General features: G+C 71.0%; 45 protein-coding genes, 2 tRNA genes and 2 pseudogenes (1 of these 49 running past the window's edge). 19 read left to right on the top strand and 30 right to left on the bottom strand.

The window, feature by feature from the left end; all coding sequences use genetic code 11:
* Positions 1-448 carry the 3' portion of a PKD domain-containing protein gene (locus tag ABQ292_RS07615; RefSeq protein WP_369204879.1) on the top strand. 3,602 nt of this gene lie to the left of the window's left edge, so the window shows 448 of its 4,050 coding nt (coding positions 3,603-4,050); the start codon falls outside the window, past its left edge; its stop codon occupies positions 446-448.
* A 247-nt stretch (positions 449-695) separates the two neighbouring features.
* Positions 696-1,202: a SixA phosphatase family protein gene (locus ABQ292_RS07610; protein ID WP_369204877.1), complete on the top strand. Its 507-nt coding sequence runs from the start codon at positions 696-698 to the stop codon at positions 1,200-1,202.
* Positions 1,203-1,273: 71 nt separating this feature from the next.
* Here the strand turns inward: ABQ292_RS07610 and ABQ292_RS07605 are convergent, their stop codons facing one another.
* The 6 genes from ABQ292_RS07605 to ABQ292_RS07580 form a co-directional block, all read right to left on the bottom strand.
* Positions 1,274-2,716, bottom strand: coding sequence for a sugar transferase (locus ABQ292_RS07605; RefSeq protein WP_369204875.1), 1,443 nt, complete (start codon positions 2,714-2,716; stop codon positions 1,274-1,276).
* A 225-nt stretch (positions 2,717-2,941) separates the two neighbouring features.
* Positions 2,942-3,505 (bottom strand): aminoacyl-tRNA hydrolase, encoded by a 564-nt coding sequence (gene pth, locus ABQ292_RS07600; RefSeq protein WP_369204873.1) that lies wholly within the window; start codon positions 3,503-3,505, stop codon positions 2,942-2,944.
* A 92-nt stretch (positions 3,506-3,597) separates the two neighbouring features.
* Positions 3,598-4,302 (bottom strand): 50S ribosomal protein L25/general stress protein Ctc, encoded by a 705-nt coding sequence (locus ABQ292_RS07595; RefSeq protein WP_369204871.1) that lies wholly within the window; start codon positions 4,300-4,302, stop codon positions 3,598-3,600.
* A gap of 204 nt (positions 4,303-4,506) precedes the next feature.
* Positions 4,507-5,487: a ribose-phosphate diphosphokinase gene (locus ABQ292_RS07590; RefSeq protein ID WP_204692949.1), complete on the bottom strand. Its 981-nt coding sequence runs from the start codon at positions 5,485-5,487 to the stop codon at positions 4,507-4,509.
* Positions 5,488-5,501: 14 nt separating this feature from the next.
* Complete coding sequence (gene glmU / locus ABQ292_RS07585) at positions 5,502-7,010, bottom strand: bifunctional UDP-N-acetylglucosamine diphosphorylase/glucosamine-1-phosphate N-acetyltransferase GlmU (protein WP_369204869.1); 1,509 nt, start codon at positions 7,008-7,010, stop codon at positions 5,502-5,504.
* A 79-nt stretch (positions 7,011-7,089) separates the two neighbouring features.
* A tRNA-Gln gene (locus ABQ292_RS07580) sits at positions 7,090-7,162 on the bottom strand.
* Between the two features lie 193 nt (positions 7,163-7,355).
* On the opposite strand from ABQ292_RS07580, the gene ABQ292_RS07575 reads away from it, so the two are divergent.
* On the top strand, positions 7,356-8,339 hold the full coding sequence (locus ABQ292_RS07575) for an acyl-CoA desaturase (RefSeq protein WP_369204867.1): 984 nt from the start codon (positions 7,356-7,358) through the stop codon (positions 8,337-8,339).
* A 104-nt stretch (positions 8,340-8,443) separates the two neighbouring features.
* Here the strand turns inward: ABQ292_RS07575 and ABQ292_RS07570 are convergent, their stop codons facing one another.
* From ABQ292_RS07570 to ABQ292_RS07535, 8 genes are all read right to left on the bottom strand, one after another.
* Positions 8,444-9,403, bottom strand: a complete 960-nt coding sequence (locus tag ABQ292_RS07570) for a 4-(cytidine 5'-diphospho)-2-C-methyl-D-erythritol kinase (protein WP_369204865.1) — start codon at positions 9,401-9,403, stop codon at positions 8,444-8,446.
* Positions 9,400-10,296 (bottom strand): 16S rRNA (adenine(1518)-N(6)/adenine(1519)-N(6))-dimethyltransferase RsmA, encoded by an 897-nt coding sequence (gene rsmA, locus ABQ292_RS07565; protein WP_369204863.1) that lies wholly within the window; start codon positions 10,294-10,296, stop codon positions 9,400-9,402. Before rsmA ends, ABQ292_RS07570 begins: the two co-directional genes overlap by 4 nt.
* The gene (locus ABQ292_RS07560) at positions 10,274-11,383 is read right to left on the bottom strand and encodes a resuscitation-promoting factor (protein ID WP_369204861.1); all 1,110 of its coding nucleotides are present in this window, start codon (positions 11,381-11,383) and stop codon (positions 10,274-10,276) included. Before ABQ292_RS07560 ends, rsmA begins: the two co-directional genes overlap by 23 nt.
* Before the next feature lie 359 nt (positions 11,384-11,742).
* The gene (locus ABQ292_RS07555) at positions 11,743-12,582 is read right to left on the bottom strand and encodes a hypothetical protein (protein ID WP_369204859.1); all 840 of its coding nucleotides are present in this window, start codon (positions 12,580-12,582) and stop codon (positions 11,743-11,745) included.
* A gap of 97 nt (positions 12,583-12,679) precedes the next feature.
* Positions 12,680-13,564, bottom strand: coding sequence for a TatD family hydrolase (locus ABQ292_RS07550; RefSeq protein WP_369204857.1), 885 nt, complete (start codon positions 13,562-13,564; stop codon positions 12,680-12,682).
* A gap of 58 nt (positions 13,565-13,622) precedes the next feature.
* Positions 13,623-15,416: a methionine--tRNA ligase gene (gene metG, locus ABQ292_RS07545; RefSeq protein ID WP_369204855.1), complete on the bottom strand. Its 1,794-nt coding sequence runs from the start codon at positions 15,414-15,416 to the stop codon at positions 13,623-13,625.
* 46 nt (positions 15,417-15,462) lie between these two features.
* Complete coding sequence (locus ABQ292_RS07540) at positions 15,463-16,089, bottom strand: hypothetical protein (protein ID WP_369204853.1); 627 nt, start codon at positions 16,087-16,089, stop codon at positions 15,463-15,465.
* Positions 16,090-16,188: 99 nt separating this feature from the next.
* Positions 16,189-17,691 (bottom strand): amino acid permease, encoded by a 1,503-nt coding sequence (locus ABQ292_RS07535; protein WP_369204851.1) that lies wholly within the window; start codon positions 17,689-17,691, stop codon positions 16,189-16,191.
* A 133-nt stretch (positions 17,692-17,824) separates the two neighbouring features.
* Here ABQ292_RS07535 and corA point away from each other — a divergent pair, with 133 nt between their 5' ends.
* Positions 17,825-18,919, top strand: coding sequence for a magnesium/cobalt transporter CorA (gene corA, locus ABQ292_RS07530; RefSeq protein ID WP_204692938.1), 1,095 nt, complete (start codon positions 17,825-17,827; stop codon positions 18,917-18,919).
* 81 nt (positions 18,920-19,000) lie between these two features.
* On the opposite strand, the gene ABQ292_RS07525 is transcribed toward corA, so the two are convergent.
* Positions 19,001-19,870: an endonuclease domain-containing protein gene (locus ABQ292_RS07525; protein ID WP_369204848.1), complete on the bottom strand. Its 870-nt coding sequence runs from the start codon at positions 19,868-19,870 to the stop codon at positions 19,001-19,003.
* Between the two features lie 130 nt (positions 19,871-20,000).
* Positions 20,001-20,840: a 16S rRNA (cytidine(1402)-2'-O)-methyltransferase gene (rsmI, locus tag ABQ292_RS07520; RefSeq protein WP_369204846.1), complete on the bottom strand. Its 840-nt coding sequence runs from the start codon at positions 20,838-20,840 to the stop codon at positions 20,001-20,003.
* A gap of 106 nt (positions 20,841-20,946) precedes the next feature.
* On the opposite strand from rsmI, the gene ABQ292_RS07515 reads away from it, so the two are divergent.
* Together ABQ292_RS07515 and ABQ292_RS07510 are read left to right on the top strand one after the other, a co-directional pair.
* Positions 20,947-22,476 (top strand): dolichyl-phosphate-mannose--protein mannosyltransferase, encoded by a 1,530-nt coding sequence (locus tag ABQ292_RS07515; RefSeq protein WP_369204844.1) that lies wholly within the window; start codon positions 20,947-20,949, stop codon positions 22,474-22,476.
* Between the two features lie 56 nt (positions 22,477-22,532).
* Positions 22,533-23,327, top strand: coding sequence for an enoyl-CoA hydratase/isomerase family protein (locus tag ABQ292_RS07510; protein ID WP_369204842.1), 795 nt, complete (start codon positions 22,533-22,535; stop codon positions 23,325-23,327).
* A gap of 4 nt (positions 23,328-23,331) precedes the next feature.
* Here ABQ292_RS07510 and ABQ292_RS07505 read toward each other — a convergent pair whose 3' ends face one another.
* The 6 genes from ABQ292_RS07505 to ABQ292_RS07480 all read right to left on the bottom strand — a co-directional run bounded on the left by ABQ292_RS07505 (position 23,332) and on the right by ABQ292_RS07480 (position 29,628).
* Positions 23,332-24,294 carry a polyphosphate kinase 2 family protein gene (locus tag ABQ292_RS07505; protein WP_369204840.1) on the bottom strand — a complete coding sequence of 321 codons (963 nt, stop codon included), beginning with the start codon at positions 24,292-24,294 and terminating at the stop codon, positions 23,332-23,334.
* A gap of 117 nt (positions 24,295-24,411) precedes the next feature.
* Positions 24,412-25,452 carry a hypothetical protein gene (locus ABQ292_RS07500; RefSeq protein ID WP_369204838.1) on the bottom strand — a complete coding sequence of 347 codons (1,041 nt, stop codon included), beginning with the start codon at positions 25,450-25,452 and terminating at the stop codon, positions 24,412-24,414.
* 122 nt (positions 25,453-25,574) lie between these two features.
* Positions 25,575-27,236 carry a GGDEF domain-containing protein gene (locus tag ABQ292_RS07495; protein WP_369204836.1) on the bottom strand — a complete coding sequence of 554 codons (1,662 nt, stop codon included), beginning with the start codon at positions 27,234-27,236 and terminating at the stop codon, positions 25,575-25,577.
* A complete protein-coding gene (locus ABQ292_RS07490) occupies positions 27,233-28,291 on the bottom strand; it encodes a hypothetical protein (protein ID WP_369204834.1) in 1,059 nt (352 codons plus the stop codon). The genes ABQ292_RS07495 and ABQ292_RS07490 overlap by 4 nt, the downstream gene beginning before the upstream one ends.
* A gap of 81 nt (positions 28,292-28,372) precedes the next feature.
* Positions 28,373-28,975: a signal peptidase I gene (locus tag ABQ292_RS07485; protein WP_369204832.1), complete on the bottom strand. Its 603-nt coding sequence runs from the start codon at positions 28,973-28,975 to the stop codon at positions 28,373-28,375.
* Positions 28,972-29,628, bottom strand: coding sequence for a hypothetical protein (locus tag ABQ292_RS07480; protein WP_369204830.1), 657 nt, complete (start codon positions 29,626-29,628; stop codon positions 28,972-28,974). Before ABQ292_RS07480 ends, ABQ292_RS07485 begins: the two co-directional genes overlap by 4 nt.
* 301 nt (positions 29,629-29,929) lie before the next feature.
* On the opposite strand from ABQ292_RS07480, the gene ABQ292_RS07475 reads away from it, so the two are divergent.
* The 5 genes from ABQ292_RS07475 (at position 29,930) to ABQ292_RS07455 (ending at position 38,962) form a co-directional block, all read left to right on the top strand.
* Positions 29,930-30,256, top strand: coding sequence for a hypothetical protein (locus ABQ292_RS07475; RefSeq protein WP_369204828.1), 327 nt, complete (start codon positions 29,930-29,932; stop codon positions 30,254-30,256).
* Positions 30,257-31,010: 754 nt separating this feature from the next.
* Positions 31,011-34,004, top strand: coding sequence for a tetratricopeptide repeat protein (locus ABQ292_RS07470; RefSeq protein ID WP_369204826.1), 2,994 nt, complete (start codon positions 31,011-31,013; stop codon positions 34,002-34,004).
* A gap of 744 nt (positions 34,005-34,748) precedes the next feature.
* On the top strand, positions 34,749-35,087 hold the full coding sequence (locus ABQ292_RS07465) for a CU044_2847 family protein (protein WP_369204824.1): 339 nt from the start codon (positions 34,749-34,751) through the stop codon (positions 35,085-35,087).
* 29 nt (positions 35,088-35,116) lie between these two features.
* Entirely contained in the window at positions 35,117-38,218 is a 3,102-nt protein-coding gene (locus ABQ292_RS07460) for an ABC transporter substrate-binding protein (RefSeq protein WP_369204822.1), read from the top strand.
* A 468-nt stretch (positions 38,219-38,686) separates the two neighbouring features.
* Entirely contained in the window at positions 38,687-38,962 is a 276-nt protein-coding gene (locus ABQ292_RS07455) for a hypothetical protein (RefSeq protein ID WP_369204820.1), read from the top strand.
* Between the two features lie 269 nt (positions 38,963-39,231).
* Here ABQ292_RS07455 and ABQ292_RS07450 read toward each other — a convergent pair whose 3' ends face one another.
* From ABQ292_RS07450 to ABQ292_RS07425, 6 genes are all read right to left on the bottom strand, one after another.
* Positions 39,232-39,954 carry a TIGR02391 family protein gene (locus ABQ292_RS07450; protein ID WP_369204818.1) on the bottom strand — a complete coding sequence of 241 codons (723 nt, stop codon included), beginning with the start codon at positions 39,952-39,954 and terminating at the stop codon, positions 39,232-39,234.
* 36 nt (positions 39,955-39,990) lie between these two features.
* Positions 39,991-42,681, bottom strand: a complete 2,691-nt coding sequence (locus ABQ292_RS07445) for a TrlF family AAA-like ATPase (protein ID WP_369204883.1) — start codon at positions 42,679-42,681, stop codon at positions 39,991-39,993.
* A gap of 139 nt (positions 42,682-42,820) precedes the next feature.
* Complete coding sequence (locus ABQ292_RS07440) at positions 42,821-45,952, bottom strand: type I restriction endonuclease subunit R (protein WP_369204816.1); 3,132 nt, start codon at positions 45,950-45,952, stop codon at positions 42,821-42,823.
* The gene (locus ABQ292_RS07435; protein WP_369204814.1) at positions 45,949-46,725 is read right to left on the bottom strand and encodes a restriction endonuclease subunit S domain-containing protein; all 777 of its coding nucleotides are present in this window, start codon (positions 46,723-46,725) and stop codon (positions 45,949-45,951) included. The genes ABQ292_RS07440 and ABQ292_RS07435 overlap by 4 nt, the downstream gene beginning before the upstream one ends.
* Before the next feature lie 384 nt (positions 46,726-47,109).
* Positions 47,110-48,702: a type I restriction-modification system subunit M gene (locus ABQ292_RS07430; protein WP_369204813.1), complete on the bottom strand. Its 1,593-nt coding sequence runs from the start codon at positions 48,700-48,702 to the stop codon at positions 47,110-47,112.
* Between the two features lie 265 nt (positions 48,703-48,967).
* On the bottom strand, positions 48,968-49,861 hold the full coding sequence (locus tag ABQ292_RS07425) for a hypothetical protein (protein WP_369204811.1): 894 nt from the start codon (positions 49,859-49,861) through the stop codon (positions 48,968-48,970).
* Positions 49,862-50,065: 204 nt separating this feature from the next.
* On the opposite strand from ABQ292_RS07425, the gene ABQ292_RS07420 reads away from it, so the two are divergent.
* From ABQ292_RS07420 to ABQ292_RS07385, 8 genes and pseudogenes are all read left to right on the top strand, one after another.
* Positions 50,066-50,470 carry a hypothetical protein gene (locus ABQ292_RS07420; protein WP_369204809.1) on the top strand — a complete coding sequence of 135 codons (405 nt, stop codon included), beginning with the start codon at positions 50,066-50,068 and terminating at the stop codon, positions 50,468-50,470.
* Positions 50,471-50,831: 361 nt separating this feature from the next.
* A complete protein-coding gene (locus tag ABQ292_RS07415) occupies positions 50,832-51,038 on the top strand; it encodes a hypothetical protein (protein WP_369204807.1) in 207 nt (68 codons plus the stop codon).
* Positions 51,031-53,097 (top strand): type IV secretory system conjugative DNA transfer family protein, encoded by a 2,067-nt coding sequence (locus ABQ292_RS07410; protein WP_369204805.1) that lies wholly within the window; start codon positions 51,031-51,033, stop codon positions 53,095-53,097. The genes ABQ292_RS07415 and ABQ292_RS07410 overlap by 8 nt, the downstream gene beginning before the upstream one ends.
* 81 nt (positions 53,098-53,178) lie before the next feature.
* Positions 53,179-54,152: pseudogene (locus tag ABQ292_RS07405) on the top strand (replication-relaxation family protein).
* The gene (locus tag ABQ292_RS07400; RefSeq protein ID WP_369204803.1) at positions 54,149-54,475 is read left to right on the top strand and encodes a hypothetical protein; all 327 of its coding nucleotides are present in this window, start codon (positions 54,149-54,151) and stop codon (positions 54,473-54,475) included. Before ABQ292_RS07405 ends, ABQ292_RS07400 begins: the two are co-directional and overlap by 4 nt.
* A gap of 88 nt (positions 54,476-54,563) precedes the next feature.
* Positions 54,564-54,944, top strand: a complete 381-nt coding sequence (locus ABQ292_RS07395) for a helix-turn-helix domain-containing protein (protein WP_369204801.1) — start codon at positions 54,564-54,566, stop codon at positions 54,942-54,944.
* Between the two features lie 26 nt (positions 54,945-54,970).
* Positions 54,971-55,639 (top strand): ImmA/IrrE family metallo-endopeptidase, encoded by a 669-nt coding sequence (locus ABQ292_RS07390; RefSeq protein WP_369204799.1) that lies wholly within the window; start codon positions 54,971-54,973, stop codon positions 55,637-55,639.
* Positions 55,636-57,054, top strand: coding sequence for a recombinase family protein (locus tag ABQ292_RS07385; RefSeq protein WP_369204797.1), 1,419 nt, complete (start codon positions 55,636-55,638; stop codon positions 57,052-57,054). The genes ABQ292_RS07390 and ABQ292_RS07385 overlap by 4 nt, the downstream gene beginning before the upstream one ends.
* A 237-nt stretch (positions 57,055-57,291) precedes the next feature.
* On the opposite strand, the gene ABQ292_RS07380 is transcribed toward ABQ292_RS07385, so the two are convergent.
* Both ABQ292_RS07380 and ABQ292_RS07375 read right to left on the bottom strand, forming a co-directional pair.
* Positions 57,292-57,368: transfer RNA gene (locus tag ABQ292_RS07380), tRNA-Ala, on the bottom strand.
* Between the two features lie 109 nt (positions 57,369-57,477).
* Positions 57,478-57,671: pseudogene (locus ABQ292_RS07375) on the bottom strand (hypothetical protein); the annotation flags it as partial.

The raw sequence follows: 57,671 nt of genomic DNA, 5'->3' as shown, positions 1-57,671 counted from the left end.
CGGCGGCGGCGCCCGGGTTTTCGTCTACTCGCACGTGGTGACCAGCGCGGCCGCTGAGCCGGCCTCCTACACCTGGCAGCTGTCGGCCGCCCAGAAGTGGGGCGCCGTCGTGGGCAGCTTCCGCGGGGTCAACCGGGCCACGCCCCTCGACACCGCGCCGGTCACCGCGGTCGACCGCACCTTCGCCGCGAGCAGCCTGACCCTCCCCGGGGTCACCACCGTCACGCCGGGTGCCCTGCTGGTCGGGGGCATCGGCCTGGACAGCTCGGCGGCCGGCATCGAGCCGCCGTCCGGCTGGACCGAGATCGGTGAGAGCAGTGGGGCCCAGGCCGCCGAACTGGCCTCCCGCGCGACGACCACCGCGGGGCCCAGCGGCAGCGCCACCTGGCACCTGCCGAAGGCGACCGCCGTCGGTGGGTGGCTGGTGGCCCTGCGACCGGCCGCCTGACCGGCACAGCGCCGCCGGACGCTCCTCCGGCCGGACCCGGACCGACGTCGCCGGGTGGGCACGGTGCCCACCCGGCGACCTCGTGCTCCTGGACGGACTCCTGGGCCTCCCGGAGGACGACCGGCCGGCGCAGCCGACCCACCGGAGCCCCTCCACGACGACGTCCACGGCCCTCCGGCCACCCGGTCGCCGTGCCCCGCCGCCGGCCCGGGGGGTGAGCCGCACGCCGCGGTGCCAGACTCAGCCGGTGCCGCCGCGCCGACTCGTGCTCATCCGCCATGCCCAGGCCGCCGCCGGCCCGGTCGACGCGGAGCGGCCGTTGACCGAGCGGGGCGCACGGCAGGCCGCGGCGATCGGGTCCTGGCTGGCGCAGTCCGGGCTGGCACCCGACCGGGTGCTCCTCTCCCCCGCCCGTCGGGCGGTGCAGACCTGGGAGCAGGCGGGTGCGGCGCTGGGGCCGGGTCTGCACCCGATCGTCGACGAGCGGATCTGGGACAACACCGTCGAGGCCCTGCTCACGGCCGTCCGGGAGACCCCCGAGGACGTGCGGACCCTGGCCGTCGTCGGCCACAACCCGTCGGTCGGGGAGCTCGCGCGCGTCCTCGACGACGGTCGGGGCGACCGCGCGGCCCGGGGGGACCTCGATGCCGGGTTCCCGGCCGGCGGTGTGGCGGTGTTCCTCCTCGCCACACCCCTCGCCGGGGTCCAGCCGGGTGCAGCGACGCTGAGCGACGTCACGGTCCCCGCCGGCTGAGCACCGGGCCCACGTCCGACGGGACCCGACCGGCCCCCCTCCGCCCGGTGCGGCGCGGGGTCCTCGATCGCTCAGTAGGCCCCGGAGCGGCTGAGGACGGCGCGTGCGGTCTTCACGAGGATCAGCAGGTCCAGGGCGAGCGACCAGTTCTCCACGTAGCGGAGGTCCAGGCGCACGGCTTCCTCCCACGGCAGGTCGCTGCGCCCGGACACCTGCCAGAGGCCGGTCAGACCCGGCTTGACCAGCAGCCTGCGGTGCACCGAGGTGTCGTAGCGGGCGACCTCGGCGGGCAGCGGCGGCCGCGGCCCGACCAGCGACATGCTCCCGCCCAGGACGTTGAGCAGCTGGGGCAGTTCGTCCAGCGAGAGCCGGCGCAGCAGCCGGCCGACCGGGGTGACCCGCGGGTCGGCCCGCATCTTGAACAGCAGCCCGTCGGAGATGTTCTGCGTCCGCAGCGCGTCGACCTGGCGGTCGGCGTCGACGACCATGCTGCGGAACTTGTACATCGTGAACGACCGGCCGTTCACGCCGACCCGCTCCTGGCGGTAGAGCACCGGCCCCGGGCTGGTCAGCTTGACGGCGGCGGCGATGGCCAGGAGCACCGGGGCGACGAGGACGATCGCCAGCGCGGCGACGGCGCGGTCCAGGCCGCCCTTGACCACCCGCTGCCACCCCTCGAAGCGTGGCTGCTCGACCGAGAGCAGCGGCAGCCCCTCGAACGGCCGGATGTGCAGGCGCGGACCGGCCACCTCGATGAGCCCGGGAGCCACCAGCAGCTCGATGCCGGTCCCCTCGAGCTGCCACGACAGGCGGCGCAGGTACTGCGCGGCCGTCTCGCTGGCCGAGGTGACCGCGATGGTGTCGGCACCCGTGCGGTCGGCGAGGGCGACGACCTCGTCGAGCGCGCCGACGGGGACGCCGGAGGTCGCGGCCACCCGGTCGCGGTCGTCGGGGGTGACGCAGGCGGCGACGACGTCCAGACCCGCCGACCTCTGCCGGCGCAACCGGTCCACCAGCTCGAGGACGGCGGTGCCCCGCCCGACGACGACCACCCGCTTGGAGCAGCGCCCCTGGGCGCGCAGCCGGTGCAGGGCGCACCGGGCGGCGTAGCGGCCGACCAGGGTGACCACGGTGAGCGCCGGGACGGCGACGACGACCAGCGCCCGGCTGAGGTGGAGGTCGGCGGCGTAGGACAGCAGAGCCGCGGTGGCGAGGAACAGGAACCCCGACCGGCCGACCGCGCGGTACTCCTCGCTGCCGGTGCCGAACACCCGCTCGGAGTGGGCGCCGTGGGCGTGCAGCAGCAGCGGCCACACGACGACGAGGGCGGCCGCTGCCCAGGACAGCAGGGTGGTGGCTCCGGCCTCCGGCCGGGTGACCAGGACCGCCGCACCCGCCACCGCCGCGGCCGCGGCCTCGAACACGGTCAGCACGAGGGAGTAGCGGCCGGCCCACTCCTGCGCCGGCCGGGCCCGCGGTGGGGTGACCGCCTCCCTCGCCGGTGTGCCGGACACGGTCCCGAGCCGGACCGTGGAGTGATCGAGCAGCACCGTTCCCCCTGGACGCGCATGGCTGTCTGTGACCGAGGACGCGTGCGCCGGGGAGGCCACGGAGGTGGATCCCCGACGAGCGACGCTCGGTGTCCTGGCCACGATCACAAGGCGTTCCGGGCGGGTCAACACGGAGAGTGACCGATCACCCGATCGGGACGCCCGATCACCCGACCGTGACGAGAGGGGTCAGCCGCGCGGGTGGACGACGCTCTGCGCCGCCTCGAGACCGCGCGCGAGGAGCTCCTCGGTGGCGTCGGCGGCCTCGACGACGAGCAGGTCGAGCTCCTTGCGCTCGGCCGCGGAGAAGTCCTTGAGGACGAAGTCGGCCGGGTCCTGGCGGCCGGGCGGGCGGCCGATGCCGACCCGCACGCGCAGGTAGTCCCTCGTGCCGGTGGACCGGCTGATCGAGCGCAGGCCGTTGTGCCCGCCCTCACCGCCCCCGCGCTTGAGGCGGACGGCGGCGAAGGGGATGTCGAGCTCGTCGTGCACGACGACGAGGTCGGCGACCGGCAGCTTGTGGTAGTCGAGCAGTCCCCGCACGGGTCCGCCGGACTCGTTCATGTACGTCGTCGGCCGGGCGAGGACGACCCGGCGGCCGGCCAGCCGGCCCTCCGCGGAGAGCGCACGGGCGCGGGCGCCCTTGCCCGCGGTGAGCTTCCCGCCCATCCGGGCGGCGAGCTCGTCGAGGACCATCGCGCCGACGTTGTGCCGGTTGCCGGCGTAGCCGGGGCCCGGGTTGCCCAGCCCCACGACGAGGAAGGGCCCCTCGGAGGGAGGGAACGCCGCAGGGGCGCCGGCCGTGCCGGCGCCCCTGCGGGTCGTGCTCTCGGTCAGCGGGGACCTCAGCTGTTCTGGGTGGACTCGATCGACTCGCCGCTGCCCTGATCCTGCGGCTCGGGGACGACGTCGCCCTCGCCGGTGCCCTCCTCGGCGGGCGCGGACTCCTCGCGCTCGATGCCGGCCTCGGCCTCGGCCTCGGCGAGCTCGGCCTCGAGGGCCTCGGCGGTCGGGGCGCCCAGGAAGCCGATGACCAGCGCCTCCGGGTCGGTGATCAGCGTGGCTCCCCGCGGCAGGACGAGGTCGCCGGCGGTGATGTTCTGGCCGGCGGTGCGGCCGGTCACGTCCACCTCGATCGCCTCGGGCAGGGCGGTGGCGTCGGCCTCGATCGAGACGGTGTTGAGCTGGTGGTTGGTGATCGCGTCCACGCCCGGCTCGCCGACGACGACCAGCGGCACCTCGACGGTCGTCTTCTCGCCGCGGCGCACCGCCAGCAGGTCGACGTGCTCGTGGGTGCGGGTGAGCGGGTCGCGCTGCACCGCCTTGGTGAGGGCCAGGTGCTCGGTGCCGTCGAGGACGACGGTGACCAGGGCGTTGGTGCCGCCGTTGCGGAGGACCGCGGCGAACTCCAGGGCCGGCAGGGACAGGTGGACGACGTCCTGGCCGTGCCCGTACAGGACGGCGGGGATGCGGCCCGCGCGGCGGGTCCGGCGGGCGCTGCCCTTGCCGAACTCGGTGCGGGGCTCGGCGACGAGGCGGTAGTCAGCCACGGTGGTGTGCTCCTCGGGGGGGTGGATCTGGCGTCGGTGGCCGGCACACGGCGCGGCACGCCCTCGAGGGCACACGCACGTCGATCACGGAGTACGGACGGACCGTCTCCCTCGCCGGGCTCTGGTGAGGATACGCGCTCGGCTGCGGGGGACCCGCAGCGGTCCGTCCGGGCGGGGTCCGGAGGAGCCCGGGAGGGCGACCCGTTACGAGGCGCCGCCGAAGAGGCTCGTGACCGAGCCGTCCTCGAAGACCTCCTTGATCGCCCGGGCCAGCAGCGGGGCGATGGACAGGACGGTCAGCTTGTCGAACTGGCGGGCCGGCTCGATGGGCAGCGTGTTGGTCACGATGACGTCGCTGATGCGGCTGTTCTTCAGGCGGTCGACCGCCGCCCCGGACAGGACGCCGTGGGTCGCGCAGACGATGACGTCGGCGGCGCCGGCCTCGAACAGCGTCTCCGCGGCCTTCACGATGGTGCCGCCGGTGTCGATCATGTCGTCGACGAGGATGCAGACGCGGCCCTCGACCTCACCGACGACGCGGTTGGCGACCACCTCGTTGGGCCGCATGGGGTCGCGGGTCTTGTGGATGAAGGCCAGCGGGACGCCGCCGAGCTTGTCGCTCCACCGCTCGGAGACGCGCACCCGCCCGGAGTCCGGGGAGACGACGGTGATGTCGCGGTCGCCCCAGTGCGCCTTGACGTGGTCGACCAGCAGGTCGAGGGCGAAGAGGTGGTCGACCGGTCCGTCGAAGAAGCCCTGGATCTGCGCGGTGTGCAGGTCGACGGTCATGAGCCGGTCGGCGCCGGCGGTCTTGAACATGTCGGCGACCAGCCGGGCGGAGATGGGCTCGCGGCCGCGGTGCTTCTTGTCCTGGCGGGCGTAGGGGAAGAACGGCGCGACGACGGTGATCCGCTTGGCCGAGGCCCGCTTGGCGGCGTCGACCATGAGCAGCTGCTCCATGAGCCAGGTGTTGATCGGCGCGGTGTGGCTCTGGACGATGAAGGCGTCGCAGCCGCGCACCGACTCCTCGAAGCGCACGAACAGCTCGCCGTTGGCGAACTCGTAGGACGCGGTGGGGGTCGGCGTCACACCGAGGTGGCCGGCGATCTCGTCGGCCAGCTCCGGGAAGGCCCGGCCGGAGAAGAGCATCAGGCTCTTGCTGGTGGTCTGCCGGATCGCGCTCATCGGCTCTGCTGCCCCTACTGCTCGTGGTCCACGTCGGGCGCTGCCGGCCGGTCCGCTCCCTCGGTCACGGGCCCGGGGCCGGCCGCACCCTCGGCCGGTCGCGTCGCCGCTGCAGCGGCCTGTGCGGCGGCGGTGCCCGGCCGGCGGCGGCCCACCCAGCCTGCCACATTGCGCTGCGGGGCCCTCGCCACACCCATGGCCCCCGGCGGGACGTCCTGGGTGATCACCGAGCCGGCCGCGGTGTAGGCGCCGTCCCCCACGGTGACCGGCGCGACGAGCATCGTGTCCGAGCCGATCCGCACGTGGTCGCCGATCGTCGTGTGGTGCTTGGCCACCCCGTCGTAGTTGACGAACACCGTGGCCGCCCCGACGTTCGCGCCCCGACCGATGGTCGCGTCGCCGACGTAGGAGAGGTGGGGCACCTTCGAGCCCTCGCCGACGCGGACGTTCTTCGTCTCGACGAAGGCGCCCACCTTGGCGCCGCGGGCGAGGTCGCTGCCCGGCCGCAGGTAGCTGAACGGGCCGACCACGGCGCGCGGGCCGACGACCGCGCCGAGGACGTGGGAGCGCACCACGCTGGCGCCCTCCCCCACCGTGGTGTCCACCAGGGTCGTGTCGGGCCCGACGACGGCGCCGGTGGCGACGGTCGTCCTCCCGCGGAGCTGGACCCCGGGCTCGAGCAGCGCGTCGGGCTCGACGGTGACGGTGACGTCGACCCACGTTGTCGCCGGGTCGACGACGGTGACGCCGGAGCGCATGAGCTCGTCGAGCACGCGGTCGTTGAGCGTGCGGCGGCGCGCGGCGAGCTCGCGGCGGTCGTTGCAGCCCAGGACGTCGTCGGGGTCCACGGCGCGGACGGCGGCGACCGGCGCCCCGCCCTCGGCCAGCGGGGCGAGCGCGTCGGTGAGGTACTGCTCCCCCTGGGCGTTGTCCGTGGCGAGCCCGGCGAGGACGCGGCGCAGCGTCGCCGCGTTGGCCACGTACACACCGGCGTTGACCTCGCGGATCGCCCGCTGCTCGTCGGTGGCGTCCCGCTCCTCGACGATGGCCAGCAGGTCGCCGTCGGTACCGCGGACGATCCGCCCGAGCCCCGTCGGGTCGTCGACCTCGGCGGTGAGGACGGTGAAGACGCTGCCCGCGGCACGGTGGCCGTCGACGAGCGTGGCCAGGGTGCCGGTCGTCAGCAGCGGGGCGTCGCCGTTGACGACCAGGACCGGGCCCTCGAGGTCGGGGACGGCGGCCAGCGCGACGGCGGCGGCGTGGCCGGAGCCGCGCTGCTCCTCCTGCACGACCGGCCGGGCGGCGGGAGCCACCGCGGCGAGGTGCTCCGCGACCGCCTCGCGGCCGGCGCCGACCACCACGAGCGTCGTGCCGGCGCCCAGCGGCGCGGCCGCCGCGAGCACGTGCCCGAGCATGCTGCGCCCGCCCATCTCGTGCAGGACCTTGGGCGTGGTCGAGCGCATCCGGGTCCCCTGCCCGGCGGCGAGGACGACGACGGCGGCGACTGCCTGCTGCGGGCTCACGGAACTCCTCCGACGGTGGGCGGGACCGCCGGAGGGCGACCCGGCGCCTCGGCACGGGCAGCGCGTGACCTCGACGCTGCTGGGGGACTCGGACTCGAACCGAGACTTCCCGGCTCCAAAGGCCGGCGGGCTGCCGATTACCCCATCCCCCACCGCGGCGCCGTCCCGGGCGGCGCCACGCGGACGAGCCTAGGGCGCCCGTGGCGGCGGGGCACGGAGCGGGGCGGGCCGGCGCGACCCCGGGCCTCGGACGGCGAGGTCACGGCCGGTGACGTAGGTTACGGCGTCGTAGCCACCGGCCGTCGCGCCGGAGCGTCCTCGCAACGGACGACCCCTGGAGGCCATGTGTCCGCTCCTTCCCTCACCCGGCCCGCGGCCTTCCGCCCCGCTGATCCCGACCGGGGCCTGCCGCCCAACGCACTGGGGAAGGAGAAGGGGCACCTCGAGCAGCTGACGCTCTACGTCTTCGTCGTCGTGCCCTTCCTGGCGCTGGCCGCCGTCGTGCCGGCGGTGTGGGGCTGGGGACTGTCCTGGCTCGACGTCGGCCTGTTCGTCGCCTTCTACTTCGTGCCGCTGCTCGGGGTCACCGTGGGTTACCACCGGTACTTCACGCACGGGTCGTTCAAGGCGACGCGCCCACTGCGGATCGCCCTGGCGATCGTCGGCTGCATGGCGGTCCAGGGCCCGGTCGTCCAGTGGGTCGCCGACCACCGCCGTCACCACGCCTTCTCCGACCGCGACGGTGACCCGCACTCGCCGTGGCGCTACGGCGACGACACCCGCGCGCTCCTCAAGGGCATGTTCCACGCCCACCTCGGCTGGCTGTTCGACCGGCGGCAGACCAACGCCGCCCGGTACGCCCCCGACCTGCTCAAGGACCGCGGGCTGCGCATCACCAGCCGGCTGTTCATCGTGTGGGCCTTCCTCAGCCTGGCCCTGCCGGCGGCCGTCGGCGGCCTGGTCACGGGCAGCTGGGCCGGCGCCTGGACGGCGTTCTTCTGGGCCGGGCTGGTGCGCACGGCGCTGCTGCACCACGTGACCTGGTCCATCAACTCGATCTGCCACGTCGTGGGCAGCCGGCCCTTCGCCTCGCGGGACCGGGCCACGAACTTCTGGCCGCTGGCGATCCTCAGCGGCGGCGAGTCCTGGCACAACCTGCACCACGCCGACCCGACCTGCGCCCGCCACGGCGTGCTGCGCGGGCAGATCGACATCAGCGCCCGGGTGATCTGGGTGTTCGAGAAGCTCGGCTGGGCGCACTCGGTGAAGTGGCCCGACCCGATCCGCCTGGCCGCCAAGCGGCGCGAGCCCGCCACCGCGGCCGCCTGACGCCCCGTCCCGGGTCCTGCGCCGAGCCTGCGCAGGACCCGGCGAGCGGCCTCGTCCCGGGTCCCGGCTGAGCCTGCGAGCGGTGGGGGCAGGGGGTCCTTCGTTCAGCCGACCAGCCGCGCCCCGGGCACCGGGCCGTGCACGACGCGGACGGTCCGGAAGACGCCCTCCCCCGCCAGGACGGCGGCCAGCCGGACGGCGGCGTCCTCGTCCTCGGCCAGCGCGGCCACGGTCGGCCCCGAGCCGCTGACCAGCGCCCCCACCGCGCCCGCGTCGTTGGCACTGCGCAGCGCGCGGCGCAGTGCCGGCCGCAGCGAGATCGCCGGCGCCTGCAGGTCGTTGGTCAGCGCGGCCGCCAGGGCGTCGGCCGGGCCGCTGCGCAGTGCGGCGAGGACCGCCTCGGGTGAGGGCGACTCCGCACCCTCGGGCAGCCGCCCCGCGGCACGCAGCCGGTCCAGTTCCGCGTAGACCGCCGGCGTGGACAACCCGCCCTCGGCGATGCCGAGCACCCAGTGCCACTGCCGCCGGGCCAGGACCGGGGCGAGCTGCTCCCCCCGGCCACTGCCCAGCGCGACGCCGCCGGCCAGGCTGAAGGGCACGTCGCTGCCGAGCTCCGCGGCCAGCGCGGTGAGGTCGCCGCGGGTGGCGTGGGTGCCCCAGAGTGCGTCGAGGGCGACGAGGGTGGCCGCGGCGTCCGCGCTGCCCCCGGCCAGCCCCGCCGCGGCCGGGATGGCCTTGTCGACGGCGATGGCGGCCCCGGCGGGCACGCCGGCGTGCTCGGCGAGCAGCTCGGCGGCCCGCCACACGAGGTTGCGCCGGTCCGTGGGCACCGGGTCGGGTCCACCGGCGCCCTCCCCGGTCACGGTGACCGACAGGCCCTCGCCGCGGCGCACGGTGACCGTGTCGAGCAGCGAGACGGCCAGGTAGACCGTCTGCAGCACGTGGAACCCGTCGGACCGCAGCGGCCCGACGGCCAGCGAGACGTTGACCTTGGCGGGCGCGTGCGCGGTGACCGCGCCGTCCCCGCGGGTGTGCCCGGGCCCGCCCGGCGAGGACCAGCTCACGGCGCGACCGGGTCGGTCGCCGCCAGGCGGGCGAAGTCGGTCACCGACAGCTGCTCCCCGCGGGTGGCGGGGTCGATGCCGGCCGCCCGCAGCCGCGCCTCGGCCGCGGCGGCGCTCCCGGCCCACCGGGCGAGCGCGGCCCGCAGGCCCTTGCGGCGGGTGGCGAAGGCGGCGTCGACGACGGCGAAGGTGGCGGCCCGGTCGCCGGGCGGGGGCGGACGGCGGTCGAGGGCGACCAGCCCGGAGTCGACGTTGGGCTCGGGCCAGAAGACGCGCCGCCCGACGTTGCCCGCCCGGCGCACCTCGCCGTACCAGGCGGCCTTGACCGACGGCACGCCGTAGGCGGAGCCGCCCGGCGGGGCGGCCAGCCGCTCGGCGACCTCGGCCTGGACGAGGACCAGCGCGCGCCGCAGCGAGGGCAGCAACTCGAGCAGGTGCAACAGGACGGGCACCGCCACGTTGTACGGCAGGTTGGCCACGAGCGCCGTCGGAGGGTCCCCGGGCAGCTCCGTCACCCGCAGTGCGTCGGCCTCGACCACGGTGAGCCGGCCGGCCAGGTCGGGCCGCCGCTCGGCCACGGTCCGCGGCAGCCGGGCGGCCAGCCGCGGGTCGATCTCGACGGCGGTCACGGCGGCGGCCGCGGGCAGCAGGCCCAGGGTCAGCGAGCCGAGGCCCGGGCCCACCTCCAGGACGACGTCGTCGGGCCGCAGCCCGGCGGTGCGCACGATCCTCCGGATGGTGTTGGCGTCGTGCAGGAAGTTCTGCCCGAGCGTCTTGGTGGGACGCAGCTCGAGCTGCTGGGCCAGGTCGCGGATGGCGGCCGGGCCCAGCAGCCCGTCGGTCTGCTCGGGGGTGCTCAGCGGCGTGCGATCAGGTGAACAGCCGGGGGCCACAGTGGGGCCACTGGCCGGCGCCGGAGCGCTGGTAGAGGAGCTGGGCGCGGTGGGTCTGCTCGTCCGCCGACGCCGCGGCCGGGCTGCCGGAGCCGCCGACGGACCGCCAGGTGCCCTGCGAGAACTGGTAGAGGCCGAAGTAGAGCCCGTTGCCGCTGACCGCGGTGGCACGACCGCCGGACTCGCACTGGGCCAGCGCGGCCCAGTTGAGGCCGTCGGCGGACGGGCTGTTGCCGCCCGACGACGCCGCGACCGGGCGCTCCTCGGTGCCGACGCTGACCAGCTCGTCGACCGGCTCCCGGGTGACGATGGTGCCCACCTGCTCGCGAGCGGTCTGCACGCCGTCGACGACGGTGATCCGGAAGGTGGTGGCCTGCTCGCCCTCCACGCCCTCCCGGGTGACCGTCTCCTCGCCCTCGAAGGCCTCGGGGTCCTCGGTCTCGACGATCTCGTAGTCCAGCGGGCTGGTCTCGACGACCTCGCTGACCTGCACCCGGGAGACCTGCAGCCGCATGCCGGCCAGCAGCGGCTGGGCCGGGTAGAGGCTGGTGCGGTCGGTCGGGCCGAGGCTGACGCCCTGCTCGGCGAGGAGGTCGGCGGCGGTGGCGGCGGTCGTGGTGACCACGCGCGAGGTGCCGTCGACGACGAGCACGACGTCCTTGGGGGTGGAGATCGACAGCGCCATCCCGTCGAGCGGGAGCCGCTCGCTGCGGCTGGCCGAGAGCACCAGGCCCTCCGCCCGGTAGCCGAGCTGCTCGAGCGCCTCGTCGACCGAGAGCGCGGTCACGTAGACCTCCCTGGCGACGCCGTCGACGGTGAGCTGCAGCGGCCGGGCGCGGTTGAGGACGACCGTGTCGCCGTCGCCGACCTCGGCGTCGAGATCGGGGAGGACGACGTCGTGGGCCTGCGCCTCCAGCCCCTCCTCGTCCAGCACCTCACCGACCGTGTCAGCGTAGGTGCTCACCTCGCGGACCTGCCCGTCGATCGTCAGGGTCAGCGACTTCTGCGCGGCGAACCAGGCGAGGGAGCCGCCCACCAGTCCGGTCAGGACCAGGGCGGAGAGGACGAGCTTCAGCGTTCGGGACACGGCACTTCCACGAGGTCAGGGGTGCCGGGTGCGAGGCGATCACAGGGCGCGCGGCAGCCGACCACGAGGGGGGACCCCAGGGCCGTCGGACGCCGCCCGGATCGGTCCCCCATCCCGGCTGTCGGTCACGACACGATAACGAGCGCGGTGCGTCTAGCAACGGTGCACGCAGAGTGAACCAGTCAGGCGACACGTCGCTTCGGCACCACGCCGACACGCTGAGTGACCAACGCGCCGCGTGAGGCGGTTGTGACAGCTGGGCTCGGTGAGGTCAGGCCGTGATCGAGGTCAGGCCGTGATCGAGGTCATTGGGGGACGACCACCCGATCGGGGGACGGGAGCTGGTCCCCCATCCCCGGTCAGCCGGTGAGAGCGCGCTCGTCCGCCCGCACCGGGCGCAGCCAGGTCAGCAGGAAGCACGCGACGGCCAGACCGGCGGCCAGGCTCGCGAAGCCACCGGCGACCAGGGCGACCGGGAGCAGGTCGACGTTGTCGGTCACCCGGTCGCCGAGGTCGATCCCGGCGACGAGCAGGAGCGTGCCCAGCGGCAGCAGGGCCAGGACGCTGGCCGCGGCGGTGACCAGGTGGGCCGACCAGGTGCGCAGCGCCTCGTCGACGGGCACGTCGGCGCCCTCGGCCGGCAGCGGCCGGGTGAGCGCGCGCAGGAGGGCGGCCTCGGCCAGCAGCCAGACCGCCAGGGGGACGGCGAGGGCGACCACCCCGACGGTGTCGGGCAGGTCGCCGCGCTGCCACATCACCGCGGCGACGACGACCTCCGCGACGACGACGACGCGCATGGTCCACAGCAGCCAGGGCGAGATCTGCTCGCTGCGCCGGGGACGGCGGGCGGGGTCGGAGAGCCGCCAGCGTGGCCGCGGCCGGGTGGCCTCGGCCAGCGCCACGCCGGTGAGCAGCCCGATCACCAGGGCCGGCAGCCAGAGGAACACCGACGCCTCGCCGAACATCCACACGCTCGCCGCGATGCCGACGACGCCGAGCAGCAGGCCGCCCCGGCGCACCCGCCGGCCGTGCTGCGCCTGCCGCTGCAGCGTGGCGACACCTTCCCGGGTCGGGGTGGCGAACTCGACCCCGGCCGACGCGACGGCACGGCGGCCGGCCGCCAGCGCCCACGCCCGGGCGAGGAGCACACCGGGCACGAGGACGGCGATGAAGAGAACCACGGCGATGAGGCGTCCCACGGGGACCAGTGTGCCCCGCCTCCGGGCTCACCGGTTGACCCCGCTGCAGGGGCCCGCCCCGAGCTCGCGAGGGGTGGCGAGCAGAGGGGTCCGTCCCCTACCGCCACGGACCGAAGACCCGCTCGGCGGTGGCGGTGAGGGCGTCGCAGAGCCGGCCGAGCTCGACGCCGGTGACCTCGGCCAGCGCCCGCACGGTGTGCGGCACCAGCCGCGAGGCGTTGGGCCGGCCGCGGTACGGCACGGGAGTGAGGAACGGCGAGTCGGTCTCGACGAGCAGCTGGTCGACCGGGGTCAGGGCGGCGGCCTCGCGCAGGTCGCCGGCGTTGCCGAACGTCAGCGTGCCGGCGAAGGACAGCACGTGGCCGCGCTCGACGCAGGCCCTCGCGAAGGCGGCGTCGCCGGAGAAGCAGTGGAGGACGGTGTGCTCGGGCGCGCCCTCGTCGTCGAGCACGCGGAGGACCTCCCCGTGGGCGTCGCGGTCGTGGATGACCAGCGCGACGCCGTGCTGCTTGGCGATCCGGACGTGCGCGCGGAACGACGCCTCCTGCGCCGCCCAGCCCTCGGGGCCGGTGCGGAAGCGGTCGAGCCCGGTCTCCCCCACCGCCCGCACCCACGGCAGCGCGGCGAGCCGGTCGATCTCGGCCAGCGCGTCGTCGCCTGCCCCGCCGGCGCCGGCCTCGTTCGGGTGGATCGCCACCGCGGCCAGCACGTTCGGGTGCCGCGCGGCCAGGTCGGCCGACCACCGCGACGAGGCGACGTCGACCCCGACCTGCACCAGCCGGGTCACGCCGACGGCGGCCGCGGCCTCGATCTCGGCGTCCACCCGTTCCTCGCCGGCCCACTCGCCGTGCCCGCCGGCCGGCCGCTCGCCCAGGACGATGTCGAGGTGGGTGTGGCTGTCGACCGCCGGCGCCGGCAGCGGCTCCGGGGACGGCGGCGGCTCGCCCCGCCGGTTGGCGCGGGACGCGGCCGACCGACTCATGTGCGCACTTCCGCGGAACTGCGCGGTGCAGATCCGCGGAAGTGCACGGACGCGGTGCTCACTCGTCTCCCTCGAGCCGGCGCAGCTCGTCGGCGACGATCGACTCGTCGAGCTTCTTGAACACCGGGGTGGGCGGCGCCAGCGGCGTGCCCGACGGCAGCGGCCGGGAGGCCCACACCGCCTGCGCGTCCCCGTAGTCACCGGTGATGACCGGGTACGGCGAGCCGTCGTCGAGGTCGGTGACCTCCTCGATCCGCGGCACCGGCGACCACGTGCCGGTGCCCCCGAGCAGCTCGTGCACCTTCTGCGCCGAGTGCGGGAGGAAGGGGGTGAGCAGCGCGTTGCAGTCGCTCACCGCCTGCAGCGCGGTGTGCAGGACGGTGTCGCGGCGGGCCGGGTCCTCCTTGAGCTTCCACGGCGCCTGGTCGGACAGGTACTTGTTCGCCTCGCCGACCACCCGCATCGCCTCCGTCGCCGCGGCCTTCTGCCGGTTGCGGGCCAGCAGCTCGCCGATCGGCCCGAAGGCACCCTGCGTGGCCGACAGCAGCGCGCGGTCGGCGTCGGTCAGCTCCCCCGGCGTCGGGACGGCGCCGACGTTCTTCGCGGCCATCGACACCGTGCGGTTGACCAGGTTGCCCCAGCCGGCGACCAGCTCGTCGTTGTTGCGGCGCAGGAACTCGGCCCAGGTGAAGTCGGTGTCCTGGCTCTCCGGGCCGGCCGCGGCGATGAAGTAGCGCAGCGCGTCGGCGTCGTAGCGGGCGAGGAAGTCGCGCACGTAGATGACGACCTGGCGGGACGAGGAGAACTTGCGCCCCTCCATGGTGAGGAACTCGCTGGAGACGACCTCGGTGGGCAGGTTGAGCCGGCCCAGCGAGCCCGGCGTCCCGCCCTTGTCGCCCTCGCCGTCGTAGCCGAGCAGCTGGGCGGGCCAGATCTCGGCGTGGAAGACGATGTTGTCCTTGCCCATGAAGTAGTAGGCGTCGGAGTCCGGCGTCTGCCACCACTGGCGCCACGCGTCGTCGTCCCCGGAGCGGCGGGCCCACTCGATGGACGCCGAGAGGTAGCCGACGACGGCGTCGAACCACACGTAGATGCGCTTGTCGGGGCGGTCGCGCCACCCGTCGAGCGGCACGGCCACGCCCCAGTCGATGTCGCGGGTGTAGCTGCGCGGCTTGAGGTCGGTGAGCAGGTTCTTGGCGAAGTTGAGGACGTTGGGCCGCCAGCCGCGCCGCGAGTCCAGCCAGTCGCCCAGCGAGCGGGTGAAGGCCGGCAGGTCGAGGAAGTAGTGCTCCTCCTCGACGAACCTCGGCGTCTCGCCGTTGATCCGGCTCCGCGGGTTGATCAGGTCGACCGGGTCGAGCTGGTTGCCGCAGTTGTCGCACTGGTCGCCGCGGGCGCCGTCGTAGCCGCAGATCGGGCAGGTGCCCTCGATGTAGCGGTCGGGCAGGGTGCGCCCGGTCGAGGGGCTGATCGCGCCCAGCGTGGTCTTCGGGAAGACGTAGCCGTTCTTGAGCAGGCCCAGGAAGATCTCCTGGCTGATCGCCGCGTGGTTGGCCGTCGTCGTCCGGGTGAACAGGTCGTAGGACAGCCCGAGCGACTGCAGGTCGTCGACGATCACCCGGTTGTTCCGGTCGGCGATCTCCCGCGGGCTGACGCCCTCGGCGTCGGCGGCGACGGTGATCGGCGTCCCGTGCTCGTCGGTGCCGCTGACCATGAGCACCCGGTCACCGGCCATCCGGTGGTAGCGGCTGAAGACGTCGGAGGGGACGCCGAAGCCGGAGACGTGGCCGATGTGCCGCGGGCCGTTGGCGTAGGGCCAGGCCACGGCGGTCAGGATGTGCCGATCACTCACGCGGACGAGCGTAGTGAGCGGCCCGCGGCGCGCTCCGCGCCGTCCGTCAGCCGCCGGAGACGGCGGCGGGCGCGGCCGGGGGTTCCCCGCTCACCGGGGTGGTGACGGCGAGGGTGCACAGGGCCAGGCCGATGACCGCCACGGTGGCCAGCCGCACCCGCGGGTGGGTCACCTCCGGGGGCGCCTCGTGCCGCGGTCGCGCGACGGCGGCCCAGGCGAGGGCCGACGGCGCGGAGGCCAGCAGCAGCTTGCCGACCGGGACGGCGAGGGCCAGCAGCGCCAGCGCCGGCAGCGGCACCGCGGCGGGCAGGCCGTCGAGCACCGGGGTGAGCAGGGCGAGCACGAGCAGCCCGGCCACCAGGACCACCTCGGCGCACGCGACGCCGGCCGCCAGCCGGCGCCCGGGTCCCTCCAGGACCCCCAGCGCGGCGGCCCCGCAGGCCACGATCCAGCCGGCCAGCCCGCCGAGGACGGCGACGACGACGGGGCCCGACGGCCGCGAGGCGGCGGTGAGCAGCCCGTCGAGCCCGGTGAGCCCGACGGCGAGCAGGGCCAGTGACTGCAGCCCGCAGACCGCGGCCAGCAGGAGGACGGTGACCGGCCACCGGCGCGGGTGGCCGGCCGCGGCGGCGGGACGGGTCGGGAGGGGGGCGTCGAGGACGCTGGTCGCCACGGGTCTGCTCCTGGCCGGGGACGTCGGTCACCGGTCAGGTCGTCGCGTGCGGGCGGGCTCCGGAGGTGCGCCGGAGCCCGCCTCACCCGTCCGAGGGGGTCAGCGGCGGGCGATGTTGTCGGCGGCCGACATCCGCTGCCCCGTGGCCATCCGGCTGTGGCCGCGGCTGTAGGCGAAGTACATGCCGATGCCGAGCAGCATCCAGATGCCGAACCGCAGCCAGGTGTCGGTGGGCAGGTTGGACATGAGCCACAGCGAGGCGAGCGCCGAGACGATCGGCAGGACCGGCACCCACGGGACCCGGAAGGAACGGTGCAGGTCGGGACGGGTGCGCCGCAGCACCCAGACGCCGATCGACACGAGGAAGAAGGCGAAGAGCGTGCCGATGTTCACCAGCTCCGCGAGTGCGGTGAGCGGGACGAACCCGGCGAGCAGCGCGACCACGACCCCGGTGGCGATCGTGATGCGGTACGGGGTGCCGTACCGGGGGTGGACCCTCGCCAGTCCGGGTGGCAGCAGGTGGTCGCGGCTCATCGCGAACAGCACCCGGGACTGCCCGAGCATCAGGATCATCACCACGGAGGTGAGCCCGGCCAGCGCGCCCAGCGAGATGATGCTCGAGAAGACCGGCATCCCGTTGGCGGAGAACGCGCCCGCGAGCGGTGCGGTCGCGCTCAGCTCGGTGTAGTTCTGCATCCCCACGACCACGAGCGAGACCGCCACGTAGAGCACGGTGCAGATCGCCAGCGAGCCGAGGATCCCGCGCGGCATGTCCCGCTTGGGGTCGCGGGTCTCCTCCGCCGCGGTGGCCACGATGTCGAAACCGATGAACGCGAAGAAGACGATCGCTGCGCCGGCGAGCACGCCGCCCCAGCCGAACGTGCCGGGGCTGAAGCCGGTGAGCAGCGAGATCAGGGGCGTGTGCAGCCACCCCTCCTCCCCCGCGGCCGCGGGCTCGGCCGGCGGGACGAACGGTGAGTAGTTGTCGGCGGTGGTGTAGAAGAACCCGACGACGATCACCAGCAGGACCACGGCCAGCTTGATCGCCACGATGATGGTGGTGACGCGCGAGGAGAGCTTGATCCCGAGGATCAGGACGCCGGTCATGATCAGCGTGATCAGGATCGCCGGGATGTTGACCGTCGCCGTCTCGCCCGCGATCGACGTCGGCAGGGGCGTGCCGATGTCGGCGAGCAGCTGGTTGAGGTAGCCCGACCAGCCGACCGCCACCGTGGCTGCGCCCAGGGCCAGCTCCAGGACGAGGTCCCAGCCGATGATCCAGGCGATGAACTCGCCGAAGGTGGCGTAGCTGAACGTGTAGGCCGACCCGGCCACCGGCACCGTCGAGGCGAACTCGGCGTAGCAGATCGCCGCCAGGCCGCAGACCACGCCGGCGATGACGAAGGAGATGGCCACCGCCGGGCCGGCCTGGTCGCGTGCCACCAGGCCGGTGAGCACGAAGATGCCGGTGCCGATGATCACGCCGACGCCGAAGACGGTGAGGTCCAGGCCCGACAGGTTCTTCTTGAGCCGGTGCTCCGGCTCGTCGGTGTCGCGGATCGACTCCTCGACGGACTTGACCCGGCGGGACCCTGCGGTCACGGCGTCCTCCTCGGCGAGCGCGACGCCGGCCTGGACTCGGCCGGCCTCCCCGGCAGCGTGGCACGGTGACCGGTGGCCCGCACGCCTACGCTCCTCTCGCCCGCCTCCCCGGCGGGACGGGAGGAGGCACGCGGTGAGCGATCAGCAGACGGACGGCCCACCCGGGCTGTACCTGCCGGCCCCCCGGCCGCGACCCGCCGGCGCCCCGCGGCCGGCCCGCACGCGGCCCGACGGCGCCGGCGCCGTCGTCGACTGCGCCGTCTACGTCCAGGGCCGCCGCGAGCCACCGGTCGAGCCGGGCCAGGCGCTGGCCGCCGCCGTCGAGCGCGGCGGGTTCGTGTGGCTGGGGTTGTTCGAGCCGACCGAGGCCGAGCTGGGCGCCATCGCCGAGCGCTACGGCCTGCACCCGCTGGCCGTCGAGGACGCCGTGTACGCCCACCAGCGGCCCAAGCTCGAGCGCTACGACGACGACCTGTTCATGGTGCTGAAGACTGCCCGGTACGTGGAGCACGAGCAGCTGACCGCCAACAGCGAGGTGGTCGACACCGGGGAGGTCATGGTCTTCCTCGGCCAGCACCACGTGATCACCGTGCGGCACGGCGACCACAACGACCTGACCGACCTGCGGCACCGGCTGGAGGAGCAGCACGACCTGCTCTGCCACGGGCCGGCCGCGGTGCTCTACGCGGTGGCCGACCTCGTCGTCGACACGTTCGTCGACGTCGCCGAGCAGGTGCAGGACGACGTCGACGAGCTCGAGGCGTCGGTGTTCAGCCCCGACCGCACCGACGACATCGGCCGGCTGTACCAGCTCAAGCGGGAGCTGATGTCGTTGCGGCGGGCGGTCGGGCCGCTGGAGGTGCCGCTGCAGAAGCTCTCGGAGCGGCAGGTCGACGCCGTCCCCGAGGCGATGCGCAGCTACTTCCGCGACGTGCTCGACCACGCCATCCGCGTGCGCGACCAGGTGTCCGGGCTCGACGAGCTGCTGACCTCGATCCTGCAGGCCTCGCTCGCGCGCACGTCGATGGCCGACAACGAGGACATGCGCAAGATCTCGGCCTGGGCCGGCATCATCGCCGTCCCGACCGCGATCGCGGGCATCTACGGGATGAACTTCGAGTTCATGCCCGAGCTGCGCTGGCGCTGGGGCTACCCGATGGTGCTGCTGGTCATCGTCGTCGCCTGTCTCCTGCTGCACCGCGGCTTCAAGCGCAACGGCTGGCTGTAGCGCCGCGACTGTGCGCTCGCGGTGTGTGCACACATCGCGAACCGGTGGCCGTCGGGAGCGCAGTACGTGCACACGACGTGATCACCGCGCGAGCGCCGTCCGGAGCGTGGCCAGGAGCTGGGTGGGGCGGTGGAGATCCGCGGCGGTCACGAAGACGACGCGCCAGCCCGCGGCCTGCAGCCGGTTGAGCCGCTGCCGGTCGCGGGCGAACTGGCCCGGCTCGGCGTGCCAGGCACCGTCGTACTCGACCGCGACGCGGAGCTCGGGCCAGGCGAAGTCGACCCGGGCGATCCCGCGGCCCCCGTACCGGACGGCGTACTGGGCCACCGGTGCCGGCAGCCCGCTGCCGGCCACCAGCAGGCGCAGTCGCGTCTCCTGCGGCGACTCCGCCAGACCGTCCGCCCGGCTGCAGGCCCGCCGGACCCGGGCGGAGGCGGCCCTCGGCGTCGCGACGCGGGCACGGAGTTCCCCGAGGTCGACGACACCCGCAGCGACCATCCGGTCGATCGCCACGACGGCCTCGTCCGGTGTCGACAGTGCTGCCACGCGGACGGTCGCCACCAGGGGGGACACCACCCGCACCCGCTCGCGCACCCGGACGTCGGCCGGATCCAGCTGCAGGCGGCGCACCCGTACGCCGGGGATCCGCCGCGGGTGTGACCCCGGAGGGAGGACGAGTTCGACGTCGTCGCGCTCGTCGGCGAGGTCCACACCCCACAGCACCGCCGCGCTCGGCCCCGAGACGACGGCGCCGGGGAGCACCAGGCGGGCCGCTGCCCGGGCGCGCAGCCGGTGCGAGTCGGGCACCCGGGCGTCGACGTAGACGTCCCGGAAGAGCGCCCGGCACGTCGGACCCCGCAGTTGCGCAGGTGTGAGCAGGCCGCGACGGACGACGTCCGTCCCGCGGAAGACGTGGTCGCGCAGTGAGTCGGGCAGGGGTCTCGTCGGCATGCGCGCAGGCTGATCGCTCGCGCGCACGTCGCCGTCCTCGTCGTCCACATGCGACGCCGTGTGCACGCGTCGCTCCCCGGACGCCCGTACGACCGCGATGTGTGCACACGCCGCGTCCGTCGGGAGCCGGTCAGGTGTCCTTGGTGGCGACGACGGCGTCGTAGACGGTGCGGCGGGGCAGGCCGGTGCGGGCGACGACGGCACGGATGGCGTCCTTGCGGGTGGCGCCCGCGGCCTCCTCGGCGGCGACCTCGGCGGCCAGCGCGGCGGCGTCCATCGTCACCGGCCGCGGCGGCGCCCCCGCGACGACGAGCGTGATCTCGCCCCGCACCCCGTCGGCGGCCCAGGCGGCCAGCTCGGACAGCGGCCCCCGCCGGACCTCCTCGTGGGTCTTGGTCAGCTCCCGGCACACCGCGGCGGCGCGGTCGGGCCCGAGGGCGGCCGCGGCGTCCCTCAGCGCGTCGGCCAGCCGGTGCGGCGACTCGAAGAAGACCATCGTGCGGCGCTCGTCGGCCAGCTCGGCCAGCCGCGACCGCCGCTCCCCGCCCTTGCGCGGCAGGAACCCCTCGAAGCAGAAGCGGTCCACCGGCAGTCCCGAGACCGCCAGCGCCGTGGTCACCGCCGAGGGGCCGGGCACCGAGGTGACGTCGACGCCGGCCTCGATCGCCGCGCGCACGAGCGTGTAGCCGGGGTCGGAGACCGACGGCATGCCGGCGTCGGTGAGCAGCAGGACGGTCGCGCCGTCGGCCAGCGCGGCCAGCAGTCCGGGCAGCCGCGCCCGCTCCACCGACTCGTGGAAGGTGACCACCCGCCCGGTGAACGTGACCTCGAGGTCGGTGGCCAGCCGGTGCAGCCGGCGGGTGTCCTCGACGGCGAGCACGTCGGCCTCGGCCATCACCCGGCGCAGCCGCGGGCCGACGTCGCCGGGCTGGCCGAGCGGTGCGCCGCCGAGCACGAGCCGTCCCGTCACGCCCCGAGCCTGTCACGCCGGCCCGGCCGGAGGCCCGCCTGCAGGGGCCCGGCGCGAGCCTGCGAGCGTCGGGGGGCAGGCGGGTCCTGTCACTACCCTGAGGCCCATGGCGGTCCTGGCTCCCGAGCGCACGGACACCGGGAGCCGGCCGGAGACGCCGCCCCGCGCGGCGCGTCGCCGGCCGCCACCCCGGCCGCGCGTCGACCGCATCCCCCCGCTGCCGGCCGACCGCTGGCTGTCGTGGCTGCTGGCCGCCGCCCTCGGCGTCCTCACCCTGGGCGGCCGGCTGGTGGGCATCGGCTACCCCGACACGCTGCTGTTCGACGAGGCCTACTACCCGCCCGAGGCGCACGACCTGCTGACCTGGGGCCACGAGTACAACCGCGGCTACACGTTCATCGTCCACCCGCCGCTGGGCAAGTGGCTGATCGCCGGTGGCGAGCACCTGTTCGGCTACACCAGCTTCGGGTGGCGCTTCCCGTCGGCGGTCGCCGGGGCGGTGGCCGTCGTCGTCCTCACCCGGCTGGCCCGGCGGCTGACCGGCTCAACGCTGCTGGGCCTGGTCGCCGGGCTGCTGCTGGCCCTCGACGGTTTCGCCTTCACCGTCTCCCGGATCGGCCTGCTCGACGTCTTCCTGCAGGTCTTCGTGCTCGCCGCGGTCGCCTGCCTGGTCGTCGACCGCGACCGGGTGCGGGCGCGTGTCCGCGCGCACCTGCCGGTCCCCCGCACCGGCTTCCGTCTCGGCCCGCGCGGCTGGCGGATCGCGGCGGGCCTGCTCTTCGGCTGCGCCTGCTCGGTGAAGTGGAGCGGCCTGTACTTCCTCGCCTTCTTCGCGGTCCTGTCGCTGTTCTGGGACCGCGCGGCCTGGCGCGAGGCCGGCGTCCCCGACCCGACGGCGACCGCCCTGCGCCGCGGCCTGCCCGGGGCGACCTGGGCGCTCGCGGCGGTCCCGGTGCTCACCTACCTCGCCAGCTTCACCGGGTGGTTCCTCGGGGAGACGGCGCAGGGCCGCTGGTGGGCGCAGCGCAACCCGGACACGGCGTTCCCGTTCGTCCCCGACGCGCTGCGCTCCTGGTGGCACATGCACGCCGAGTGGTGGGACTTCCACAACGGCCTGTCGACGCCGCACCCGTGGGAGTCGGGCCCCTGGTCGTGGCTGGTCAACGGCCGGCCGATCCTGCTGTGGAACCCGCAGGGCCTCACCGACGCCTCGGGCGAGCAGGTGATCCGCTACATCCTCATGGTCGGGACGCCGACCCTCTGGCTGGCCTTCGCGCCCGCGCTGGTGTGGCTGGCCTGGCGGATCGTCGCCCGGCGCGACCCGGCGGCGGTGCTGGTCGCGGTCGCCGTCGTCGCCGGGTGGGGCACGTGGTTCCTCAACCCCGAGCGCACGATGTTCGTCTTCTACACGGCGCCCGTGCTGCCGTTCTTCGTGCTGGCCGTGACCCTCGTGCTGCAGGACGTCCTCGGCCGGCCCGGCGCTCCCCCGTGGCGCCGCAGCGCCGGCCTGGCCGCCGTCAGCGGCTACGTCGCGGTCGTGGCCGGCACCTTCGCGTTCTTCTACCCCGTGCTGGCCGGGCAGCCGCTCTCGAACGCCGAGTGGCTGCTGCGGATGTGGTTCCCGTCCTGGTTCTGACGACGCCGCCGGCCGGCCCTACGGTGGTCGTCATCGGCTCCCGGGAGGACGCTGCGATGACGAGCCCCACCGACCGCCCGCGCGTCCTGTCGGCACAGGACGGCGACGTCTGGACGATCACGCTCGACCGGCCCGAGGCGGGCAACGCCCTGGACCCGGCCATGGCCGCGCAGCTGACCGCGGCGCTGGAGGCACGTCCCGACGGCACCCGGACGGTGCTGCTGCTGGGCAACGGCGAGCGCTTCTGCGTGGGCGGTGACGTGCGCGCGTTCGCCGGCGCCGAGGACCCCGGCGCGTTCGTCGGGCAGCTGGCGCACGACTGGCACGAGGTGGTGCGCCGGCTCCTGTACAGCCCGGTGCCCGTCGTCGCCGGCGTCCAGGGCGCGGTGGCCGGCGCGGCGGTGGGGCTGGTCGGGGCGTGCGACGTCGTCGTCTGCGCCCGCTCGACGAAGTTCCGCCCGGCCTACGGGGCGCTGGGCTTCTCCCCCGACGGCGGCAGCTCCTGGGCGCTCACCCGCGCGCTCGGTGCCCCGCGGGCGCTGGAGCTGATGCTCACCGACGGCTCGCTCACCGCCGCCGAGGCCCACCAGTTCGGCCTGGTCGCCCGCCTGGTCGAGGACACCGACCTGCGCGCGGCCGCGGTCGCCCTGGCGCACACGGTGGCCGCGGGTCCGGTGCGCGCGATGGTCCGCACCCGGGGACTGGTCCGCCGGGCGGCGATCCGCACGCTGGAGGAGCAGCTGGACGACGAGGCGCGGCTGATCACCGAGTCCGCCGCCGACCCGGAGGGCCGGGAAGGCGTGCGGGCGTTCGTCGAGAAGCGGCGGCCGGACTTCCGCGGCGCCGGCTGACCCGTCACGGCTCCGCCGCGACCGGGACGGGCGCCACCAGCAGCGGGTCGGGCCGGCCGACGACGTCGTCGCGGCGGCCGCGGTAGTCGAGCACCGAGAGCACGTGCCGGAGCGCCTCCAGGCGGGCCCGCCGCTCGTCGTCGGCGGCGAGCACCGTCCACGGCGCGGTGGTCGTCGACGTCGCGCCGAGCAGCGCCGCCTCCGCCACGGGGTCGGCGTCGGCGCCGGCGGCCGAGAACCAGAGCTTGACCAGGAGCACGCCGCCGCGGGTCAGCAAGCGCTCGAGCGTCGTCAGGTCGCGCAGTGGCGCGTCCCGCCCGGCAGGGTCCCGGACGACCGGGCCGAACCAGGACCGGTCGAACACGACCACGTGCCCGGCGGCGGGCAGGTGCGCGGCGCGGTCCGGCGCACCGGCGGGCACGACCGTCACCGTCCGCGGGTCGAGGTGCTCGACGAGCGCGGCCGCGGTGCCGCCCTGCCCGGCGTCCCGCGCGCCCTCCAGGACGACGACCACCCGCCGGCCCTCCTCGCGGACCCAGGCCTGCAGCTTGAGCAGCTCGATCTGCAGGTGCAGCAACCGGACATCGTCCGCGGCGGGCAGCGGCCGTTCCGACGGGACCCGCTCGGCACGCCGGACCGGCGACCGGGCGGCGCGGTGCACGAGCGGGCGCAGCGGTGGCGGCACCGGTGGCGGCAGGGCCCGGCGGGGCGACTCGGAGGCAGCGGGCGGCTCGGCGGCGGCGGGCGGCGCGGCGGCGGCCGCCGGCTCGGGCAGCCGGAGGATGGGCAGCGGCGTCCAGAGCACGCGCGGCCGGCCGTCCCAGCCGAGCCGGACCCGAACCTGGCAGCGGCCGTCGTCGTCGTGCCGCCAGCCGAGCAGCGCGGCCGGCCGCCAGACGGCGTCCAGGAGCACCTCGACGGCCAGCTCCTCCCGCAGGAGGGCGACCGGACGCTCCCCCGCTGCCACGGGGAGGACGGTAGGCGGCCCGGGGGCCCGGACCCGGGACGTCGGCACCGCGTGGTTGACGAAGTCGCCCGCCTCCTGCTGTCGATCGGCGTCCCGCAGGGCGGTCAGCGGGCGGCGTCAGCAGGAGGGGGTCAGCGAGGCGGTGACCGCGGTGGAGGTCCAGGTGCCGCGGTAGGCCCACAGCCGGAACGAGTACGCGGTGCCGTTGACCAGTGGCCCCTCCGTGGTGGACGTCGTGCTGATCGGCGTGATGGAGCGGAGCGGCTCCGTGGTGCCGCCCGAGCTGCGCTCGAGGCGGTAGCCGGTCGCCCACGTACTGGGGCTGGCCGTCCAGGACAGGGCCGCCCCGACCTGGGGGGCGACAGGACGCAGGGCGATCGTCTGGGCGACGTACTCGGTGGTGGAACCGGCCAGGGAGAAGGTGCGGGGCGGGGTCGTCCCCGGCCCCACGAAGGACTCGTCCGCCGCGGTGACGCCCTCGCTGTCGGAGGGGGCCTTCCAGAGCTCCCGGAGGCCACCGGGCGTCGGGAACGGCGCGACCCGCTTGGCCAGGAGGTACAGGACCACCGTGTCCTCCACCGTCGTCGTCACCGTCGGCGCGGTGACCGTGTCGCCGGTGCCCGTGGCCCTGCCGGAAGCGGCGACGGGGCTGGTCCGGTCGACGCCGCCGTAGGCGACGATCCCGCCCACCATGTCCCCGGGGCTGGACTCCGGACGGGTGAAGGTCACGGCGTCGGTGCCCGTGGCGAACTTGTAGTAGACGGCGGAGGTCACCAGTCCTCCGCTCGTGTCCGTGAGGAGGTGGGTCCAGTCGCTGGTCGCGCTGATCGTCGAGGCCCCGTAGTAGGCCACCTGGGCCACCAGGAGGTCGCCCACCTGGGTCGTGCCGGGGGGGCTGAGGGTGAGCGGTGACTGGCTCGTCCGGTGGGTGGCACCGCGGAACGTGATGGACGTCCGGGTGCAGGTCTGCACCGCCGTCAGTCCGGTCGGTGCCGCGACGTCGCCGGTGGCCCAGGCGCCGGCGGGGTTGGCGGTCACCGCGGTGAACCGCGCCGACGCGCCGGGGAACACCACCAGGAGGGCCAGGAGGGCCAGGGCGCCGACGGCGGCGGCGAGCGCGCGGCGGGGCAGCCGCCGCGCGCGCCTGGACCGTGTCATCGCCGTCCTCCGTCCGGTCCCGCCCGGTGGCGGGGTCCTCGCCGGTGCATCGGCCGCGGGCCGGGCCGACTTGAACGGCCGGCCGCGCTCCCCTCCCTCCGAGGGAGGTCCCGCGCCGACGCTCAGTGCGCCGCGGCCGGCTCCTGCCACGGGTACCGCACCGGCACGACGGGGTCCTCGACCTCCACTCCGCTGACCGCTTCCTCGACGCCGGCCATGCGGGCCTGGTCGCGGCCGCCTGCCTTGGACGCGTACAGGGCCGTGTCCGCAGCGCCGAGCAGGTCGGCGGCGGGCATCCCGGCCCCGCGGTGGCAGGCGATGCCCACGCTCGCCGTGATGGTCCGCGGCCCCTCGACCTCCGCCAGGACCGTGCGGATGCGGCGGGCGAACGCGATCGCGTCGTCGGCCTCGGCGCCGGGCATGACCACGGCGAACTCCTCACCGCCGTACCGCGCCACGACGTCGCCCTGCCGCGCACTGGACCGCAGCGCTGCCCCCACCCCGCGCAGGACGTCGTCGCCGGCCTGGTGACCGAAGGTGTCGTTCAGCTTCTTGAAGTGGTCGAGGTCGAAGATGAGGACCGCCAGCGGAGCGTCGGCCCGTGCGGCGAGCGCCAGCTCCCGGTCCAGCGCGGCGTCGAAGGCCCGGCGGTTGGACACCCCCGTCAGGCCGTCGGTGAGCGCGCTGCGCTGCAGGTGCTCCAGCAGGGCCACGCGGGCGAAGGCCGTCGCGGCGTGGGCCACGGCCTGCTCGGCCACCCCCACCCGGCGCTGCTGGATGCGCGACCCGTTCCGGGCGTCGTCGGTGAAGGTGAGGACGCCACTGCCCTGGCCGTCGAGCCCGAAGGGGATGGCGACGACGCGGCGGGCGCCGTCGAGCACCTCGTCGACCCAGGGGTCGGGAGCGGTCATGGCAGCGAGGAACGTGGTGCCGCGCCTGCCCACCTCGTCGAGCAGGGAGCCCTCGGCGGGAGCGCCGTTCCTCCGCAGCACCTCCACCTCGCCGTCCCCGCGCCGGCGCAGCGCCAGGTCGACGGCGGGGCCGGCGGTGCCGTCGGGCACGTGGCAGTGGACGGCGGCCACCGCGGCGTCGGCCGCATCGACGGTGAAGTCGAGCAGTGCCTCGGCCACCTCGGTGGTGCTCTCCGCCTCGTGCAGCGCCGCCGCCAGCCGCCGCAGCGCTTCCTCGTCGTAGCGGCGCCGTCGCAGCTCCCGCTCGTTGACCGCGCCGAGGACGGCCGTGGTCACCGCGGTCACCCACACCACGGTCAGGAAGACGCTGTAGGTGAGTGCGTCGAAGCCCTCGGCCCCGCGTGCGGGCAGCGAGCCGGTGGTGATCCCCTCCAGCACGCACATCACCACGAGCGAGTGCCAGAGAGCCGTCTTCAGGCCGCTGCGGAAGGAGCCCAGCAGCGAGACGGCCAGCACGTGCAGCACGACCACGTAGACGACGGGGCTGTCGATCCCCCCGGTGAGGTAGAGCGCCCAGCCCAGGTGGACCGCGTCGAGGATGACCGGCGCAGTGATCGCCACGACCGCCCACCGGCGACCCCGGACCGACAGCTTCTGCAGCAGCAGTCCGAACGCCAGCAGCGCCAGACCGGGCAGGACGAGGAACTGCAGGGGCAGTGACTCCGGCGACCGGGTGACCGCCCAGGCCGCCAGGGGCAGCGCCACGACCAGCCCGACGCGGACGGCGAGCAGCCACCGGAGCCGGTCGGCGAGCGGCAGGAGGTCGAGGTCCTGCGGTGAGGAGGAGGGGGCAGCGCCCGGATCGGAGCTCATGTCGTGGTCCTCGGCGTGTGGGGGAATGCCTGGAAGTCGTGCACGTCCGAGCTGACGCGGGCCAGCGCCAGCTTCGGGTCACGCCGGTCGAGCCGGCCCTGCACGAAGAGGAAGCCGACCACCCCGCCCACCAGCCCGAGGGGGAACTGACCGTCCTGGGCAACGGCGACCGCGGTCTCCCCCACCGCGGCGGCCACCTCCGCGACCACCTCCGCGACCACCTCCGCGACCGTCGCCGGAGGCGCCTGCAGCGGCTCGGCCTGGACGACGTCGGAGACCGGTGGCAGGTCGTCCGGTGACGGCGGCGGCGTCGGGCTCGGGACCTCCGGCGTGGGGGTCGGCTCCGGCGTGGGCGCGGGCAGGACCTCCGGCGTCGGGGTGGGGGCCGGCGTGAGGGTGGGCGTGGGGACGGGCGTGGGGGTCGGAGTGGGGGTCGGCTCAGGTGTGCGGGCCGGGACCGGCGAGGGGGTGGGCTCCGGCGCGGGCGGGTGGGGCTCGACGTCGAGCGCCCAGACGAAGGTGGCCGCGGCGCTGCGGCCCTGCGCCCGGAGGTCGTCGGGGACGGAGACGGTGAGCCGGAAGACCGCCTGCGACGCCGCCTCCGGCCGCCAGCCCGTCGGGATGCCGGCGGTGGCCTCGACCGGCACCTGCGCGAGCGTCCCGCTCCAGACGGGGGCGCCGGTGAACGTGGCGCACCGGGCCGGGTCGGCCAGGGTGCCGGACTCGATGACGACCCGCAGGTACGGGGCGAGGTCGCCGTCGGTCCCCGTGGCGCTGAGCTCGACCTCGCCGAGCGACTGGGCCGACCCGGTGACCGCCAGGGCCACGCAGGCGCTCTCGGTGCGCCCGGGGATCAGGCCGGTGGAGGTGAACAGTGCGGCGCCGCCGCGGTCGTCGACGAGGCTGACCGCACTGGTGCTGGCGGCAGCGGGGGTGGTGCCGACCGGCAGCCCCTCGGCGGCGAGGGCGGCGAACAGGGCGGCACCGACCAGCCAGGCGGCGACGCGGCCGCCGCCGGCGGCACGCCGGGACGCGGTCCGGGGTGCTCGGCGCACGCTGTCCTCCTCCCGGCGCAGTACCGGCCTCCTGGTGTCATCGGCTCCGCGGCGCGGTTGTTGAGCGGTGCGGCCGACGGGTCAGACGGCGGTCCGCACGGCCGCGGCGCCGAGCCGGTCGGCGGTGGTGCGGCCCCGCGGTGCGGGCGTGCGGTCGGCGGTGGTGCGGCCCCGGCCGCCGGACCGGCCGGCGACGACGACGGCGGCCGCGGCGAGCACGACGGCGGTCGCCCCGATCGGTCCCCACCGGCCCTCGGCCCGCCAGTAGGCGGGGAGGCCGATGTAGGGCACGCGCAGCTGCACCTGGCCGATGACGCTGGCCGCCGGGACGTGCGTGGTGTCGTTGCTCTGGTTGGCGTCACCGCGGGTCACCAGGGCGCCCCGCTCGTCGAAGGACACCAGCCGGTGCACCACCAGCCGGTCGGCGCCCGAGGGGTCGGGGAACAGCAGGATCTGCCCCGGTTCGAAGTCCTCCACGGGCACCGGCCGGGTCAGCACCACGTCGCCCTCGGCGAGCCGCGGGGCCATCGAGCCGGAGACCACCACGTGGCCGTCGAAGCCGACGAGCCGGGGCGCCAGGGCCAGGACGCCCAGCCCGGCGACGGCCACCAGGACGACCGCGACGACGACCCGGCCGGTGGCCGCGGCCCGGGACACCCACGAGGGAGCGGGAGGCGTGGTCACGTGTTGCGCGCTTCCCACGTGAAGGTGGCGTCGGAGCGGGTGCTCTCCGCCTCGGGGGCGTTCTGGACGAGGTAGGAGATGCGCAGGGTCAGCGAGGTGTTCGGGGCGACCGGGGTGCCTGGTGACAGCGGCAGCCCGCTGGTGTAGTCGGTGCGGCTGCGCAGCGAGGCGAGCGTGGCCGCCTGGTCGGCGGAGGCGTCGTCGGCCTGGCGGGTGTTGAACAGGAACGTCCGGGTGGCGTTCTCGACGAACCCGGTGCAGTCGGGCAACAGCGGGGTCGACCTGGTCCCGGTCTGCCCGCGCTCCACGCTCATCACGAGGTAGTTGTCCAGACCGGTGACACCGCCGGACGGCAGGCCGACGTACATCCGGATGTCGGCGGGGACGTCGCCGGTGTAGTCGATGCGGATGCAGCGGACCTTCTTGGAGCCGGGGACGAGGCCGGTCTCGACGCTGCTCTGGAACAGGGCCGTGTTGCTGTCGTTGTCCTCCAGCGTGACGGTGCCGGCCTGCCAGGAGTTGTTCGGGTTGGCCGTGCTGGCCGAGAAGGCCGCGTGGGTCGAACTCCAGGTGAGCGCCACGCTGAGCACCAGACCCACGGGGACCGCGCCGGCCAGCACGGATCGGCGACCGCGGCGCAGGGAGACGCGCACGATGCCTCCTTCACGTGAGGTGACGCAGAGGGTCTGCGTGCTGGACACAGCAGGCATCGGATGTCCCGGCGCGCGTCATGAGCGCGACCGCGGGAGGGGTCACCCGACCGGGTGAGCCGGGGGGTGACGCGGCCGGCGCGAGCGGCCCCGGAGACACGTCAGGCCGGGCCCGTGGTGGGCCCGGCCTGAGGTGGGACGGGTGGGCCAAACAGTAGGAAGCTCGAAACAGTCGGCCCTGTTCAGGCGGCTCGCCGAGGCGCTGCCTGCCCTCCTACGCCGCCGACCGCACCAAGCTAAGCCTGTGACGCCGCGACAGACGCAGCGCCGACTGACGCCCGAGCAGGCGGAGCGGCTGGTGGCCGAGTACCAGGCCGGGAAGGACATCAAAGCGCTTGCCGTCCGTTGGGGCATGCACCGGACGACCGTGGCCGCCCAGCTACGCCGGGCCGGCGTGGCGCTCCGGCGGCAAGGCGTCCCGACCGACCGGCTTGACGAGGCCGTCCAGCTGTACGGCGCGGGCTGGTCGTGCCAGCGCCTGGCAGAGCGTTACGGCTGCGACGACGAGACGGTGCGGCAAGCACTCAAACGGGTTGGCATCAGGCTGCGCGCGCCGTGGGAGCGAACGTAGGCCACTTTATCGTAGATATCGGCTGGAGAGATGTCGCATCACTCGACCGACCCGGGGGGCCAGTGGGATGGTGACTATTCGGCTGGTGGCGGGAATCCAGACGTTGCCGCTGGTGAGTTCGGTGAGGGCGTCGAAGAGTCGGCGGCCGTGTTGGCCGCGGCACCCCTCGGGGTGACGGAGGGTGGGCGCGGCAGGGGTCGAACCTGCGACCGCTCGCTTGCAAAGTGAGAGCATCACCGCTGAGGCAGGCGCTCCGTACCGGCGTAATCGAGTGCGAGACGAGTCGGACCCCATCGATCCCTCCGCGACGCCATGATGGCGCCCCCGACAACGTCGTCGAGAGGTCTTCGTCGTGCCCCACGGGTTGACAGGAAGCCGCCGCACCACAGGTGGGGTGGAGAGAACGGGCACCCCGACACCCGGCACGGGCTCCGGCTCCGGTCACAGGGGCGGCGATCGCGATCCATCATCACCGGCTTCCACCGAGCCGCCTGCGGGAGAGGATGCCTTGGTCGGCCCGGTATCCCGGCGCGCGCGGGCTCGGTGCGCGCTGACGGCCGTCGGCCTGGTCGCCGTCCTGGGACTCGGACCGATCGGTCTGCTGACCGTCGTTACTCCGGCTGTCCCCGACCTGACGCCCGCGGTCAGCGATGCGCCTCAACGCACCGCCGCTTCAAAGGCGCTCCAAAACCTTCCTCTCGGCATCCCGACACACGCTGACATCCGCGACCCGGGAGACGTGTACCCGTACGCCGTGGACGCGCTGGGCGCGGACCAAGCCGACGCCTTCATGGCCGTCCTGGCCTCGCCGGACGACCTGGCTATCACCGTGCGGGACCCCGACGCCGAAGGCGTCTATCCCTACCGGCATCCCGCCCTCGACCCGATCCTGGACGCCGTGCCGGTCCGCGGGCTCCTGACCAGGGGTACGACCCTCGGTGCTGCGCTCACCCTCCTGGCCGCACGACCGAATAGTGAGCACCACACGGCTCCGGCCGCGTATGCGGTGTTGCGCCGCGCCGCACGGGCCGGTGACTGCGCGGCTCAGCTCAACCTCCTTCTCCTGCTGGCCGCCGACATCAATACGACGGCCAGCGTCCTGGGGCAGGAGCAGGACCGGGCGAAGGACTGGTGCCCCGACGACCCCACTCCCGACTGGCTCGTCGGGCAGACGCAGCTGAGGAGGACGCCCGTTGCGCCAGCCGAGAGCGAGGACGTCGTCCGCTCAACGCAAACCTCGCCCGGCATTGAGACGATGCAATCCCTGGTCGAGCGAAACCCCGAAGACGTCGTCGCCCTGACGGGTTTGGGTGACGCCTACCTAAGCGCTGCTATGGAGCTCGACGAGAAGCAGCCCTTCAGTGCCAGAGGCTTTTTTCGACGGGCGCTGAACGCGTACAACGACGCAGTCGAGCATGGCGGACGACGCGAGGCTGCGCCGGGCCTGGCTCGGTCGCTCCTCGCGCTCGGCAGGCCCGAGCGCGCCGCCGAGCTGCTGGAACCGCTGGTCCAGGACAGCGCCTCACCGGGGCAACTGCTCGAACTCCTGATCGCGGCCCACGAGTCGGCGCGCGAGTTCAACAAGGCCACGACGGCGGCACAAAGGCTGAGCGAATTGGGGCCGGACGCCTATCCCACCGGCAACGTCATGCTTCCTGTGCCCCAGGGGTCGTACTCGCCGGGAACCACCGACGACATGTTCCTGGCCCTCTCGCTCGGCGCGGATCGATTCGCGCCGCTCAACGAGCATGTGGTGGAAAACCCCGAGGGTGGCGGAGCGGACGTCCTCGACATCCCCTTCATCCCTCCCTTCCACCCGACGGACGGCGTGACCGGCACCTTCGCGGCCTGTCCGGACTGGGCCTGGCGGAGGAACGCCGTCCTCGCCGGGGACCCGGCGCGCGCCCTAGAGAACTGGCCGTCCAGGTTCGAGGGCGTGAGGCCGGACCGGTCCAAAAGCGGGTGCGTAATCGTGTCCGCGGACGTCCTGCGGTCGGTGGCCGAGCGTGCGTCCGGCAGAGCCACCATCACGCCCGGTCTGACGGTCGACGAAGTGGCCGACGCCCACCAGAATCTGTTCCGCTGGTCCGGGGACCTGGACGGAGCGCGGCGCATCGCCCAGGAGTGGGCATCGCTCCGCCCGGACAGCGCCCTGGCTCACCGTCGGTTGGCCGAGATCGACTACCTGAACGAGAAGTACGATGAGGCAGCCGCCGGCTTCGACCTCGCTGCCCATCACGCGAGATTGGCGGACTGGGGCGACGACCTGACGGTCGCGCAAATGGAACTGGCGCGAGGCGCGGCGCTCGCCGCCGGCGGTCGCGAGGAGGCCGAATCGACATTGCGACCGCTGGTTCATCAGGGCACCGCGGGGTTCGCCTACCAGCAGGGACAAAATTACCGTACGGCGCTGGAGTTCGCGGCCGTGTCCTACTACGCGTGCCTGCAGCTGGGCGACCTCGAACGTCGCTCCGACCGTCTGCACGCGGCCGCCGAAGACTACGAGAAGGCGTTGTCCTGGCTGCCGACGTTCACTGACCGCGACATCAAAGTTGATCGTCCAGAGGTGCTGCACAACAACGCCGCGCTTGCAAACCTGACCCTCGGCGCTCTGGACAGGGCCGAGGAACTGGCGACACGCGCGCTGGAAGCCGACCCCGAGAGCCCGCTGTTCCTAATGACCAGTGCGTTCGTGGCCGAGCGACAGGGCGACGACGCCCTGGCCGCACAACGCAATCGTGACGCACTGCGTAGCGATCCGAGCGCCTACCCGGCCGCGAACGACCTCGGCGTGGAGCTGGCCCGCCTGGGCGAGGACGAGGCGGCCCGGCGCGCATTCCGACAGTCCGTCGCCGCCCGGCCGGACTACGCGCTGGGTTGGTTCAACCTGGGCGTTCTCGAGTCGTCCTTAGGACCCGGTCGGCTGCTCCAGGCCCAAAACGCACTGGGGAAGGCGTACGCACTCGATCCTGACCTGCGGGATCGACGTCGGGAGTTGACCATCGACGCGTCGGTGTACCGGACGGCCCTGGATCTTTCCAAGCCTCTGCCGCCCGCTTGGAGCTTCGCGGGTGTGGAGCGACGGGCCACCGTCGCCTCCGCGGGACTGCTCGCCACGCTAGCCCTCGGTCTTGGCTTGGCCAGGGCGACCGGCCGACGAGGAAGCGAATTGGCGGAGGAGTGGCTCGATCCGCTGAGCCAGCGGCTCGAGTCGATGCCGGTCCTCAGGCGGTTGGGCCATCCCGGCTGGGCGGTTGCCGCAACGGCGGTCACCTTCCTCGCCGCCGCGGTGCGACGGCCTGTCGGCTGGACGGAACTGTCCGCCTATATCGTCGGTCTCCTCGCCCTTACCGCCGCCACCATCTGTCTCCGGGAGGCGGTGGCACGGCGCTCCCGGGCAGCGGTCAAGCAGAGCACCTGGTTGCCGGGCGTCGGATTCGGGTTGGTCACCGGGGCGGTCGGTTACCCCTGGGCGCCGCTCCCGGTGGTCGCTGCACGCCCCGAGACCCCGCGCGTCCACCTCGCCGCGTCTGTTCTGCTCGCGTGCATCGCGCTCCTGTTGTTCGTGGAGTCGGCGTGGTTGGCCATGCCTCTCACGTCGGCGTGGGCCGCGACGGCACTCACGATGGCCGCCTCGCTGCTCCTGCCCGTCGGCCCATTGGATGGTGCGCACGCGGGGAAGGCAGGCATCGCGGCTGGGGCCGGTGTGGTCGTCACCGCACTGCTCGTAGGTCTCGGACTCCTCTGACCGATCCGACTCGGCGGACCGACCGCGCGGCCTTGCGCTTGGGCCACCGGGAGGATGACGTGGGGTGGGCGCGGCAGGGATCGGACCCCGTCCGCTCCCTCCTAACGACCTCGTGCATGGTTAGCCGCGGGCCGTCGTTGACCTGTTCAGGGCCTGTTCGATCACGCCGTGGTGCCGGCCGGTAGAGCTCTCGACAGGTGGCGAAGCTGATCAGGTCGTGGGGCTCGTTCTTGCCTGGAGACCAGTCGCCACCCGCTGGGACATGCACCGCTCGACCGTGGCGGCTCAGCTCCGCCGCGCTGGCGTCGAGCTCAGGCGTCAGGGCGTGCCGGTTGAGCGACTGGACGAAGCCGTCCGGTTGTACAGCGAGGGCTGGTCGCTGCAGTGGTTGGCTGAGCGCTATGCCTGTGACGACGAGACGGTGAGGACGACGCTGAGGCGGCTTGGGGTCAGGTTGGCGCGCAATGGGAGCGGAGATGAACCAGGGCTTGGGCCCTGATCCTCAACAACCGCCCGCCGGTAACTATGCACGAGGTCGTATGGGATCAGTGACGGTCGACGACGGCCAGCCCAAGTCGCCCCGGGGCCTGAGCGCCCAGCGCGGCGCCCAGGGCCGCAGCAGCTTGCCGTCACGTATCTAGCTGACGTGCCATCAACTCTTCAGTAGCGTCACGACTAGATCAGCGGCGGCATGTCGGCAGGTCCTTGGCTGCTGGATGTGGGGGAACGAGGATGGCGCGGCTCGTGGAGTATCCGCTGGAAGACGGCGGTACCGTGCTCATCCAAGTCGGGGACGGGCATACAGCAGACGGTGAGGTCACCCGGGGCTGGGGAGACCGAGACCGGCGCGTGGTCGAGCAGGCCCAAGAGAGCTTCGAGCACGCCGTAAACCGGGTGCAGCCTGCGGTGCAGGGGCTGGTCCGCCAGCTGCGGTCACTGACCGACATCCCAGATGAGATCTCGGTGGAGGTCGGGCTCGAGCTCAGCGCCGAGGTCGGTGCCTTCGTGGCCGGCGCAAGCACCAAGGGCAACTCCAAAGTGTCGATGACCTGGCAAGCGCGTCGGCGAACCGAGGACGCCTAGCAGGACGACTACAGTCACGAGGCTACGCGATGGCCGAGCGCACCTACCAAAACTTCGACCTGTTGATCGAACATGCCGCGGGCACCGGCTACCGGGCCAGGGTGCTCGGTTCACCGGTGGGCGAGACCCGCCCGCTGCCGATCACGATTCCCTTCTCTGACCTGGAGCTGGACAACTTCCTGTTGCGCATCGGCCGGCCGCGCCGGTACGTGGTCCGCAGCGGCACCTCGGCGGAGGCCACCGCCGTCCGAGACTTCGGCGGGAAACTATTCGACGCCGTCTTCCGCGACCAGGTCCGTGCCGCGCTGGCGGCCAGTCGAGACCAGGTCGAGGGTCGCGATGCCGGGTTACGCGTCCGGCTGCGGCTGACCGACTGCCCGGAGCTGGCCGACCTGCCCTGGGAATACCTTTATGATGGGGACGCGCGCCGGTTTCTAGCTCTGTCGGAGTGGACTCCGGTCGTGCGTTACCTGGACCTGCCCGGGCGCATTCGCCCACTGTCCGTGCAACCGCCGCTGCGCATTCTAGTTCTAGTTGCCAGCCCTACCGACTTTTATCCGTTAGACGTGGATGCCGAGTGGACCCGGCTACAGGAGGCGCTGGATGACCTGCAGAGCGCAGGGCGAGTTCTCCTTGAGCGAGCGCCCCGTGGGACAGTGGCGGACCTACAGCGACAGCTGCGCCGAGGGTCCTATCACGTCTTCCACTATATCGGTCACGGCAGATATGACCCCGAAGCAGGTGATGGGATGTTGGCCCTGGAAGGCCCAGACGGCCGGGGCGATCCCATCTGCGGCGCCGACCTCGGCGCCCTTTTGCACGACCACCGCACGCTGCGACTGACCCTACTAAATTCCTGCGAGGGGGCGCGCGGCGGCCGCACCGACCCCTACTCGGGCACCGCCCAGAGCCTTATCTATCAGGGCATCCCTGCCGTGGTGGCCATGCAGTTTGAGATTACTGACCGAGCGGCCATCGTTTTCACACATGGCCTCTACGAGGCCGTCGCCGACGGCTATCCACTCGACGCCGCGATGGCTGAAGCCCGCAAAGCGATCCGGCACCAACCGAACCCAGTCGAGTGGGGCACCCCGGTACTCTATCTACGCGCGCCTGACGGAAGAATCTTTGACCTCCCTCCGGCATCGCAATCCCTCGCAAAACCGGCTAGTTCCAGTGGGCCACCTGAGGTGGCAGAGACCCCTTCTAGCGTCGCAAGCGACGCTAGAAACACTGAACCTCAACTGAAGCCGGGCGAGGACAGAACGGATGTCCCGCCGCGCGACGATCCGGTTACCGCTGACGCAGCCTCTTTTGCACAGTCTGACTCATCAGTTAGTGATCAACCATTCCTCGGGTCCGAGAAGTTCGACCCTGCGACGGCGGGGCCGCCTGACGCGAATGCAACATCGGCGGATCAAAGCCGCACGAACCCATCAAAATCAAATCGGCAGGCTACATCGAATCCGAATCAAGATCAGACGGTCCTTCAACCTAACGAAGACCCGGTAGGCTCGCATGAGCTCAACCGAACGACAGATTCCTTGCCACCCAAGTATGAAGAGGGGACTCGACCCGAACACACGGAACCATCGACCGCAATCCCACATGATTCCACCGCGTTGCAGGCGAACAAATCTTCAGCCTCATCGGACTCCTCACCTCCTCCACCCGCCGAGAGCCGGAAACCCTCAACCGCCTTCCGTGACCCCGACGCGGGCTCTCAGTCCGGAACCTCCGGCGGCCCCAGGAAAGACAGGGGCACGTCGAACGGTGCAGCCGCGGCACGCCCCTCGGACTTACAGCAGCCTCGGCAAGAGTTATCGAGCCAGCGATCCCACGTTGCGCGGCTGTCTACAGCACGAAGAAGGTTTGCTTCCATCCTGCTGGCGATCGTGATAGCTACCGCGGCACTCGTCATAGTTGTATGGCAGCAGGTACAGACCTCCGATAATTCCAGCGGCTCATCGCTCGACACCACAGATGATGGCGCAGGCGGAGGAGGCGGGTCCGTCGACGTCGTCACCGACGTCGGCGTCGAGGGGACAACGATCACGCTCGGCGTGCTCACCGACCTGACCGGTGTCTTCGCCGCGCTGGGCACCGACATCACGAATGCCAACCAGCTGTACTGGCAGGACAACCAGGTCTGCGACACCTACGACGTCGAGCTCGACATCCAGGACACCACCTACGTGCCGCAGACCGGCGTGCAGCTCTACAGCGGGATGGAGCCCAACATCCTGGCGATGCAGCAGACGATCGGGACGCCAATCAACACCGCGCTGGCCCCGGAGTACGAGGCTGACCAGATCGTCAACTTCCCGTCGGCGTGGACGCGGACGCTCACCGAAATCCCCGGCACCGGCGTCCTGGGCGCCACCTACGACGTGGAGCTGGCCAACGGCTACCAGTACCTGTTCGACCAGGGCCTGCTGGCCGACGGCGACACCGTCGGCCACATCTACTTCGAGGGCGAGTACGGCGAGAACGGCCTGGCCGGCACCCGCGCCGTCGCCGAGGCCCGCGGCCTCACCGTCATCGAAGCGCAGATCAAGGCCACCGATCAAGACATGACCGCGTGGATCACCGAGTTCGCCGCGGCCGGGGTCGACGCGATCGTGCTGACCGTCGCCCCCGCGCAGACCGCCTCGGCGGCCGCGGTGGCGCAGGCCCAGGGCCTCGACGTGCCGATCCTGGGCAACAACCCGGTGTTCGCGCCGGGCCTGCTACAGGGGCCGGCGGCGCAGTGGCTCAAGGACCACCTGTACGTCGCCTCACCACTCTCGGCCTGGGATCAGCACCCTGACCTGCTGCAGCAGTACCAGGTGGCCTATCCAAACGTCCAGCCGAGCTTGGGCGCGATTGGCGGATACGCCATGGGCGAAGTCCTGAACCAGGTGCTGACAGCGGCCTGCGAGGACGGCGACCTGACCCGCCAAGGTGTGCTGAACGCCTTTAACGGGCTCGAGAACATCGACACTGGCGGCCTGATCGTCCCGATCAACGGTTTCGAACAAGGCCGGTCACCGAGTACGCAGAGCTTCATCCTGCGGCCAGCGGATGTCCCCGGTGGCGTCACCGTCGTCCAGGACGCCTTCGAGGGCGAGTTCGCGCAGGGTCTCCGCTGACCCTGCGAAATGACCGGATGACCGCGTCCCTTCCCTCGGGGAGACGACGTTCCACGTTCAGGCAACCCGCCACAGCTGTACGGCGAGCACCATGGCCATAGCCACGGACGCGCAGGGGCGGCGACCCGCGCAGACGAGGCCGTAACGAACAGCGCGGCGAAGCCGACGTAGGTGCGGGTGAAGTGTTCCGAAGGGATGGCCGCCTTCGTGACGGGCGCCGGTTGCGTGAGGTGCCGCTGTTGCCGCCCGGGGCCGTGCCCTGAGAGCAGGGACAACGAGGGCCAGCACTGACCGACATACTCGGCGATCTTGGTTAGGGACCCAACGGTAGGAAGCTCGAAACAGAACGCCCTGCTCAGACGGCTGGCGGCTGAGCTACCTGCCCTGCTTCAACGCCGGCCGCGTCGAGCCAAGCCCCGGAAGGCGCGGCAGGCACAGCGCCGACTGACGGTCGAGCAGGTCGCCCAGTTGGTCCGCGAGTACGAGGCCGGCGATGCCATGACAGTGCTCGCCACCCGCTGGGGCCTGCACCGGACAACCGTGGCGGAGCATCTGCGCCGCGCTGGCGTCGCACTGCGACGGCAAGGTGTCTCGGCCGAGCAGCTTGATGTGGCCATCCGCCTGTACGGCAAGGGCTGGTCGCTGCAGCGGCTTGCCGAACGCTACGACTGCGACGACGAAACCGTCCGGCAGAGCCTCAAGCGCGCCGGCGTTACGATGAGGACTCCCTGGCAGCGTCCCTAATCACGTTGCTGGAGGTCGGGCTGCGCCGCCCTGGCTTGCAGGATGCGCCAGCCAGAGTCGGTGTTCGGTTGCGGCGCCCCGGTGGGCCGGGTAGAGCGCTGATGCGGTCGTGGCCGAGGTAGCCGTCAAGCACCCTCCCAACGCAGGGCACTCGACCGTTGGCGATGTCCGTGCACCCGCCAACAAGCGGGCTACTGGCCGGTTGCGGACCGTGGGAGCGGCCATAGCGTTACCGCTTAGAGTTCGGTCAAAGAACGCTACGGAGACTCTCAGTGCTCGACACTTGCGTCATCGACCCATCGCGCGAGGACGCTGAGAGCGGCAAGGTACTCAAGCGCCGCCTGCTCAGACAACTCGGCCTCGGCCTCATGGCTCAAGGGGTTGCGAATGCCGGCGAAGATGCCTTCCGCCAATTGCATCGCCCCACGCTGCACCGAGTCGTATGTCTTGCTGCCATCCGGTGGCATGCGCCGGAGCCGAGTCTTGCCAGGCGCGGCCGCGTCCTTGCTGAAGGCCTGCTTGAAGAGGTCAGTCTCCGACAGGTCACGGCGACCAATCTTGTTTTGCGTCTCGGCGTTCAGCTTTTTGATAGCGCCCTCGACCGACTCGCGGTAGTGCCCTGACTGCCACAATGAGCGAGCACCACTCCAGATCCAAGGATGCAGTTCGCCAGCCGACAAGCGAGGAGCGTTATCGCCGAGATTCTCGCGAATCTCCTCCCCCCGCCGCAGCGCCTCCCGGGCACGCAAGGCGGCAACACGATGGAGCATCCAGCGGTTGGCGTCCGTGTTGGCATCCAGGCTACGCCAATCCGGAATGACCCGGTCGAGTATTTGCTCAACGACATGCGCCTGGCGTGAGATGTCTTCGCTGTGCGCCTGAGTCTCCATGTGACCGGTTAGGTCGATTACACCTGGAACCGGATCCGGATAACGCATCGTCGACATCTCGATGAACTTGTTGAGCTCGTCCAGGGCCCATCCGACGTTCATACCCGCCACGATGCAAGCCTCCCCTCGCGAGAGTCCCTAGAAGCCATACTTGTCCCGGCGCAGCTTGAAGGCCTTTTCGCCGCCTTCCATGACATGGGTAATTTCGTCCCGCAGCTCGGGGATGTCGATGGCGCCGGTCAGCTTGATGCGGCCACCGGATTGATCGCCGGCCCGTCGGTAGTCGCACGCGACGACCAGCTCAGCGTCACCGTTGACGACCAAGTTGGCATTGTGGCTGGCAAAGAGGACCTGCCGCCGTCCTTTCGACTGCCAAAGCCAGGAGACGACATCCTGAATGACTTGGCTGTCCAGATCCTCCTCTGGCTGGTCGATGATCAACGGCATACCGGTCTGCGACAACAACACCTTGAGGAGAGCGGTCGCCTGCTGGCCCGCCGACGCTGCCTCGAACGGTATGTACTCCTCTTCCTTTGTTCGGTAGCAGAAGACTGGGCAATCCTCGATCGGCGTCAAGGCGAGGTCAAGCCAAGAACCAACGGTCAACTTGGTTCGTAGCTTCTGCTGGTCCGTCAACGTCAAGCCGAGCCGGGACAGTGTCGGCGTCAACTGCGTCGTAAACTCGTCGCCGTCGTCCAAGAGGATGAGCTGCTCGAATTCGCTTAGCAGCGCCTCCCAGGTGGCCAGCGGATCGGATTCTGCCTTTAGACCTTCAAACAGAGCCTCAAATTTCGCCGCCCGAACGCCCGAACCGGCAGCCAAGGCTCGCAGCCGCTCGTCAACCGCCTGGAGGCCATGGCCGCGCATGAGATCAACCTTGAGCAGGCCGCCCGACAGTTCCGTAACGCCGTCACTCTGAGTCCGCAGCAACTGCGATCGTTCCTTGTGCAGTTGCACAAGCTTGGCACGCAGGGTGGCGTGCTCGGAGAACGGATCCCCCAGCTGATGCAGATCAGTTCGCAGTGCGATCAGTTGGACTGCGACTTGCTTGCGACGGGCTTCAATGTCGGCCAATTGTTGCAGTTGCTGGGCGTGCGCCGTCGACCGGCCCTTGACCTCTTCGTAGTCCGCATCGAGCGCGGCAAAGCGCTGGTGCATAACCTCCAGCGCCTGACCAGCCGACCCGTCACCGCAGAGGGCCGCCTGGAGCTCTTCGACGGCGCCGTGTAGCGCCGCGGCAAATGCTTCCCCCGCGGCTACCGTCGCCTGCCGGGCTACCGTCAGCTCCACGGTCAGACCATCGGGTGCATCTGGCGGCAGAGGGGGCAGTTGCGCCACAAGGCGCTCAGCCTCGGCAAGCAGAACGCCCGTGGCATCACTGAGTTGATTTGCGTTTCGCCTCCAGCTGCTGACCGCCTCGCGACTGCGGTCAACGGCCGGACGCTGCTGCAAGATCACTTGGTCATCCTGCGACAAGCCGGCCAGGGAACCCCGCAGGTGTGCTGACTGGTCGATAAGCGATTGCTCTGTCAACTGCGCCCGTTCTATAGCCTCCTTAAGTGAGCGAGCGCGTTGCAATGAGGCATAGTTCTGTCGCAGCAGGTCAGCTGCGTTTCGAATGTCGGCGTCTTTTGCTTCCAAGCTTTGACGAATGGGAGCGGTGACGAATCGCGTCAGCTCCTCCATCCGCACCGATACGCTGCTCAGCTGTTTCTGGCTATAGGCGTGAATCGGCAGCAACGACTGGATCGACGCTTCGCTAACCTTGGTGAACTCGCCGTCGCCTACCTTGAAGTTGATTTCACCTGTGGTCGACGACCGGCGTACGACGTGCTCGATGCCGTTGATGATGACCACGACCTCGACTTCAGCCTCCAAGCTGGCGAGAGTGGCCTCGATCAGCCGGCGCCGCCGGGTTGCCCCCGCAGGTTCACCGTCTGCCGCCACGCTGGCCGGCACGTCGCCGAGGCACCAGCGGACGTAGTCGAGGATCGTCGACTTCCCGGTCCCCCGGCCGCCGATAATGGCGTTGTACTGACGGTTGAACGCGAGCTCGACCGGCCCGAGGAACTTACTGTTGCTGACATGAACGCTCGCAATGTAGACACCCGGCAGGGCTGGCGGGGTGTGCGCAATCCGCGACTCCTGGGCAAGGCAAGCTTGCCGGATGGCCTCAGCCGTTGGCCGGGCCCACTTCACCCATGAGGAGTGTTTACCAAGGTCTTTAAAGTCGCGACTACGGGAGTCCGACGTCTGGAACAGCGCCAGCCGCTTACTGCCCCAGTTGGCGTCCAAGCCATCAAAGATTCTGCGGTTGCCACTGGTCGGCTTAGCCTTTGCCTCGACCGTGCCGTCCAAGTAGCCGCCGACACAGGGCATATTCTTGTACTTGGCCTGCATGCCGGAGCGCATCAGCGTCTTGTAGCCGCCGTCGGTGACGTTCGGCAGGATGATGTACCGCCCCTGCAGCCACGGCCGCGTGTCGAGCGTCTCGTGCAACTGCTCGAAGGTCTGGATGTGGTCAATCCGCGTGACCGGCGGCAGTACGTCCTTGTCAGCCTCGATCACTTCGACCGACAAAGCTTCCAGCACGGCATCGAGCTTGTCATCGGGGAAGTCGGCGTCGAGGATAAGGATGGCCTGACAAGGAACGCCAATCGTCAACTCAAGACCGGGGAACACGATAAGTCGTTCGGCCTCGGGCAGTAGCTGACCACTGTCATCAGTCTCCGCCTGCGCCGCCCGCCGGATATAGGGAAACAGTGCGAAGTCGTGATGGTCGGTGATGGCGGCAGCTTGCAAGCCCTTTGACGGCAGGCGGCGATAAATTCCTTGGCATAGGCCGCCCGTTCGTCGGCCGTGACTGCCCGCCCGCCAGCCCAGTTGGTGTCGCGCGGCGTATGCACTTGAAAGTCGGCGCGATAAAAGTGCGCTCCGCCATCAAGGTCGTAGTCGGTATGCAGCAGGCTCATCGCGCGCTCTCCAGCTGCACAGGCCGGTCATCGCCCGTGGTGGCGAAAAGCTCAGCCTGCTGAAGCACCAACTCAATAGCGCGTGCTTCGTGGTCCGGCGGGTAGTCGTATCGGGCCAGCAGGCGGCGGACCTTAGCGCGCATGGCGGCGCGGACGGACTCCTTGAGCGACCAGTCGATGGTGGCATTGGCCTGCACCGCCCGGACCAGCTCGCTCGCGATCTTTTTAAGGGTGTCGTCGCCCATCTCTAGCACCGCCGCATCGTTCTGGACGATGGCGTCGTAGAAGGCCGCCTCGGCCACGGACAGCCCGAGCAGCTCGTGGCGGTGGTTCTGGTCGCGCATCTCCTTGGCCAACTTGACCAGCTCGGCGATGATCTCAGCCGTCGTCAGCGCCCGGTTGGTGTAGCGGTTGATAGCCTCGTCGAGCTGCTCGGAGAAGCGGCGGGCCTGGACGACGTTACTTCGCTGCACCGTCCGGATCTGGTCATTGATGAGCCGCCGCAGTAGCCCCATTTGCAGGTTGGGCTTGTCCTTGCCGGTCAGGCCGTCCAGGAACTCGTCGGACAGGATGGACAGTTCCGGCGTGTCAGCGCCGGCCAACTTGTAGATGTCGACGACCTCGTCAGCGGCGACCGCCTCGTTGACCAGCTGACCGATGGCGGTGTCCAGCTCGACGCCGCCGCTGCCGGCGCGCCCCGAGTCCGGATTCTGGATCTTCAGGATGGCGGCGCGGACGTCGGTGAACAGCCGGACGTCGTTGCGGACGGCGGCCGCCTCATCGCGCGAGCCACAGAGGGCAAATGCCTTAGCCAGGGCCAGCACCTGGTCGAGGAAGCGGGCGGTGCGGTCGGGGTCAGCCATAACGAAGTCGAGCACGACGGCGTGCTGGGCCAGTCGCTGAGCTGGTGGCAGCGACGGCGTGGCGTCGAAGCTGCAGCCGTGCAGCAGCGCACGCACGATGTCGTGCTTTTCAAGCATGACGGCGACCATCTCTTCGATCGGCACGCCGGCCTGGTCGCGATCCGAAGGCGAGTACTCAGCCAGCGCCGAGCGCAGGTTAGTGGCTACGCCGATGTAGTCAACGATGAGCCCGCCGGGCTTGTCACGGAAGGTGCGGTTGACCCGGGCTATTGCCTGCATCAGGCCGGCGCCCTGCATCGGCTTGTCGACGTACATGGTGTGCATCGCCGGGGCGTCGAAGCCGGTTAGCCACATGTCGCGCACGATGACAATCTCCAGCGGATCGTTCGGATCCTTGGCGCGGGCCTTCAGCTGCTTGCGTACGTCCTTGGGATACAGGTGCGGCTGGTAGCTCTGAGGGTCGGCCGCCGAGCCAGTCATAACCACCTTGATGTTGCCGGTCGCCGGGTCGTCGCTGTGCCAGTCCGGCCTTAGCTCGACGATCTTGTTGTAGAGGTCGACAGCGATGCGCCGTGACATAGTGACGATCATGGCCTTGCCGAAGAGCTCGGTCCGGCGCCGTTCCCAGTGCTTGACGATGTCGGCGGCGATCAAGTCGAGCCGTTCACTGGCGCCGACGATGGCTTCAAGCCGGGCCCACTTGGACTTGGCGCGCGAGGCCTCGTCTTCGGCGGCGCCTTCGGTGATCTCGTCAGCCAGCTCGTCCAACGTCTCCCGGTCGGCCGCATCCAGCGATACCTTGGCCAGGCGGGACTCGTAGAAGATCCGGACCGTCGAGCCGTCCTCGACAGCCCGGGTCAAGTCGTAGACGTCGATGTAGTCGCCGAAGACGGCGCGCGTCGACTTGATCCCGGACTCGATCGGTGTGCCAGTGAAGCCGAGGTAGGTGGCGTTCGGCAAGGCGTCGCGTAAGTGCTTCGCCAGGCCGGCCTTCAGCGTGCCGTCGGGCGCGAGCGACTCGCCGAACCCGTACTGCGAGCGGTGGGCCTCGTCGGCCACAACCACGACATTGCGACGGTCAGTCAGCACCGGGTTAATGTCGCCGCCGACCTCGGGGGCGAACTTTTGCAAGGTAGTAAACACGATGCCGCCCGAGGCTCGGCGCAGCAGCTGGCGCAGCTCGGCTCGAGAGTCGGCCTGCACCGGCCTCTCCGGCAGGATCTCGGCTGGGGCGAAGACCTCGCCGAACAGCTGGTCGTCGAGGTCGTTGCGGTCGGTGATGAAAACCAGCGTCGGGTTGCCCATCCGGGCGTCGCGCATGATCTTGGCCGCGTACAGGAGCATCTCTATCGACTTGCCCGAACCCTGGGTGTGCCACACGACGCCGCCACGGCGGTCGCCAGCCGGACCGGCCGCCTCGATGGTCGAGTCGACGGCGGCGTTGACGGCCCAGTACTGGTGGTACTTGGCGACCCGCTTAACGAGGCCATTGGATTCGTCGCTGAAGGCGATGAAGTTTTGGACCAAATCGAGGAAGCGCGCCCGGTCGAAGATGCCCTTGGTCAGCACCTCGAGCGCCGGCAGGTTGGTGATCAGATGGCGGCCTTCAATGGTCTTCCAGGGGGCGTAGTGCTCGAAGCCGCCGGTAAAGGAGCTCATGGCGGCGCTAGTGCCGTCGGAGATGACCGTCACCGCGTTCGGCGTGAAGATTGCCGGGATGTCGGTGCGGTAGGTCTGTAGCTGGTTCCAGGCGCCCTTCAGAGTGGCATGCTCGTCGGCCAGGTTCTTCAGCTCGAACAGCCCGAGCGGCAGGCCGTTGACGAACACCACGACGTCCGGACGGCGGTTTTTGCCGTTCTCGATGATGGTGAACTGGTTGACGGCCAACCAGTCGTTGTTGGCGGGTTGCTGGAAGTCGATCAACCAGACGCGGGTGGTCCGCACCATGCCGTCAGCCCCGCGGTGCTCGACCGGCACACCCTCAGTAAGCAGCCGGTGTACGCGGAAGTTCTCGCCGATGGCGCTCTGCGACTCTGCTCGCTCCAGCCGCTTGAGAGCCTCGTCGACAAGAGAAGCATCGACGCCGCGGTTGATGCGCAGCGCTGCCGTGCGAAGGCGGGCGTACAGGTAAACCTGCTCGTACGAGGAACGCTCAGCACCGGCGGTGTCCGGCGCAATCTCCGGCCCGAACGCCGTTTCATAGCCAAGCTCACGCAGACACTCTAGCGCCGCCAACTCAACTATCGATTCGTTGAGCGCCGTCACGCGACGACCTCCTGGACGGCGTCCATTGCTTCTGGGACTCGGACGCGGCCCGAAAGGAGCTCGGGGAGAAGTGACTTTCGTAGGTGCTCAAGCTTCACGTTTTCACGCTCGGCCAAGAGCAGCCGATTCCACAGCGACTCGACCTCACGACTCAACTTAGACAGCGACTCGTGGTGGGGCACGTCGACGAAAGTTGACTGCAGGTGTCCACGCTGAATATGACCCATGGTCGTGGCTTTGTCTTTGGCGATGCGGTGGAAGACCGGCATTGCGACACCAAGCCGATCGAAGACAAACCACGCCGGATAGCCGTTCGCAGGTAGAACCTTGAAGATGTGTTGATTAATGATCGCTTCGTCACGATACCAGCGATACACGTCAAGAGATCCAGACCAGGACATTAGGATATCGCCTGCCCGCGCGGTCCTGTCGTCCGGGACATCGATGTCGCTGTACACGGTCGATGCACCCGGCCCGGAGTTTAACTCGGCAATGCGGATGACGATACGACCTGTTCCGGACGCTCCCTTCGTATAGGCGCCCCCATTGATAAACGACGCAAGGTCTGCGACGGGAATCCGGTCCGCTGACAAGTCGATCGCACGAAGAACAAGGGCCCGGATCAGGTTTGGGATTTGCACCCTTAGCTGCTGGTTGGACGCCGCCTTGTCATCGAGAGCTCGAAGCGTTGCAGCGATGCCTTGTTGCTCTCTTAAGGGAGGCAGCGCGAGCATCATCTCCTTCGCCGCGCCCACATTGAAGTGCTGCTGCACAGCCCCGACCAGACGGGAGGACACAAACCCGCCTGCGGCGCCATTTATAAAATAGCTCAGCCAGTACGGGTCCACCTTATCGCCCGGCCTGGTAATGACCAAGTCCGCACAGTTGGCAAGTGGCAACCAGGTTGGAACAACCGCGGTTGCACCCGGCTTCCCGTCCTGACAGTGACAACGTCCCCTGGGCTAAGCGCGGACTTCTTCAGCCGAGCATGGAAGTCTGGATTGATGTACTTGACGTCGGAAAGATCGAGAACATATGGGAGGACGTTTTGTGACCGCAGGAACGGGATGCCCATCGGGACATATTCTGTCGCCATGGGTCCGACATGCCCGACGGTCACTTCGTCGACGACGTCCCCAAGCCGCACCTCAAGCCAATCAGCCGGCATCTAACGCTCCGAGTCGATCGAGGATAAGCGCCTCCAATTCTCGCCCGCGCTCGAACTCCGCGACGAGGTCCTTCGTGAGCCGTGCAATTTTTTGATCGATTGGCTCGTCGTCCGCCACGACTTCCTCCGAGCCGACGTAACGACCAGGGGTGAGCACAAAGTCGTGCTCCCTGAGATCGTCAACGCTGGCAGCCCTCGAAAAGCCCAACACGTCTTCATAGCCACCATTACGGTTACGCCAAGCGTGATACGTGTCGGCGATCTTGGCGATGTCGTCGTCAGTAAGCTCCCGCAGTCGGCGACTGACCATGGCTCCTAGCTTGCGCGCATCGATGAACAAAACCTCACCGGTGCGTTCACGGTGCCCGTTGCCGCGCCGGTCATTGGACACGAACCACAAGCTGACCGAGATTCCAGTATTGAAGAAAAGTCTGTCTGGCATCGCTACGATGCAGTCGACGAGGTCCGCCTCGATAAGCTTGCGGCGGATCTCGCCTTCGCCGCTGCTCTTGGAGGACAAGGATCCATTCGCGAGCACAAAGCCTGCGGTGCCGTTGGGTGCGAGGTGATGGACAAAGTGCTGCACCCAAGCGAAGTTGGCGTTGGCTGCCGGTGGAGTGCCGAACTCCCAGCGCGGGTCATTCCCAAGCTTAGCGTCCCACCAGTTCGAGACGTTGAATGGCGGGTTAGCGAGAATGAAATCGGCCCGCAGGTCAGGGTGTAAATTTTGCGTGAACGAGTCGGCCGACCTGTCCCCTAGGTCAGCTTCGATGCCCCGCAATGCCAGGTTCATCTTAGCCAGCTTCCAAGTCGTGTCAGTGAACTCCTGGCCGTAGACCGAGATGTCGGTGCGCTTCCCGCCGTGGGCCTTCACGAACTCAGCAGACTGGACAAACATGCCACCGGAGCCGCAGGCCGGATCGTAGACGCGGCCGTGGTAGGGCTCGAGCATCTCGACGAGCGTCTTCACCACCGAGCGCGGCGTATAGAAGGCACCGGCGTCTTTGCCGGTCTCCTTGCCGGCGAATTGGCCCAAGAAGTACTCGTAGACGCGGCCGAGGACGTCGTCGCTGCCGTGGTCGTCGCTGTGCGTAAAGCCGATGGAGCCGATCAGGTCGACCAGCTGACCGAGCCGGCCTTTGTCTAGACCTTCGCGGCCGTAGTTGCGCGGCAGCACGCCACGGATGACCGGGTTTCCCTTTTCGATCAAGTCCATCGCCCGGTCGATGTCCTCGCCGACGCTCGGCAGCTTGGCGTGGGCTTGGAGGGCCTCCCAGCGCGCCTCGGCTGGCACCCAGAAGACATTGTGACTGGTGTACTCATCGCGGTCCTCGATGAACTGCGCCCGCCGCGCCGGGTTGGGGATGTAGTCCTCAGAGTCCGGGTCAGCCAGTGACGCCTCGATGGTGGCGCGGCGCTCCTCGAAGCGGTCCGAGATGTACTTTAGGAAGACCAGGCCCAAAACGACATGCTTGTACTCGGACGGTTCCTGATTGCCGCGCAGGGCATCGGCGGCGTCCCACAGACGCTGCTCAAGTGATTTCGTCGGCTTAGCTGCTTGGATGCGCGGACGTCCAGCCATTAGGAGACGTTCCCGAGCACAAGGGTATTCGATGTGCAATTGTTCATATACGTTCCCCCATTATACAACTAATGTCGACGCTGACAGCATACGAGACATCACCGACAGCGACGGGCAGCCGCACCAGGCGGGCGTGGCGACGATCACTTGACTCAGTGGGACCTTCACCGTCAGCGGACGACCCGGGAGTAGACACCCGCCGAGGGGCTTGGTTCGAGTCGTAACCACGGTCCACTGCCAGGACGACGGGGCGGCCTGACCTGCGTTAGCACTCCGGCAGCGCCGCGAGAGCCTGAGGATCGATGTCGCCGTACGTCAGGCGCGCAAACTGCGTCAGCCCCGGTGAGCCGATGATCTGCACCCAGACGTCGGACTGCCGCGGTCGCTCCCCGACGCTCGGGTCCGACACCACCAGCCGGCCCGTCGTCTTACAAACGGCCGGCACCGTCTGACCGTCCATGAAGGTGCCGTTGTGGACCAGGTCGTCCGGCCCCACGCCCGGGAAGACGCGGATGTAGGGCGAGCCGCCGCCCAGCGCATCGAAGCGGAAGGTCGCCGAGGCTTCAGCGCTGTCCGGGTGCAGGCCGACCACCAGGGCCACGCCAACGCCCCCGGCGACCGCGGTCGCGCTCCTGAGCAGCCGCCTGCGCCTCCGACCGCGTGCCGCCGGGGGCCCATCGGAGACCACTGCCGGCGGCAGGGAGCTGGGCGCCCGGGCTCCCAGCTCGACGAAGTCGATGAGGAAGGCCGCGAACAGCCGGAAGGCGGCGCGCCGATGCTTCTCGAAACTCGCCTTGCTCCGACCGCTGGCCTCCTCCGCCGCGTCGAGCAGCCGTCCAGGCAGGCTTGCATCCGCCGGCGTGCCGTCGGGCGGGAAGAACAGGCGCCGAACCAGCGCGGCTTCGCTCTGGTGGCCCTGACCCTGCCAGGCGGCCAAGCCGTCGAGCAGCAGCTGCCGGATGTGCGGGCCGCGCGCTGTTGCCCAGTCGTCGCTGTAAGCGCGGGCCAGCAGCTCGAGGATGGGCGCGGCCACGGGGCCGTGTCCGCCAAGGGGGAGGTCAAGGCTGTCCAGGCCGCGCGCCCGGACGTGGGCAAGCTCGACACCGAGGGCGGCGATCTGCCTCTCGCCGTCCCACCCGCCAGTCGCAGGCGTGCTCATGGCGGGGAGTGTGGCACCGCTGCCGCCCCTTGATGAGACCGCTGCTCCCGGTGGCTCCGCTACAAGGAAGTTCCGGCTTTGTCCGCGTTTATCCGCCTTTGAGCTGCAGGTTCCTCCGGCTGGCCGTGCTCGACTTAGGCGCGGCTCCCCTGCCGCCGCTGGACTGGCCGGCGACCGGACAGGGGGAGCGCAGAGGAGACAGACATGTCGAGCATCGAGCGTCGGCGGCGGGCCGAGACCCTGCAGGCAGCCCTCCCCACGCCGCCCCTGCCGACGGACTACCTGCGGACTGACGACCTGGACCGTGTGCCGGCGCTGACCCGGCACGACGTCCGCGTCGACCGGCGGGCCGAGGCGCGCCACATCCTGACCGTCCGCGAGGTCCAGCGGCGGGCGATCGAGGGGGCCGCCGTCGAAGCCGGGCAGGCCTTCGTCGACGCGGCAGCCGTCGACGCGCAGCGCCGCGTCCTGACGGAAGCCAAGTTCCAGCTGCAGCGGGCCCGCAAGGAGAGTCAGATCCTGGCCGGCGATGACCCGGAGCTGGCGGCGAAGTTCGGCCTACTGGACGACGACTTCTTCACCTTCGTGCGCCTAACCGGGACGGCGTAAGGGCCCGGCAACCCCGTGAACCGCGGACCGCAGTCGTGGACCGCCAGCATCCTGGGTTTCGCGCTCGTGGTGCTGGCGGTCTGCGCCGCCCTCAACCTGGCCGCCCAACTCCTGCGCGAGGCCCTGCCCGTTCTGATCCCAGCCGGCGTTGTCGCACTCATCGGCATCGGACTCTGGCACTGGCGTTCCCGCTCACGTGGCTGGTAATTGCAGCCTCGAATAACAGCGTGCCAGCCGTTCCATTCGGTGCCGCTGAATAGACAACAATCGTTGACTGTGGAGTTGAATCCACATATAACAAATACTACGTGCGTGGAGTTGTCTCCACACTAATTGCGGCACGGCAGAAAGGAGGGAGGAAATGAGTAGAACACATCGCCACGGGCCCACGGGAGGCAAGCGCAACCGGCACATCTCTGTCCGTGCCGTTCGCCGCCAGCAGCCTGATCTCCACAAGCTCAGCCGCGCCCTCATTGAGCTGGCCATGGAGCAGGCCGCTGCTGAAGCGGCCGCCAAGGCGCAGGCCGAGCGTACGCAGACCGACACGCCGGAGGCCGCTGATGGCTAGCCGGGAACCAGTCGTCTGGCGGCAGCTGCACTGGCAGCGCCCCCTCGACCTCGCCCGTACCGCCGCGGTGCTGCGCCAGTGGGCAACCGACACGCGGAGCCCCGTCGTCGTCCTCGAAGCCCGGGCCACGACCGACGGCGTGCGTTACTTGCTTGGCGCAGCACCGGGGGCCATCACCGGCCTGACGACCGCCCCGCATGACCTGGCGGGCAGCGGCAGCACCAAGCTCCAACCGGAGGCCGGCCGCGCGCCTGTGGAGGCGGCCGGCAGCCTGCGCCTGAGCACCCGGCACCGGCCACTGAAGACAGCTGAGCCCGAGACAGTCGTCTACGCCATCCTGGCCGCCCTGACGCGCGTGCGCACCGATGAGGAGCTTGTGCTGCAGCTTGCCCTCGGGCCGCGGCGCATCCCCTTGGCCGTCCCGACCAACAGCCCGTCTTCGGTGACGGCGCCCTGGTACGTCACCGCCTGGCACGGCGATGGCAAGGCGCTCGACGGCGAGAAGCGGACGGCCTTGCGCACCAAGGTGTCCGACCACGGCTTCGCCTGTGCAATCCGCCTCGGTGTCCGCGCAGCCACGCGTGAGGCCCGGCGCGCTCGCCTGCTCGGCCTGCTGGCAGCCCTGCGCACGGTGGAGGCGCCGGGGGTGCAGGTCCGCCTGGTGCCGGAAGGTGCGGACCGGCTGAACCGGGCGCGCACGCCTTGGCGTTGGCCGCTGCGGCTTGGGGTGCCGGAGCTGTTGCCCTTGACCGGCTGGCCGCTCGGCAACGACACCCTGCCCGGTCAGCCGGCACTGCACCCCCGGTCGCTGCCGCCGACGCCTGGCACCTTGGACAAGCGGCGCGTCCTGGCGACCGTGACGACACCCGGGCATACAGGCACGCTGGCCCTTGGCATCGAGCCGGCGCTGCGTGGCTTAAATGTCATCGGGCCCACCGGCACCGGCAAGTCCACGCTGCTGGCCAACCTCATACGCCAGGACATCATGGACGGCCGGGCTGTGGTGGTTGTCGAACCTAAGGGCGACCTCGTCCACGACGTCCTGACCCGCGTTCCCGAGCGGCGCTGGGACGACGTGGTCGTCCTCGATGCGCAGGACGCCGCACCGGTTGGTCTGAACCCACTTGCCCGGCACGGTCGCCGCCCCGAGCTCGTTGCCGACGGCGTCCTCAGCGTCTTCAAGCAGCTCTACGGCAAGAACATCGGGCCGCGCTCGCAGGACATCCTTTACGCCAGCCTGTTGACGCTCCTGCGCCACGACGACGCCACCCTGGCCATGCTGCCCTTGCTGCTGACCCACCCCGGCGTCCGCCGGACGCTGACCTCCGGCATCCAGGACCAGCTGCTGCTCGAGCCGTTCTGGGCGGCCTACGAGTCCTGGTCCGAGGCCGAGCGCCTGAACGCGGTGGCCCCCGTCATGAACAAGCTGCGGCCGCTGCTCCGTCCCGGGCTGCGCGGCGTGCTGGCCCAGCGCAGTCCGCGCTTCTCGCTCACGCAGGTGCTCACCGAGCGCCGCATCTTGCTCGTGCCCCTGCAGCGCGGTGTGATCGGCGAGGACGCCAGCAAGCTCCTCGGCTCCTTGCTCGTCGCCGAGCTCTGGCAGGTCATCCAGTCGCGGGCGGCGATCCCGGCTGAGCGCCGCCACCCGGTCATGGTCTACATCGACGAGGTCCAGGATTACCTGCACACCGGTAGTACGCCGCTCGACGAGGTGCTGGCCCAGACCCGCGGCTACGGCGCCGGCTGGACGTTGAGCCATCAGTTCCTCAAGCAGCTACCGGACACCATGCAGAGTGCCGTCCTGGCCAACGCCCGCTCCCGGGTCGCCTTCACCCTCAGCGAGGCCGACGCCCGCGTCATCGCCCGCGGCCACCCCGAGCTGGGCCCCGACGACCTGACGGCCCTCGGCGCCTACAGGGTCTACGCCAGTCTCCTTACGGGTCAGGGCGTCAGCCCGTTCGCCTCCGGCAAGACCCTGCCCTTGCCTCCGCCGTCCGCCGTCCGCCGACCCGGCCGAGCTACGGCGTCGCAGCCGGGAGCGCTGGGGACGGCCGCTTGATGAGGTTGAGGCCGGGCTGGCCCAGCTGCTGCCTGACGCGACCGGGTCCGCGGCACCCACCGGCCGGCGCCGGAGGCAGCCATGACGGGCGCGCCGGGGTGGTCCGACCGGTGGTCCAATCGCGTCGAGCCTGTGCCCACGAATGCTGAGGCCGGCAGCCAGTACCGCGGCGCTACGGCGCCCGAAAGTCTGTCCTCCGTCGCACGCTCCGGAGGGTCTGTCCGGCGGCGGACAAGCGCCCGGCGGCTGCTCCGGTTGCAGAGCGACCTCAGTGAGCGGGAGCGCGGGGTGCTGCTCAGCCTGGCTGACTGCCGCCTGCTCATGACCGGCCAGCTGCAGCGCCTGCACTTCGCTGATCACGCCACTGAGGGGGCGGCCAGCCGCATCTGCCGCCGCGTCCTGGCCCGGCTCCAGCGCCTCGGTGTCATCGAGCACCTCGAGCGGCGGATCGGCGGGGTGCGGGCTGGCTCAGCCGCCTACGTCTGGCGGGTCGGCCCGGTCGGCGAGCGGCTGCTGCGCCAGGACCAGGCGGCGCCGCGTGGCCGACACAAGCAGCCCGGTTTGCGCTTCGTCGACCACCTGCTGGCGTCGCCGAGTGCAGGGTGCAGCTGATCGAGGCCGACCGCCGCGGTGACCTGGAGCTGCTGGCAACCGAGCACGAGCCGGCCTGCTGGCGCCCTTTCCTCGGGGCCTACGGCGCGGCCGAGACGCTCAAGCCGGACCTGTACGCCGTGACGGCGGGCGTCGAGTACGAGGACTCCTGGTTCATCGAACTGGACCGCGGCACGGAGAGCCTGCCGACGATCATCCGCAAGTGCGCTCAGTACGAGCGCTACCAGCGCAGCGGCCGGGAACAGGCCAACCACGGCGTCTTCCCGGCGGTGCTCTGGGTGGTGCCGGACGAGCGGCGGGCTGGCGCCCTGGCCACCGCCATCCGCCGCCGCTTTGGCGACGGGACGGAGCTGTTCCGGGTGACGACTACCGACTGCTTCCTGCCGACCGTCATCGGCCGGAGCTGCAGCCAGGCGACAACTAACCGAAAGGAGGTGAGATGAGTGAGACACACCATGAACAGGACGAATTGGCGGACGCCTGGGCCGTCTTCCAACTCTGGACGGGTGGGCGCGACGCCAACCTTTTCCGGCGCAGCTACCTCGGCCACTACCAGAGCCGCGACCATTTCGGCCAAGAGCTGTTGGCCCGGCTGGGCGCTGACGGCCGAATCCAACGGTTGCCGGACTGGCTCCAGGCCTACGTCCGCTTCGACGGCGAGGCCGTGGTGCGGGATTTTGAGCAAGCCGGCCACTTCTACCTATACGACGCACCGCGCCAGGCAGGCACGTTCGTCTTTGACGCCTACGAGCGACCAGAGGACTAGCCCGCCCATGCGTTGTGGAATAGGCAGCGAAGTGTTGAGCTAACTCCACAATGGCGCGATAATAAGAACACTAACAGGAGTACCGCCTATGACCCCCTCTCAGCGCGACGAGCTTGCCCAATTACTCATCAGCCGCCGCCAAGCCGAGGGCCTATCCGCCCGGGCAGTCGCCCGGGCCGCCGACGTCGACGTCCACACGGTGCTCAGCCTGGAGCAGGGCCGCATTGCCCAGCCCAAGGCGGACACCTTGCGGGCCATCGGCGGCGTGCTGAGCATCCCGGCGACGGACCTCTGGGTCGCCGTGGGGTGGTTGCCACCAACCGAGCTGCCAGCCTTCCGGCCCTACCTGCGCAGCAAGTACCAGGACCTGCCCGACGAAGCCGTCAGCGAGATCGAGGCCGTCTTCGACCGGATCGCCCGCGACTACGGCCTGCGGGGCCCCCAGGACGGCGAGGACGAGCACCCCTAGCAAGCACTAACGAAAGGAGGAACGCCATGACAGAGACCCCTAACGAGAACCGCAGTGTCCTGGCGTCCCTCCGGGCCGTCATCCCAGTCCGGGCACTCGAACCCGGTGAGGCCCTGCAGGTCGCTGAGTTGCAGGCCGCCCGGCTGCTGGAGCTCACCGACAACACCGAGACGCCGCTCGACTGGACCGTCATCGCCGGGCTGCCGCGCCTGCGCGTCCGCCGCGAGTCACTGCCGACCTCGGGCATGAGCTTCTGGGACGGCCACAACTGGGTGGTCGTGCTGAACCGGGACGAACCACGAACCCGTCAGCGCTTCACCCTGCTGCACGAGTACAAGCACATCGTTGACCACGGCGCGACGGACCGGCTGTACGTCGGCACGGGCCGACACCAGGCAGGCGACCAGGCCGAGCAGGCCGCCGACTACTTCGCCGGCTGCGCCCTGATGCCGAAGCGCCTGGTGAAGCGGCTCTGGGGCCGCGGCGTCCAGCAGCCGAAGTGGCTTGCCCGATACTTCGGCGTCTCCGAGCGGGCCATCGAGGTCCGCCTGGCCCAGCTGGGCCTCAGCGAACCACGCGCCCGCTGCAGCCCACCGTCCACAGCGCCAGCCGCCTCTTGGCCGCGACGGGCCTACTATCGCCAACCTTCCCCCGGCTGGCTTCCCCGGCCGACGCTTGAAGGAGTGGCTGCATGACCGGCCTGCGCCTCGTCACCCCGAGCAGCGAGACTGCCGCGACGGCCGTGCTGTACCTGCGCGTCAGCACGAAGGAGCAGGCCCAACGCGGCGGTGAGGCCGAGGGCTTCTCCATCCCGGCCCAGCGTGAGGCCTGCCTAAAGAAGGCGGAGAGCCTCGGCGCGCAGGTGGTCGGTGAGTTCATCGACGCCGGCGAGAGCGCCCGCTCGGCCGACCGTCCGGAACTGCAGCGCCTCCTGCAGTACGTCAGCACCGAGGCCGTCAGCTACGTCATCGTCCACAAGGTCGATCGCCTGGCCCGCAACCGCTACGACGACGTGACCATCACCGCCCAGCTGCAGGCCGCCGGCGCTCGGCTGGTCTCGGTCACCGAGAACATCGACCAGACGCCGAGCGGGCTGCTGCTGCACGGGATCATGAGCTCGATCGCGGAGTTCTACTCCCGGAACTTGGCGAACGAGGTCATCAAGGGCACGCAGCAGAAAGTGTCGGCTGGTGGCACGCCGCACGTCGCCCCCATCGGCTACCGCAACGTCCGCGAAGAGGTGGCCGGCCGTGAGGCGCGCACCGTCGTGCTCGATGACGACCGGGCGCCGCTCGTGCGCTGGGCCTTCCAGGCCTACGCCAGCGGCGACTACACGCTGTCCCGGCTGGCTGACGAACTGCGGGCCCGCGGCCTGACCCACCGGGCATCCGCCAACCGGGCGGCCAGGCCGGTGACCTTCAACAAGCTGCATCAGATTCTGCGCAACCGCTACTACCTGGGCCTCGTCACCTGGCGCGGCGTCGAGTACGAGGGCAAGCACCCTGCGTTAGTGGACGCCGCCACCTTCGAGACGGTCCAACGGGTGCTCAGCGCCCACCGGGTGTCCGGCGAACGCTCGCACAAGCACAAGCACTACTTGTCGGGCAGCCTCTTCTGCGCCCGCTGCGGCGCCCGGCTGTTGTTCGGCATCTCAACGAGTCGCCGGGGCGAGCGCTACGAGTACTTCTTCTGCGCTGGGCGCCACTCCGGCCGGTCCAGCTGCGACCTGCCCTATCTGCCGCTCGAGCAGGTGGAGGACGCTATCGCCGCCCAGTGGGAGCAGGAGGTCTTCCCCACGGAACTGGTGACGGCGCTCCGCCAGCAGTTGACCGCCGATCTCCGGGCCTACAACGCCTCGACCGAGGATGAACAGCGCCGCCTGACCGAACGGGCAGCCAGCATCCGCCGGGAGCGCTACAAGTGGGCTGAGAAGGCCATGGAGGGTGTCGTACCGGCTGACATAGCCCGTGAGCGGCAAGGGCTCCTGGCTGAGCAGCTCTTGGCCGCCGAAAGCGCGCTCTCCCGGTTGTCTCTGGATCAGGACAACCACGAGACCACGCTCAACGCAGTGCTGGACCTCGTGCTCAGCTGCGGCCGGCGTAGCGCCTGAGCGAGGCGAAGGGACGCCGCGACTACAACCAGGCCTTCTTCGAGGGCATCTTCCTCGACACGGAGGACGACGAGCCGGTGCCTGTCGTGGCCAAGGTCACGCGGACGCCTGTGCTCCGGGCGCTGCAGGAGCACCGCCCGGAGGGCCTTATCGAGGCCGTTGACCAAGACCAGCAACGCCGCCAGGGGCGGGCCCCTGACGGCGTCGACCGTGTCAGTGTTTCGAACTATGAACTTGTGGTGGAGCTGAGGGGATTCGAACCCCTGACCCCCTCGATGCGAACGAGGTGCGCTACCGGACTGCGCTACAGCCCCGACGCGGACGAGCTTACCGCCCGCCCGCCCCGGCGCTGCGACGGGGGCGGCGACCGGGGCCGGCCCGTGCAGGGTCCCGCCGCGAGCGTGAGAGTGGCGGGGACCTCTCTCAGCCGTTGACCACGCGCGGCTGGTAGAGGTCGACGTCGGCGAAGCCGATGTCGTCGTCGTCGAGGCCCACGACGGCGCTGTCCTGCCAGCCGGCCGGCGTCGGGGTGCGGGCGGCCACCACGCGGCCCGGGCGCAGCGGGTGCACGGGGGCCAGCGGCAGGCTCGGGTGCGGCAGGCCGACCGTCGAGTGGC

Source organism: Geodermatophilus maliterrae, from assembly GCF_041018925.1.
Classification (GTDB): Bacteria; Actinomycetota; Actinomycetes; order Mycobacteriales; family Geodermatophilaceae; genus Geodermatophilus; species Geodermatophilus maliterrae.
This window is presented reverse-complemented; position numbering and strand designations above follow the sequence as displayed.

Excerpts from the sequence above, each read along its gene's own strand:
- ABQ292_RS07460 (WP_369204822.1), top strand. The coding sequence starts at position 35,117 with ATGGCCGAGCGCACCTACCAAAACTTCGACCTGTTGATCGAACATGCC.
- ABQ292_RS07495 (WP_369204836.1), bottom strand. The coding sequence starts at position 27,236 with ATGAGCTCCGATCCGGGCGCTGCCCCCTCCTCCTCACCGCAGGACCTC.
- ABQ292_RS07410 (WP_369204805.1), top strand. The coding sequence starts at position 51,031 with ATGGCTAGCCGGGAACCAGTCGTCTGGCGGCAGCTGCACTGGCAGCGC.
- ABQ292_RS07420 (WP_369204809.1), top strand. The coding sequence starts at position 50,066 with ATGTCGAGCATCGAGCGTCGGCGGCGGGCCGAGACCCTGCAGGCAGCC.
- ABQ292_RS07415 (WP_369204807.1), top strand. The coding sequence starts at position 50,832 with ATGAGTAGAACACATCGCCACGGGCCCACGGGAGGCAAGCGCAACCGG.
- ABQ292_RS07395 (WP_369204801.1), top strand. The coding sequence starts at position 54,564 with ATGACCCCCTCTCAGCGCGACGAGCTTGCCCAATTACTCATCAGCCGC.
- ABQ292_RS07390 (WP_369204799.1), top strand. The coding sequence starts at position 54,971 with ATGACAGAGACCCCTAACGAGAACCGCAGTGTCCTGGCGTCCCTCCGG.
- ABQ292_RS07590 (WP_204692949.1), bottom strand. The coding sequence starts at position 5,487 with ATGAGCGCGATCCGGCAGACCACCAGCAAGAGCCTGATGCTCTTCTCC.
- ABQ292_RS07550 (WP_369204857.1), bottom strand. The coding sequence starts at position 13,564 with ATGAGTCGGTCGGCCGCGTCCCGCGCCAACCGGCGGGGCGAGCCGCCG.
- ABQ292_RS07525 (WP_369204848.1), bottom strand. The coding sequence starts at position 19,870 with ATGCCGACGAGACCCCTGCCCGACTCACTGCGCGACCACGTCTTCCGC.
- ABQ292_RS07430 (WP_369204813.1), bottom strand. The coding sequence starts at position 48,702 with ATGGCTGGACGTCCGCGCATCCAAGCAGCTAAGCCGACGAAATCACTT.
- ABQ292_RS07500 (WP_369204838.1), bottom strand. The coding sequence starts at position 25,452 with ATGACACGGTCCAGGCGCGCGCGGCGGCTGCCCCGCCGCGCGCTCGCC.
- ABQ292_RS07425 (WP_369204811.1), bottom strand. The coding sequence starts at position 49,861 with ATGAGCACGCCTGCGACTGGCGGGTGGGACGGCGAGAGGCAGATCGCC.
- ABQ292_RS07510 (WP_369204842.1), top strand. The coding sequence starts at position 22,533 with ATGACGAGCCCCACCGACCGCCCGCGCGTCCTGTCGGCACAGGACGGC.
- ABQ292_RS07400 (WP_369204803.1), top strand. The coding sequence starts at position 54,149 with ATGAGTGAGACACACCATGAACAGGACGAATTGGCGGACGCCTGGGCC.
- ABQ292_RS07450 (WP_369204818.1), bottom strand. The coding sequence starts at position 39,954 with ATGAACGTCGGATGGGCCCTGGACGAGCTCAACAAGTTCATCGAGATG.
- ABQ292_RS07515 (WP_369204844.1), top strand. The coding sequence starts at position 20,947 with ATGGCGGTCCTGGCTCCCGAGCGCACGGACACCGGGAGCCGGCCGGAG.
- ABQ292_RS07385 (WP_369204797.1), top strand. The coding sequence starts at position 55,636 with ATGACCGGCCTGCGCCTCGTCACCCCGAGCAGCGAGACTGCCGCGACG.